The sequence below is a fragment of the Streptomyces humicola genome (genome assembly GCF_024436035.1).
Classification (GTDB): domain Bacteria; phylum Actinomycetota; class Actinomycetes; order Streptomycetales; family Streptomycetaceae; genus Streptantibioticus_B; species Streptantibioticus_B humicola.
Genome location: NZ_JANFNG010000019.1, coordinates 1 through 57,310 on the forward strand (window position 1 = coordinate 1; position 57,310 = coordinate 57,310).

Genomic DNA, 57,310 nt, shown 5'->3' on the forward strand with positions numbered 1-57,310 from the left:
CCGCGCCGGTGCGAGTCTGCGCCCCCGGCCAGACAGCACCGTGCACCCGCTTCCTCCACGGCGTGAAGGCCATTGCTGCGAACGGCCTCTCCGGCGCCCACAGCCTGGCATTGCGCAGGAACAGCACAGTCCTGGCCTGGGGCGACAACTCCGTCGGCGAGGTCGGGGACGGCACCACCACTACCCCCCGGACCACGCCGGTGCGAGTCTGCGCCCCCGGCCAGGCGGCTCCATGCAGCCACTTCCTCCACGACGGAAGCGCCATCGCCGCGGGCGCATTCCACAGCCTCGTGTTGCGCAAGGCCGGAACAGTTCTCGCCTGGGGGGCCAACGGCCAAGGCGAGGTCGGGGACGGCACTACCACTACTCCCCGGACCACGCCGGTGCGAGTCTGCGCCCCCGGCCAGACGCACCCTTGCACCCGCTTCCTCCACCATGTACGCGCGATCGCCGCGGGCGGCGACCACAACCTCGTTGTCGTTCAACCTCACCGACCTCATCATTGAGGACCCGCCCGCGGTCGGGAAGACGACGGTCGCCAGGCTGCTCGCGCGACGTCACGGGCTGCGCTGGTACTTGCTGAGGTTGAGAGGCTGTTCGCCGACGCGCTGGCCGAAGGCTCCAGGGGTGTCAGGCGGCTGGGACTTCGAGCACGGCCTGGCCTCTGGAGATGCCCATCTCGATGGTCCAATGAGCGTCGCCGACCGCCTCCCACGGCCTGGTGTCCACGAATGCCTCCGGAACGCGGAAACCCGCCGCGACGTCCCGCCACAAACGGGCGATGTGGGCGCGGTTGCCGGTGCGGACGCCGATCAGCGACTGGCTGCGCAGGTAGAACGGCAGCAGCCGGACCGGCAGCGGATCGCGGGCGATTACACCGGAGTCCACGACGCGGCCCATGTCGGCGAGCGTGTCGCGGTACTGCTGCCAAATGGCGGGGATGCCCAGGTTGTCGATGACGCAGTCGACACCCCACTCGCCCGTCACCTCACGCACCGCACGGGCCAGATCGCCATCGGCGTCACCGTCGACCGCTGCGGCGAGCGGCAGACCGTCCAGACAGCCTGGTTTGAGGGCGAGCCGGTCGACACCGATGACCTGGGCCCCGCGATAGGCCGCGAGGGTCGCGGCCGCCGCACCAAGCGCTCCGGCCCGGCGGCAGCCTTCCGGCCCACGCCTGGCTGCCCTGCCACGCCGTGCCCCCGGCCTGGCCTGACGACCTGGGCAGGGGCTTTCGGGTGCAGCTTCCTCCTGCTGTGGGGCGTGTTTGTCGCCTACTGGTTGGGTCCGATGTTTTCATCGTGTTGTACGGCCTCGCCTCTTTTCATCTCTGCCGCACTGAGAGTGACTTGGCCTGGGCTTCGATGGCTCAGCAGTCGATGGTCAACTTGTCGTCTGCGACCTGTCAGTGAGAAGCGAGCGCCCGTGGATCCGGTCCATACCCAACGGCGTGAGCGTCATGCCGTTGCCCCGGCCACCCAGGTCCCAACGGGGCCCTCTACTCGCCGCTCCAGCGGCACGTCGCGGACAAGTGGAGTGTGTACGGGTTCGTGAGTCACTTCGGGAGGGTCCGTCGCCTCTCGCCGTTGATCACAGGAGGACCACGACGGCGATCAGCGCGAGAAGCGTGATCAGGGTGGCGGCCGTGATCAGGCCGAACCGCGCCGGGGCGTAGAGGCCGGCGTCCAGTTGCTGGCCGACGGACCGGTATCTGACCGTGCCGTAGGCGCCGACGAGCAGTCCGGCGAAGATCAGGATGCCCCCGGAGATCACGGCGTGGATTCCCCGGTGCGGGGCGAATTTGGCCGCGGCCACGCCGAGTGCCGCCATGCTGATGCCGGTGCGGAGCCAGGCGAGGTAGGTGCGTTCATTGGCCAGGTGATCCCGGGCGCGGCTGCCAGTGTTCGGCGTAGCGCGCTTGGGAATCTCCGGGCTCACGTGTCCCTCCGACTGATCGTTACTTTTAGGGCATATCGTACGGGTGTCGACGGCAGGCACGGGGAGGAGACACGGATGGGCGCTCTGACTCCCGAAGCGGCCGGAGCCATGGAAAAGACGCTGCAGACACCTCGCGCGGCGGGAGCGGCCGGGATCGTTTTCGCCGTCCTGCTGGCGGCCACGATCATCCTGGTGCACAGCGCGATCCCGATCCGGCCGGTGAATGCTGCCACCTGGCTGGCAAGCTCCTCCAGCCGCGACGCGGCACGCGCGACGCTGGCCCTTTTGCCGTTCGCCGGAATCATCTTCTTGTGGTTCATGGGCGCGGTGCGCAGCTACGTCGGCGAGGGCGAGGACAAGTTCTTCGCCACGATCTTCCTCGGCAGCGGCCTGCTGTTCGTGGCGGCGCTCTTCACGCTTGCCGCCGAAACGGGCAGCATGCTCGCCACGGCGGCCGTTCCCCGCGGGACTGCGCAACTGCACCTGTGGCAGTACGGGCGCAATGCCGCCTTCACCCTGCTGTCCAGCTACTGCATGCGCATGGCCGCCGTCTTCACCATCGCCACCTCGACGATCGGGCGGCGGCTCGGCGTCTTCCCCTGCTGGCTCACCTGGCTTGGCTACCTCGTCGCGATCATTCTGCTCTTCGTCGTCACCAGCATCGCCTGGTTCCAGCTGGCCTTTCCGCTGTGGGCGCTGGTCGTCAGCGGCTATATGCTGACGACCAGCCACTCTGCCGCAGGCGCGTAACCGCGCGATGCCCGAATGATGCACGAAGTGCTGTACGCGGTGGTGCTGGGAGTCACCGTCTTCTGTGCCACGAACATCGACGCCTGGGCACTGTTCGTGGCGTTGTTCCTGCCCGAAAGACGGCCTCGCAAGCGGCTCTTGGTGTCAGCACTCCTCCTCGGCCTCCTGACGCTCTTGGGGCTCGGGGCCCTGGGCGGTGCAGTCGCCCGGTTGCTCGTGCCTTCATATGTCCGGCTGCTCGGAATCATCCCGGCTGCCCTGGGAGTGCGCGGCCTGGTACGAGGCGGTGATGTGGTGGCACCGCTGCGTCGGGCGGCGGAGTACCGACGCCTGGGGCAGTACGTGGCACTGGTCCTGGCGACTGGTCTGGACAACGTCAGCGTGTTCACTGTGGTGTTCTCGCGAGTGACCGTCGGTGCGGGTGTGCTGTTCGGGTGCGTGCAAATCGCGTTGGCTCCCTCGCTGGTCTGGGCAGCCGACGTGGCCTGTGAAGGGTGGTGCAGGAGTCGGCTGGTACGGGTGCACCAGCAGCGGCTGTCGTCGGTTGTTTTCATCCTTGTCGGCGCAGCGGTGCTGGTGACGGGGTGAGGCAGTGCTGGTGTAGGCGAGACGCTTTCCACTCAAATGGCAGACACGCCGACGGCGGCCTAGCATCGAAGGGAGTTCACACAGCTGCATTCGAGCGGGGCCCGCCCGCGACGGACCGGATGATCGGGGCGTTGCGCAGCGCCGCGGGCGACTTCCCTTCCTTAAGTCCCAAAGGGTCGATGTGCCGGTCGGCATCGCCGTGCGGGAGGCATGGGTGGAGGACGGGCAGATGTCGCCGAAGGAGTTCAAGGAGTACAGGCCGGGGACGGCGTTTCCGGGTGTGATCGGCCGTACGGCCGAGGAATCGAGTCCTGGGTGGCCGCAGCCGATGCGGGCCATGCCGGGAGCTCCGAATGTGTTGTTCATCGTGCTCGATGACACCGGGTACGGTCAGTTCGGTTGCTACGGCAGCCCGATGGCCACGCCGAACATGGATGCGCTGGCCGCTGATGGGCTGCTGTACAACAACATGCATACGACGGCGCTGTGTTCGCCGTCGCGTTCGTGCATCATCACCGGTCGCAACCACCACGCCAACGGAATGGCGGCGATCACCGAACTGTCCACCGGCTACCCGGGATACAACGGCCAGATCCCGTTCGAGAACGGGTTTCTCTCGGAAATGCTGCTGCAGCACGGGTACAACACCTACATGGTCGGCAAGTGGCACCTGGTCCCCTCGGAGCAGGAATCGGCGGCCGGCCCGTACGACCGCTGGCCGCTCGGCCGGGGCTTCGAGCGGTTCTACGGCTTCCTCGGTGGCGATACCAGCCAGTGGTATCCGGACCTGGTCTACGACAACCACCAAATCGAGCCCCCTGCTTCGCCAAAGGAGGGTTACCACCTGACCACGGATTTGGTGGACAAGGCGATCTCGTTCATCGCGGACGCCAAGCAGGTGGCTCCGGACAAGCCGTTCTTCCTGGACTTCTGTACCGGGGCGACACATGCGCCGCACCACGTGCCGAAGGAGTGGGCGGACGCCTACGAGGGGCAGTTCGACGACGGCTGGGACGCCTACCGCGAGTCCACGCTCGACCGGCAGAAGCAGTTGGGCGTTGCCCCGCCGGATGCGCGGCTGTCCCGCCACGACCCCGATGTGCCCGAATGGGACTCCCTCCCGCCAGATGCGCGCAGACTCGCGGCCAGGATGATGGAGGTCTACGCCGGGTTCCTCTCCCACACCGACCACCACATCGGGCGGCTGCTGGACTTCCTGAGGGAGACTGGCGAGTTCGACAACACGCTGATCATGGTCGTCTCCGACAACGGCGCCAGCGCCGAGGGCGGCCCCACCGGGACCACCAATGAGCTGCAGTTCTTCAACAATGCCCCCGAACCGCTCGAAGAGAGTGTGCGGTCGATCGACGAGCTCGGCGGTCCGACGACGTTCAACCACTACCCGTGGGGCTGGACCTGGGCGGGCAACACACCGTTCCGGCGCTGGAAGCGCGAGACCTACCGGGGCGGCGTCAGCGACCCGTTCCTCGTTCACTGGCCCAAGGGCTTCAAGGCGCGAGGCGAGGTGCGCACCCAGTTCGCGCACATCATCGACATGGTCCCCACCGTGCTCGATGTCCTCGGCATCGAGCCCCCGGCCACCGTCAAGGGCGTATCGCAGTCCCCGCTGCACGGTGTCAGTTTCGCCCACACCTTCGACAACCCGACCGCGCAGACCCTGCACCACTCCCAGTACTACGAAATGCTCGGCCACCGCGCCATCGACCATGACGGCTGGCGTGCGATCTGCCCCTGGCCCGGCCCGTCGTTCACGGAAGGCGGCAAGCCCTTCGGCACCCCCATTACCGCCCAGGACCTCACCGAGCTGGACGCCCACCACTGGGAGCTGTACCACATCGACGAGGACTTCGCCGAGACCAGCGACCTCGCCACCGAGAACCGCGACAAGCTCATCGAGATGATCGCCCTGTGGTACGTGGAGGCCGGCAAATACGGCGTCCTGCCGATCGACAGCAGCGGCGTGCAGCGGATGATGATCGAGCGCCCGCAGATCACCGCGGCCCGCACCAGCTACACCTTCCGTCCCGGTACCGAGACGCTTCCCGCGGCCGTGGCACCCCGGGTGATCAACCGCCCGTTCAGCATCACTGCGGATGTAGAGATCCCGTCCGGCGGTGCCGAAGGGGTCCTGCTCTGCCAGGGTGCCAACGTCGGCGGCTGGACCCTCTATGTGAAGGACAGCAAGCTCCACTACGCCCACAACTACGTCCGGCGTGCCCTGCACCAGGTCTCCTCGACGGAAACGGTGCCCGAGGGCCGGTGCGAGCTGCGCTTCGAGTTCGAACCCACCGGCGAGCCGGACATCGCCCACGGCAAGGGCACACCGGGTCGCGCCCGGCTCTACATCGACCGCCGCCCGGTCGGCGAGGCCGACATCCCGGTCACGACACCCGTGGCCTTCAACCCGGGCGGCATGACCTGCGGCGCCAACCCCGGCTCCGCGGTGACGCCCGCTTACCAGTCGCCGTTCAGGTTCACCGGCACGCTGCACACCGTGACCGTGGACCTGTCGGGAGAGCTGATCACCGACGTCCAGACAGAGATCCGCATGCACATGGCACGTCAGTAGCGTTCGGCGTCGAGCAGCAAACGCAGCTCGATCTCCAGCCACTGGCTCTCGCGACGCCACGCGTCCAGGGCGGACACCAGCCGACGGCTCAAGGCCCCGACCGTCAGCGACCGCCATCGGCAGCCGTCCAGGAAGCCCACGAGCACCCCGATCCGCTCATCCTGGCGGGCCACCGGCTGCCCGTCCAGCGCGGCGAGCGCCAGGCGGCTGACCTTCACGGGCGTGAGCGACCGCCACGCGTACGGGCCGAGCACGTCACACACGGCACCCACGCGTACGTCATCAGAAGCCACGAGCTGCACATACACAGGGTACGGCCGCGACGTAAAGGTCTACACCAGATGTGACTTCGGAACGCTGTCCGTTCTCGCCGAGCTGCAGCGAAAACTGATCCCGGATGCACCGATGAGTTATGTGGTCGGGACCTGGGCATGAGGGAGCGGATGCCCTCCGACCTGCGACGATGGGACTTGCTACAGGACCAGGTCGCCAGATCGGGAGAACATCCGCCAGATGCAAGTCTGTCATGCCGCCGAACATGTCTCCGCTGTCTTCGACGAGCCGAATCTGATCGCCGATGCTGGGCTGTTGCCGCTGGTTCGGCTGGCCGAGCGGGTCGGGCTGCGGGAGCTGGCTGCCTCATCGGTACGGATCGAGGGCGCGGACAATAGCGGTGGCGCCCACCCGGCGGCGAAGGTGACCTCGTTGCTGGCGGCGATGTGCGCTGGTGCGGACAGCATCGAGGATGCCGACCGGCTGCGGCACGGCGCGATGGACCGGGCCTTCGCCGGGGTGCGAGCCCCGTCCACCCTGGGTACCTTCCTGCGCTCGTTCACTCACGGCCATAACCTGCAACTGCACCGTGTGCACCGCCAGTTCCTGACCAATCTGGCGTCGTATACGCCGCTGCTGCCCGGCGCCGATCAGGTGATGTTCATCGACATCGACCCCACCCACCGCCGCGTGTACGGCCACGCCAAGCAGGGCGCCGAGGTCGGACGGCTCAAGGGGCAGCGCACGCTGCACCCGATCCTGGCCACCTTCTCCACTCCGATCGCCCGGCCGGTGATCGGCGCGGTCCGGCTGCGCCGGGGCAAGGCCGCCGACGTGCGCGGCGCCGGGCGCTTCGTCGCCGAAGCCCTGGCGATCGCCAAGGATGCCGGCGGCACGGGGATCCGGCTGGTCCGGGCGGACAGCAAGTTCTACACCGCCGACGTGGTCGCCGCCTGCCGCCGCGCCGGCGCCCACTTCTCCCTGACCACGGGCATGAACCCCTCCATCGCCGCCGCGATAGCGCGCATCGATGAGACCACGTGGGTTCCGATCCGCTACCCGGACGCCTTCGTCGATCCCGACACCGGCGAGATGGTCTCCGACGCCGAAGTCGCCGAGATCGAGTACACCGCGTTCACCGGCAGGAAGAAGGCCGAGCAGGTCACCGCCCGGCTCGTCGTGCGCCGGGTCCGCAGGCTGAACGCCGAAGTGGCCCAGGGTCAGGGTGAGTTGTTCACCGCTTGGCGCTACCACCCGATCTTCACCGACAGCCCGTTTGAGATGCTGGCCGCTGAGCTTGATCACCGTCGACACGCAGTCGTGGAGCAGGCCATCGCTGATGGAAAAGCCGGCCCGCTGGCCCACCTGCCGTCCGGGAACTTCCAGGCCAACGCCGCATGGCTGACCTTGTGGGCGATGTCCCACAACCTCCTGCGAGCCGCCGGAGCCCTCGCCTCGATCTTCCACGCCAAGGCCACCACCGCCACCCTGCGCGCCCACCTCGTCCACGTCCCCGCCCGGCTGGCCCGCACCGCCCGCGTCAAGCTGACGGTCCACCTGCCCGAGCAGTGGCCCTGGCGCGACGCCTTCCTCAGCCTGTTCGACGCCGTCCACTGCCCACCATCAACAGCCTGAACGCCCCATGTGACTGCGCACCTGACGGCCGCACGACCACCGGCGACACCGCCACCACCCTCAGCCCCGACCACGGAGAACCCCTCGGACAGGCCGCGACCCGGGAGCGCGGCGGACCCCACACGCCCTCAAACCCCTGCCCCACACGGCCAACAGACCTCGGAGAGGAGCTGAGCTCCCAGAACATCAGCCGGTGCATTCGGGCTGATTGTCGCAAATACCAACGACGGCCTGGCCGCCGCCCGCGACCGCGGACGCGTCGGCGGACGCCGGCCGAGATTTCCCCCCGGGAGTCTACCCGGGGAACAGCCTCTAAAGAGCTCGATAGAGAGCTTCAGAGCGCTCGGGATCGCTCGCCACCGCGTGGCAGCGGCAGAGTTCGAACCTGCGTAAGAGCAAGCCGACAGATTTACAGCGGGCCGTCTGCGCACCCTCTGACTTGGCACTTTTCTAGCAGGCGACGACTCGGGGGACACACGGGGGAATCGAGTCACTCGAAAGCCGTGCGCGGACGGAGATCCGCGGGTTGGAGACGTGCTCTCAGCGGCCCGACGACAGGGCGCATTTCGGTCAATCTCTCCATGCAGGGGCGGCTCCATCCTACGGACACTGCAAGATGCACATGCGGGCCGGCGTCATCCCGTACCTTCTCCATAGATCTTGTCCCCCAAGCGGCACGGTGACCTGGGGACTCCTGCGCGTCACCACCGCCCACCGGGCTGTTCGTAGGCTACGGGCAAACGGCGATAAAATTACCCAAATCGGTGGCCTGGCTTCCGGACCTAGGCTGCTGCCTCTGTGACCTGGGCCGCAACGACGGACAGTCCATCCGCATCCACCCCACCGGCTGGGACATCCTCACCCCCCACCTGCAGGAGGTGTGCTGGCCTCCGATGGACGCCTGTTCACCGCTGTGCGGGGCGGACGGGTCAGGTCAACCGAATACACGGAGGTGTGGCAGGCCGCACGTGACAAGGCTCTGTCGGAGGAAGACGCGGCGTCTCCTCTGGCGGACGTGCCTTACTCGCTCCGGCATGCCGGGGTATCCCTGTGGATCAAGGCTGGCGTGGATCCGGTGGAAGTCGCCCGCCGGGCGGGGCACAGCATCGCGGTGTTGTGGAAGTTCTACGCGAAGATCCTGCGAGGTCAGCAGCACCGCGCGAACCAGCTCATCGACGCAGCTCTGGACCCGTCCGAGTAGGCCATCGGTCGGCCGGAGCTTGGCCGCAGGTTGGCCGCACAGGCAGGTCAACGGAGGGATTCACGCGGTCAGGGTGAGACAAGATACAGGTGGGCGGGGGTCCCGGAATGACCCGGGACGCCCGCCCACCTGCGTGTTTCCTACCTGTGCGGAGGGTGTGGGATTTGAACCCACGGTGACGTTGCCGCCACGACAGTTTTCAAGATGTCTTTCCGGATCTTGGCGCGGACGGCTCCGCCGCTGGTCAGACGGGTACCAGCGCCCCCGCCGAGCCGTCATCGTCGTCATCGTGCCCTTTACGTGCCCCTCGGGGGTTGTCGTGCCCCTCCATCCAGGACTCGGACGCCTCGGCGACCTGAGCGTCACGGCCGACCGCAGGTCGAGCGTAGTGCCGAGTCGTCACACTCGCGTTGGAGTGGCCGAGCCGATGAGCGGCGGTCATGACGCCATACTGGTCGGCGACCCAGGTGGCGTGAGAGGCCCGCAGGTCGTGCGGTGTCACATCCGTCAGTCCGGCCGCCGTCACGGCGGGGTCGAAGTGCGCCTTGCGCCATTGGTTGTAGCGAAGCGGACGGCCAGCCCGGTTGGTGAACAGCAACGCATCATTGCCGCCAGGCAACTGGCTCAGGTAGGCCGACAGCCGCTGTACCAGCGAGCGCGCCAGCGTCAGGGTGCGCTTCTGGTGTGATTTCGGCGTATCGAAGACCAAGGCCCCGTTCGCCTCGGCGAGGTTCTCGTCCACGTGCACCAGGCGTCGGGGCACGTCGATGTCTCCACGCCGCATTGCGAACGCCTCACCGATCCGCAGGCCGCCGAAGGCAAGCAGCGCGATCAACAGGTCATGCGGTGCGTCGGCAGCCCGCACGATGCGGGAGGCTTCCTGTGGGGTCAGGATGTGCGGTTCGGTCTGCGGCATCCTCGGCAGCCGCACCCCACGGCATGGCGTCACCGCGATCAAACCGTTGTCCACAGCAGAGGCCATGATCTGAGCGAACACGCGATAGCACTGGCGGATCCAAGAGGCACCGGCACCATCCGTCTTCATCTTGGCCACCCACTCCGCAACGGTGATCGGCCGCACGCTGGACAGCTCACGGCCGCCGAGCACTGGATTGATCCGTGAGGCGATGATCGACCGGTAGGTAGCCCGAGTTTTGTGCTTCAGCTGGGGTCCAACCGATGCCAGCCAGCGAGCGGCCCAGTCCTCAACGGTCGTCTTGGCGTCCGCCGGGTCGAGCCACCGACCTTCCTCGATCTCGATCCGCTTCTTGGCAAGCCACAGGTCAGCGTCGGTCGTCGTGGCGAACGTCCGATCGGCCGGTCTGAGAACACCATCCGGCCCGGGGTAACGGACCTGGTACCGGCCAGACGGCAGCTTACGGACACGGCCGAACTGGCGGCGGCTCTTGCGCTTTCCCGCCATCACGCCACCGCCTTTAGCCGATGCATGGACACGGGTTGCACTGTGTTGGCGCAGATGAATTCCTCAACCGCACTTTCGGGGACGCGCACATGGCGGCCGATTTTCACGAACGCAATCCGTCGTTCCTCGATCAAGCGGCGAGGGAAACGCTCCCCGGACGTTTCAAACGTCCCGAGCCGCTCCGCAACCTGTGCCACGGTCAGCAGTCGGTCAGGCATGGGTAGCTTCTCCCTCCGTGCCCGGTGCGGGCTGGACTGTCGCAGCGAGGAATTCCTCGCCGGGGGTGAGGCCGGTTCCGGCGAAGGACCAGTGAGCGAGGACGAGCGTGGTTTCGTCACTGTCCGCGGTGGCCGGCTGGGGTGCTTCCTCACCGCGTGCGATGGCGGCCTGGAGTCGGCGCCATTCGGCGCGGGCAGTGCGCAGCGCGCCGAGGGTGGTCGAGTAGCGGCGGGTCTTGGTGGAGAAGTGGCCGCGGAAGCCGAGCATGTGAGCCCAGGCACGGAGGCGGAGGTCTTCCAGTTCGGGCTGTGCCCCGAGTGCCCAGGCGGTACGGATCATCCGCCGGGCATGCTCGCTGAGACGCGCACGGGCCAGCTCTGCGAGGAACTTGATCGGACGATCCAGCGTGCCCGTCGCCGTTTCGGCGCCCTTGGTGGCGTATTTGGCGATGTACGCGGCGACGGCGCGATCGGTCAGTTCGGTGCCTCCGTCTAGGTCGGCGCTGCGGATGGGACGGATGTCGAGTTGGGTGCCGAAGGCGAATGCGTGCGCTCGGCCGTCGACGATCGGGCCAGTGATATCCGCTTTCGCCGTGGCGGTCTGGATGGCGTCGGCGAGCAGTTCGACCGTTGCCCAGGCCGGGGGCGGGGTGTCACCGCCATCGGGTCCGTCGAGGCGGATCACAGCATGGAAGTGGACCGCGCCGCGCTTTTGGTACTCGGCGACCTTGGCGAAGGAGACGCGGGCGTGATGCCGGAAGTCCCGCTGCGTGAGCCCGGCGCGCTTGGCGATCTCCCGACGCAGGTAGATCGAGAAGCGCCGCCACAAGGCGCCCGCGTGAGCGTTCCACAGCACGGCCGCTTCGTAGTCGTACGTCTCCGGGTCGAGCGGCGTGCCCAACTCACCCGCGTCCTCTGGGTGCTGGGTGCCGCAGCGGCAACGGCCGGAGTCGGGCCGGTTGTGGACCGGCCCGAACGACGGAGCGGTGAACGTGGCGAACACACGCGGATGCGTCGCGACCTGGTCACTGGTGCCCTTGCCGCCGCGCAGTCCGGCGGTGATCAGGTGGTAGGTGTCACGGCGGTAGGTCTCGGCGCAGGCCGGGCACCGGGTAGTGCGGCGGTTGTTGCAGCGGACCAGGAGGTGACCGGCGGGCAGGTCTGCGGCGTGCAGCTCGGACAGGATCTGCCCGGTGGCGGTGTCGATCTCGGTGCGGTGGCCGTCGAGGCGGATGGGCCGGGCACACCCGCCCAGGCCCCTCAGTTGCCGGAGCAGGGCGGGCACGGTGCCCAGCGAGGCCAGGTCGGCCAATTCCTTGACCGGCGGCGGTGTGCGGACGGGCATCGGGCGAACTCCTCCTTTCAGCGGCGGCGGTTGTGGTTGGCGAGCAGGGAGCGCAGGACGACGGCGCAGACCGCGACGGAGACGGCGCCCACGGCGACGGCGGTCAGCAGCGCGGTCAGGACGACGCCGACCGCGATGACGGCGGCCACTCCCCCGGCGCCAGCGGCGACAAGCGGCGCGACCGGACGGCGAGGAGCCGGGGCCGGGGCGGGGGAGTGCTGACAAGAGCAGGCAGGCGCATGGGCTTCAGAGCCCAGAACCACGGTCGAAGGCCGGACAGCCGGAAGTTCCGGAGCCTGCGGGTAGACGGGACGGAGCAGCATGGTGGCGGGTCCCTTCAGCGATGGATGCCGTTGACGACGCCGACCCCGGTGCGGGTGCCGGAGTCGATGGCAGGGGCAAGGAAGGTGTGGGCGAGGTAGAACCCGAACAGGGCGATGACGGCGGCGACCCACAGGCGAATGCCGAGGAACTTGATCGCGGCCCAGGCGACGACACCGAGGACGAAGACCAGGGGCAGGCTGACGGTCACGGCGGAAGGTGTCCTTTCAGCGGACGGGGCAGCGGTGGGTACGGGCGGCCAACTCGGCGGCGGCGCGGGAGTCGTAGTCGGCGGAGAAGCCGCAGCGCAGGGCGGTGCAGGCGGCGGTGTGCTTCTCCCGGCCTCGCTCGTCGTAGGCGGTGCCGACCTGGACGGGGCCTATCCGGATCACGCGGCGGAAGCGGCGGTTGGCGGGCATCAGGCGTCCTCCGGGGCGCGGACGAAGTCGTCGGCGTGGTCGGTCAGCCAACGGCGGATCTCGGCGCTTTCGTCTGCGTCGGACGTGTTGATGGCCAGCTCGGCGACCCGGACGCCTTCAACGAAGCGGTTGCGGCGAGTCAGTTCGGCCGCGCGCCGCAGAGCGCGCAGGGTGGACGGACGCATTGGTGATCTCCTCTCAGAGTTGGGCGGCGATGGCGTCGGCAAGCGGGGCAGGCACGCCGAGCCGGGCGCGCAGGGTGGGTGTGTCGATGGGCGAGCCGGTTCGGGCGTGGTGGTCGGCGGCGACCTTCCGGGCGTGCTCGACGAGCGCGGCCGGGACGGACACGGCAGGCGCGTCCTGCTCGACGGGTTCCGGGCCGGGCAAGGGCTTCGGCTCCGGTTCCGTCTCGACGTCGACAGCCGTTGGCGTCGAATGTGCGAGGAGGGTTCCGCCGAGGAACGCGATGGCAGGCCATCCGGCGACGAGGATGCGCAGCCAGGCGGGCACGGCGTGAACGTCGAGGAGTCCGGCACTGGCCACATTCGCCCCGAGCGAGGCAGCGAGAGCGATCAGGAACCAGCACCATCCGGCCGGCCGGGACGAGCCGGAGCGCAGCCGACGCCAGGCGGCGACGAGCAGCAGATCCACCGAGATCGGATAGGCCCATGCCTTCCAGCCGGTCTGTCCGGCCGTCGCCGCGATGTCATGCAGATGGGCAAAGGACAACGCGGCGGCGATGGCCGCTTGGATCAGCACCGCATCGACGCGAGCCAGATAAGCGCGCAACGGTGTCACCTCCTTTCCTGGTTCGGGCATGGCGGGGGTAGGGACTTGGCGCGAAGACGGTCACGCCGACCGATGAAGGGGTTGGGCTACTCGGTCACGGGCCGGGGCTTGACCAGTCCGGCGGGGCGGTCCACCGGCTGAGCCGGGACGGCAGGCCGGAACCGGTCCAGCGAGGGCAGCTCCGGAACCAGGTGGGCCAACTCAGCGCAGACGGCGGCAGCGTCGGCCATCGACAGGTACGGGGTGCGGATGCGGGACCAGCCGCCGGAGGTGTCGCCGACGACGGCCATACCGGGCCGCTCCGGCGCAATGGCGCAGGCCGCCGAGACGGCCTCGGGGGCGATGTCGCCCAGCGCCATGGTCGCCGAGGGTTCGTCGTTGACGCGGTGGCAGACCCGCCCGGTGAGCTGAGCCCGGAGCATCGTTGCTCCCTTGCCTAGCTCGGCGCCGAACCGCTGCCCGCACACCTCCAGGTAGATGCCTGCCGCACGGCCGAGTTGGGCAAGGCGGATGAGCTGCGTGACCATCTCGTCCCGCCGTTGTTCGTCTTTCTTCGTGGCGACCAGGAAGAGCTCTGCCACCTCGTCGACGAACAGCACCACCGGCACCGGCCTCTCCGCCTCTGGCAGGCCCCAGATGTCGGAGGTGATCTCCTCGTCCGGCCTGCCCGGTGCGATGCCCTGCCGGGCCTTGATCAGGTCGTACCGGTCCTCCATCAGCCGCACCAGCATCGGCAGCAGCTCGGCTGCCTCTTCCGGATCGGTCGCCAGCGCGGAGAGACGAGGAGCGAACGGTGCCAGCTCCACTCCGCGCTTGCAGTCGATCCCGGCCAGCGCGACCGGCTGAGGAGCCAGCCCCGCGACCAGGTGGCGCAGGAACATCGACTTGCCCGACAGGGTTGCGCCGAGGGTGAGTTGGTGAGGTATCGCCCGGTAGTCGCGAATGAATGCCGTTGCATCCTCCCGCAATGCCACCGGCACCCGAAGGAACCCACCAGCCGTCTTGCGCGGCATGCGCACGGCGCGGAACACATCGAAGCCGACCAAGCGCAGCTCCACCACACCCGGCTTCACCTCCGAGACATACACGGCGTGAACTCCCCAGGCGTGCCGGAGTCGTTCCGCCGACGCGGCGACATCCTGCGGTTCCTGGCCGGGGGTGAGTCGTAACCGTAGCCGCATCCCGGTCGAGGTCGGACGGATGATTCCGCGCCGAGGCGGAACCGGCCGCACTTCCCGCCGAGTTGTGGCACGAACCGCAAACGCCCGCAGCCTGGACGGCTGCACCGTCAGCCCGCACGAGTCCATCACCGACCCGTACGAGACCAGCAGCTTGGCAGTCGAGACGGGCAGGCCGACCGAGCACCAGAACGCCGCCGGATGCTTCGCCCGGAGGTAAGCAGCCCCGCCACCGGCCACGGCGACCGGGCCACCCACCTCCATCAGGTTCAACAGCTCGGACATGGTGTTCAGGCCACCTCGCCCGCCGCCGCGGTCGGCATCATGCCGGGCACTACCGCCTCAGCGCGGAAGGCGATGCCGTGCCGTTGCTGACCGTTGAAGGTGCTCTCCCACGGCCGGGCCACCAGACCCGGCAGCGAGACCGGGGCGCCGACTGCCAGGCCCTCACTGATGCCGCGCTCCGGCACAGTGACCTTGATCAGCGAGGACTCCCCGTCCTCGATGTAGACCACGCCGAGCGTCCACAGCGTCTCGCCGCTGACGGCATCGGTGGCCACCTCGCCAGACCGACGGTCCTTGACCTTCTTCTCCGGAGCCTCGGTCAGCAGGATCGTCGCCGCCGAGGTCTCCACACGGATGGAACGCAATGCACAACTCCCTTTGTGCTGGCCCTTCTTCACGAAGGGACTCAATTGCCGACAAACAGCTACACAATGGGAGGTTGACCGCATACGGGCTGGGCGCGATACGCTCTAGGAGCGTTGATGCCAACGACGCACCCGGCCTGAGTGGGCTGCCTCCCGCTCAGGCCACATCCATTTCTGTGGCCTTCTCACACGCGCACCGGGCCGGGTCTGCCTTCCCGTATCGGTGCGCTTTCGCATGCCTGCTTCACCAACTCCGCCGGATGCGAAGGAGCGTTGCTGACACCACCACAGTAACCCGTACTCAAAGTATTGTCTAGTACTTCAGGTACTAGTCCGCACTTCTTGTACGCCCAGCTCGTTCGCCAGCGCCCTGAGCTGGTCAGACGGCGGCTGGCTCATCGTCAGCAGATCGGTCACGAGCTGCTTGACCAGCGGCATGGCCCGCACCATCTCGGGCGACAGGCCGCGCGCCTTGAGTAGAGCGGAGACAGCGGCGCCGACCTGGCGGCGCTGTGCGTGCGCTCTCGCGATGTCGATCTGAAACCGCGTCTGCCGCTCGGAAGAGAGCCCGGAAGCGTCGACAGCATCCGCCACCCGCAGGGCGACGCCCGCGTCACCGAGATCGACGGCAACGGCGACCTCATGCAGGCCGACGTTCGTCGGTCCGAACTCGGTGTTGTAGTCGTTGCGTCCGTCGCCGACCTGTTCGCCCATCTCGCGCGCCTGGCGCAGGTACGCATACGCGGCGTCCGCCTTGTTCATCCGGGCCGCTGCGACCGCTCGTTGGAGGGTCAGCGCTCCGCGCAAGGCAACAGCCTCAATCTCACCGGACTCCGCCATGGGGGCGAGCGCATCAGCCGCGCTACCCGATGCCTGCGCGGCCTGGTCGAAGTGGCGCGCGCCGAGGAAGACGATCGACAGCCGGAACTCACCGGCCGCCATCAGCAACGGGTCGTTGGCCCGCTCGGCAGCAACCACCGCGCGGTCAACGGCGATCCAGGCCGCCTCCGGTTCGCCCATGTTCGCCAGCCCAGCGCTACACGTGTGATACATGATCGCCAGCAGCCGGAACAGCTCGGAACGTTCCTCCTCCGGCGCCGAGCGTGCCGCCGCCTCCAGACCGGGAACGAGCTGTTCCAGGATCTCGGCGAGGTCCGCATAGTTGCCCTCATGCGTCAGTGACCACGCGCGATCGACCTGAGCCCGAAGCGCCGGCACGTCCGGCGGCTCGTGCTGGCCGAGGATGGCCTTGAGGGAGTGGGCGGCGCTCAGCACCAGGCGGAGCCGACTGGCCCCGGGCGGCTCACCCTCCACCACCGACGCGACGATGGGTGCCTCGGCCGCCAGCTCCGCGACCGGGATGTCAAGGACATCGGCAACCTTCTCCAGCACCGTCATCCGGTCGATGCGGCGCACGCCCCGTTCCACCTGGGACACCCAGGCTTCCGAGCGGTCCAGCAGCCGAGCGAACTCCTTCTGTGAGAGCCCGCGGCGCTTGCGGTTGAAGGCGATCTTGCGACCGAGCGCCTTTTCATACTCAGTACTCAACGTCCACACCCTTGCCGGACAGGAAGTCCAGGCGATCGACCTCGACGCCGGACAGGTATTGCTCCCGCTCGGAGAGGAAGGCGCGGACGTGGTTCTGGGACTCGTGAGCCTCGAAGGCGTCCTTGTCCCGGTACAGCTCGTAGAAGATCCGCTCCAGGGGGCGGCCGTCAACCCGGTGCACGGCGTAGATCAGCGTGCACGGCTCATTCGCCCGGATCAGCTCCCCAGTACGCGCGACCAGGGCGTCGAACGCGGCGGCTGCGGACTCGTCCTTGCACGTGAAGCGCACCATCAGCCCGAACATGCGGTTTCCCTCTCTGTCGGTATCTCGGCTCAGCACCACATCACGGCGTGAACGGTATGCGGTCGACCACCCCGCACGAAAAGTACGATCCCACACTCGGAGTACCCGTACGCGAGATACGGTGCTAGTACTAATTGTACGGCTCGCCACTGTCCGCGTCAGCAAAACGCAACAGCTGACCCGGCAAACCGCAGGTCACCGCCATGGAGGCAGCCATGCCCAGCTCCCCGAGAGCCCTTGTCCCTACCAGGAGCGATCCACCACCGACACCACATACCTGGCCGCTCGCTGATCACACGGTGGAACCCGCCGGGCAAGGCCGACACCGCAGGACAACGCCGACGCGCAGCCTTCACTGTGAGGCAGTCGCCTACACACCGCAGGACGGCCGATCCTTCCCGCTCAGCTCACACCGAGCCGCCTCTCCACGCCTGGCACTGCGTTGGATGCGGCGCCGAGCCCGGGACATCGCTGATCAGCTCGATCCGCCGACCGCACGACCGGTCCGGCACTGGATCAGCGACCACGCCGAGCACGAGCGCGCCCTGGCGCTACTCGCACGAGGCGAGACCTACACATTCACGATCTTCGACGACGCCACGCGCTACGCGCTGTCGGCCCACCCCACAGGGAACGCGCGATGAACCACCTGACGCCTCTCATCCACCACGGCTACTGGTGCGAGTGCTGGACCCAGAGCCCGACAACCGGCGATGCCGCGGTCTTGCTCGCATCCTTCGACACCACCAGCGCCGCCCACGCCGTCCGCTGGATCCGCGTAGCGCTCCGCACGCTCGCCTCGGTCGACCCGGACGCGTTCGCCGGAGCATGGGGATGGCTCACCGGCGGCTACGTAGCCGACATCGAAGCACTCGCCGGAACCGAGCCGTGCACCATCTCCATCCGCCACAAGGACACCCACGTCCAATGGACCGCCCGCCCGGTGCTCTTTCTCGGCCTGGCCCACCGTCAGGCGGACAACCTCCCGGCATGCGCAGGGAAGTTCACCCCGCTCACTGCCGCCCCCGTGCCTCACTGAGTAACAACCTTCTCCACGGGTTCAAGGCGGCTCGCTCCACTCGCCGCGCGCGCCCCGGCTCACCGCCGGGCCCGACGCTCCTGTCTCCGCCCCGCTCCGGCCCCGGCTCCGCCGGGCGCGCGGCTAGAGCGATCACGCCATGAGGGTGAGGCCCAGCGGTGGCTGGGGCGGCCGGCTCCACGGCTTTAGGCAGCCACCATGGGGCGAGCCTCGAAGATCGGGGCCCACATCGGGCCTTAACGGGCAGGTCCACAGACCGCCCGAGTCGCCAACAGCTTACGGGCCCCGATCTCTCGCCCCATGGCAGCTCCCGCCCAAAGCCGCTACGCCGACCTCGCGTCGGACTGTGCGGGCGCGTTGCACGTGAAACCAGTCCGCGCAGGGAAGCTGGCTCAACCGCGCCAGTAATAGGCAGGTTGCCGAACGGTCTATTACAAAACGTGAGGCGGCCATAGCGCCCGAAGCCAACCGACATCTGCCTTGTCGCGACGGATCGAAAATTTTAGGTTCGCAGGTCAGGGGCAGTCTTTGGCAAAGTCCACACAGCCTTTGGTGGCTCCATGCACAGAGAGTCCACACTTATCCACAGATCATCTTGTCTGCTGTGGATGACCATTGTGCATTCCGACTGAGACGGCGTCATGCTTCTCTCACACGCGCTCGCCAACAGTCGGTGTCGGTGGAGCGCGTTAGCGTCGCCCTAGACATGCGGAGGGCGCCCGCCTCTGGCCAAGAAGATCGGGCGCCCTACTCACGAACCGAAGGAGAACGCCGATGGCGTCCTACGTAGCTCGCGGCACAGTTGCCAAGGCTGGCGGCTGCACGCTTCCGACTCTCGCACAGCGCTCTGACACCCGCAATACCGTGTTGATCTTGTTCGTCTTGCTGGGGTGCGTCATCAACGGCGAGTCGCTCTCCAGCATCTTCGGAAAGGCGACCGGGCTCATTGTCGCCGTGACGGTGCTGATCATCGTTCGTGTCGTCGGCGCGCTCGTCATAGCGATGACGGGCCCGACTGACATCAGCGTCTGACACCCTCACGCACGGATGGTCCGCAGCGCCGTGCCCCATCCGTGCCCGATCCACCGGGGAATCACGGGGACTCACGGTCGAACACGGGCACCGGGAACGGCAACGACCCCTGACCAAAGTAGCTGGTCAGGGGCCGTTTTCACCGCTCCACCTGCGGAGGGTGTGGGATTTGAACCCACGGTGACGTTGCCGCCACGACAGTTTTCAAGACTGTTCCCTTAGGCCGCTCGGGCAACCCTCCCCGCGGCGCCGGCCAGCGGCGACGCGGGGGACAGCCTAACGGGTCCGGGGGCGAGGTGCTCAAGATCGGGGGTGATCAGCTGCCGTCGCCCTTGCGTTCGCCCAGGGTGACCGTGGTCGTCTGCGTCTGGCCGTTGCGCTGGTAGGTGACCTGGACCTGGTCGCCGGGGCGGTGCTGCCAGATTGTGCCGATCAGGGTCGGGCCGCTGTCGATGATCGTGCCGTCCAGCTTGGTGATCACGTCTCCCGGCTTGAGGCCGGCCTTCTCGGCCGGGCCGCCCGAGACCACCGACGAGCCGCCGTTGGCTCCGCTGGGCGCTATCTGGGCGCCCTGGCCCTGGTAGTTCATGTTCACGGACATGCCCATGATCGCGTAAACGGGCTGGCCGGTCTGGATCAAGGTGTCGGCGACCCACTTGGCCTCGTTGATCGGGATGGCGAAGCCGAGGCCGACGCTGCCGCCCTGGGAGGAGCCGCCGAAGGGGTCGATGCTGCCGCCGTTGGACGACTGGATCGCGGAGTTGATGCCGATCACGTTGCCGCTGCCGTCGAGCAGCGGGCCGCCGGAGTTGCCGGGGTTGATCGACGCATCGGTCTGCAGGGCGCTCAAGTACGACGCGGACGTGCCCTGGCCGTCGCTGGAGGCGACCGGCCGGTTCTTCGCGCTGATGATGCCGCTGGTGACCGTGCCGGAGAGGCCGAACGGCGCGCCGATCGCGACGGTCGGGTCGCCGACCGCGACGGCGTCGGAGTTGCCGAGGGGAAGCGGGGTGAGCTTTTCGCCGCCCGCGTTCTGCAGCTTGATCACGGCGACGTCGTAGCCCTGGGCGTGGCCGACGACCTGGGCGTTGAACTGCTTGCCGTCGTAGAAGGTGGCCGTCAGCTTGCAGCCATCGGCGGCCGAGGCGATCACGTGGTTGTTGGTGATGATGTGACCCTGCGTGTCGAAGACGAAGCCACTGCCCGTCCCGCCGTTCTGGCAGCCGGTCGACTGGATCGTCACCACGCTCGGCAGCGCCTTCTTCGCTATTCCGGCGACGGATGTGGGTGACCGGTCGAGGTCCTTGGGGTTCACGGCGGCCGACACGGTCGTCGAGCCGCTGTTGGAGCCGTCGGCCGCCCAATAGCCGATGCCGCCGCCGATCCCTCCCGCGACCAGCGCGGCCGCGATCACGGCCGCGACGAGCCCGCCGCCGCGCCTGGGGCCGCTCTGCTGCGGGTGCTCCGGATAGGGGGCCGGGCCGGTGGTGTACGGGCCGTACGGGCTCTGCGGGCCGCCCGCGGCGGGGCCCGCACCGGGCGGCGGCGGGGACGAGAAGGCCGACGGCTGAACGGGAGGCGTCGGCGGTGCCGGCGGCGTGGGGGGCGCCGGCGGTACGGAGGGCATCCGAGCGGTGGTGTCGGCGCCGGTGTCGCCAGACTGCTCCGAGACGCCCGGCTCGCCCTCCGCAGGGCGGCCGCCGCCGTCCTGCCCGGAGGCGGGGAGGCCGCCCTCGTTCTCGGTGCTCACAGCTTTGTCTCCTCGAAGATGCGGTCGACGATGTGGTCAGGCGTGTCGAGTCAAGCTTTTACCATCGTCCGTCGGACCACCGTAAGCAGTCCCTGTGCCGGTGCGCACGTTTCCTTATCACCGACATCTCTGACAAATCAGGCCCCTGCCCCGGACGGTGGGACGATGTCCCGGTGACGTACGCGTACGCGGACGGGCATGCCGACGGCATCCCTGCCCGGACCACCATCGAAGTCGTCGCCCACCGCGGCGCCTCGGAGGATGCCCCTGAGCACACCCTCGCCGCCTACCGTAAGGCCATCGAGGACGGCGCGGACGCACTGGAGTGCGATGTCCGGCTCACCGCCGACGGCCACCTGGTGTGCGTGCACGACAGGCGCATCAACCGCACATCCAACGGGCGCGGCGCCGTATCGGCCCTGGAACTGCGGGAGTTGGCGGCGCTCGACTTCGGCTCCTGGAAAGGCACGGACGGCTGGGACGAAGCCGATCCGTACGAATCCCCCGACTGGGAGGCCGATCCGAGCGAGCGCAGCGCCGTGCTCACCCTGGAGCGGCTGCTGGAGCTCGTCAACGGCGCGGGGCGCCGCATCGACCTGGCGATCGAGACCAAGCACCCGACGCGCTGGGCGGGCCAGGTGGAGGAACGGCTGCTGGAGCTGCTCGGGCGCTTCGGTCTGCGTGACCCACGGAACGCCCCGAAGACGCGTTCACGCGTTCGTGTGATGAGCTTCTCGGCACGCTCACTGCGCCGCATCCAGACCGGCGCACCCGAGCTGCCGACCGTCTACCTGATGAGCTACCTCCTGCCGCGCTACCGCGACGGGCGGCTTCCGGCGAGCGCCCGCATCGCAGGGCCCGGCATCCGCGTGCTGCGAGCGAATCCCGGTTACGTGGCACGGGTGCACCGCGCCGGTCACCGCGTGCACGTGTGGACGGTGGACGAGCCGGAGGACGTGGAGCTGTGCGCACGGCTCGGCGTCGACGCGATCATCACCAACCGGCCCAAGCAGGTGCTGGCGCAGCTGGGCCGGCAGGTCCGGGAGCTTCCGTAGCTTGGGCGCATTTGCCGCACACGAGGAGTACACCGGCGCGTTCGTACCGTGTTCGATCCCCATGAATGCCCCTGGAGACGCCCAAGAGATCGCCGTTCGGCTGTTTCCGGTCCAGGCCTATGGGGCATCCACTCCGTGGCGTGGGGTGAAGGAGGTCTCGGGGGTGGCGTTGGTGGTGGCCCAGGAGGTGCCGACGTCCTCGACCATGGCCCTACCCCATGGTCCGGCGGGCGTAGGAGAGGCGCGGCGGCGGCTGCGCAAGGAGCTGTACGACGCCGGGGCACCGGATGCGGTGGTCGACGACGCAGTGCTGATTCTTTCGGAGCTTCTCAGCAATGCCTGTCGGCACGCCCGGCCGATAGAGAACGGCGGCCCGAGTTCGGGTCTGCGCGCTGCGTGGCGCCTCGACGAGAACGGTCTGCTGACACTGGAGGTGACCGACGGCGGCGGCCCCACTCGGCCCATGCCGTCCAGTCCGTCCCTGACCGCCCGTGGCGGCAGGGGACTGGGAATCGTCGGTTCACTCTCGTTGGAGTGGGGCGTGCGCGATACGCCCGGCGAGGTCACCGTGTGGGCGATGCTCGCCGTACGCGGGCGGCACGCGCGGCGCAACGGCGTCAGCAAGCGGATGGCCATGCCCGCGGTGGGCGCCGTCGCGGACTTCGGTGATCTCTTCGACGAACTGGCGTAGCCACGTCAGCGATTACCGGCCCGATTCCGATGCGCGCTTCCGACGTGCATTCGTCCCCCGTCTGTCCCTCGTGCGTCAGCCTCATTGCCGCTTGCTGGGTTGTGTCGCGCCGTGGGCGCGGCCGGAAGGACTACGCTCGCGCCGGAAAACATACGCAGCACGCGGGAGATGCCCACCCATGGCCAAGAAGCGCCCCCTCACGTCGGACCGGAAGCCTGCCGCACGGCGCGGCGACGGGGAGATCCCGGTCGTCGGCGCGCGTGAGCCGTGCCCCTGTGGTTCCGGCCGCCGCTACAAGGCCTGTCACGGCCGGGCGGCAGCGCAAGCGCTCACCGAGTTGGTGCTCCGGCCGTTCGAGGGGCTGTCCGGCGAGTGCGACTGGGTCGCGATGCGCGAGCTCGTACCGGCGGCGACGGCCGAGCTGACGCTCAGGGAAGGACTGCCCGAGGGTGTGCCGTCGGTGACGCTCGTGACCGTACTGCCGATGGCGTGGCCCGCGTTGCGTCGGGACACGGGCGCGGTGCTGCTCGGTCTGCAGAACGACACGACATCCGGGGACATCAGCAGGGACCTCGCCGACACGTTGCGCCGGGCGCTGGAGACCGAGCCGGGCAATCCGGTGGAGGCGCGGCGCGCCGAGGCGTCCGGGCCTCGGCTGCAGGACCTGCTCGATCTCGACGCGCCGTTCGAGCCGGTGGTGCACAGCGGTTTCGAGTTCTGGCTCGGCGGTCCCGAGGAGGCGGCGAAGGCCACGGGCGAGGTGGCCGCCTCGCTGGAGCGGGCGAACGCGGCCGCGATGCCGACCGCCCGGCTGTCCGGGGTGGAGGCGGCGTACTGGTGCGCGACGCCGGACAAGAACCATCTGCGGTGGGTCATGCCGCACCCGGAGGAGAAGCTGATCGACGCGCTCGCGCGCCTGCACGCCTCGGGTGGCTCGTCGCTGGGCGACGGGACACGGCTGGTCGGATCGTTCCGCGCGCACGGGCTCGTCGTACCGGTGTGGGACCTGCCGACGTCGGTGCAGGCGGACGATATCGAGAAGCCGGCCGCGGAGTTCGACGAGCGGCTCGGGGAGGCGCTCGCCTCCGGCGCGCCGCTGACCGCGGAGGAGCGGCGGGCGCGCAGTGGACTCACCAACCGGCAGATCACGCTCAGCTGAGCGCCTGAGGACGGCGACGACGTGCGATGATGCGTGATTCCTGTCACAACTGGCCATTTCGGCCGGTGAATCTGCTGCAACGAATTTGCTCAAAGCCGAAGTCTTGTTACCGTTAAATAGAGCTCGATCGCTGGTGCATCCCCCGTCGCCAGCGATCGGGCCTTTTCCTGTTCCAGGGGGGCCGTGTTCCAGGGGTCCCTGTCCCAGAGGTCATGCCCGCGGCGTGTGCGGTACTGACTGACGCATCGCAGCGCGTCAGTACGCGAGCCGGCTCCCGTCGGGCGAGCCGACCCCCGCCTCGACGAGCGTGTCGACGATCACGGAGATCCGTGGCAGCCGGGGCGCCCCGCCGTCGGGGCCCGGCCGCGGCGGCCGCGCCCAGCTGACCTGGCCGGCCGCGATCCGCGACGGCGGCAGCACCACGTATCCGCCGCGGCCGTGGTAGCGGAGTGAGGACGGCACCCAGTCGTGCCGGTCGAGGAGTTCACCCAACTCCTCGAAGGAGTAAGGCGCCACGAGGAGTACGCACCGCGTCGGCGTCGCGACGACGGGTCCGAGCCGCACCCCCGTCTCCTCCAGCGTCGCGAGGGCGCGCGCGCCGGCAACGGCCGGGAGACTGACGGCGGAGACCGCACCGCCGGTGGCGAGGATCACGGGAGCGTCGGGGCGGTTGGTCCACCACCAGCCGATCATCGTGGGGTCGGTCGTCGCCGCGAGCAGACCCGGGTCGTACGGATGGCCGCCGGGCACGGCGCAGTCGGGGCGCGGGCAGGCGCAGGCCCGGTCGCCGCCCCTGTGCTGCTCGTCGCGATCGGTGGCTGCGCGGTCACTGCCCGCGCCCGGCAGTACCGGCCACTTCCACTGCGCGGCGTATGACAGTGCCGCGGCCCGTAGCGCCGAACGCTCGCGCTTGGCCTTGGACCACTGGCTGGACCACTTGAGCCTGCGTCGCCTTCCGAGGATCTCGCGCATCAGCGCTCGTTCCTTTCCGTGAACGCCCGAGGACCTGCCCATTACCACCAATGCCGCTCCCCCGTGAAGCCAGCACACCGCGTACGAGGCAGCGCATCACGCCGCCGGCCGAGCGTGGAACGTGGCGAGGGGTGGCGCACCTATGGCGCTTGGCGCTGCGCTCGCCTTCCCTCGTGACTGCCTACTGTTCCGCGTTCTGTCCCGCTCGTTGTCAGTCGTCCCGCCGGGTTTTGCGTTCCCCGCCACGTTCGCACACGTTCGCATACGGGGTAGGTCGGCCGTCGTCGTGTAGGACGCGCGGGTCGGGTGCCGGGTTCCGGCCATGCCGCCGCTCGTACCGATCGGCCGCCCTGCGCCTGTCCCACCTCGTACGTACCCGCCGACACGCATCCCACGCGATCAACACAGATATGACGCGCTGTCGAAGAAGCTGAATGACTTCAGTCGACCGCGAATTGGCATGCACTGCAGCTATTTTCAGTCAATCTCTCACCCCTTCTGTCGTCCGCCCTCCACTCCGAAACACTGTCGCACCTAACAGGGGCAATCCTGGACATGTCCTCACCCTTGCGTGTACAAGTGAGGTATTGATAGCGGCGCAGCATGACATGGGGGTTTGCGATGCTATTGACACAAAAGTGCAGTTCAGACGCCACCCTGAGCACCCCTGCCAAATCCCCGCAGAACAGAACAAATCCATGCAGATCCCTCGGCCGACCTGACCAGAGATTTCCCACAGGAAGCCCAAGGCCATGAGCGCGTCGCGCGTTCCGAAAGTGGCCGGAATCGACCCCACCCTTACGGGCGTCGCGCAAAATCACGCACGCGCGACGGACGCCCCCAACGCTGCGGACCCCGGCGCGAACCTGCCCGACCAGCCCGAACAGCCGGGCCGGGCCTCCGCGTCGGCGGCGTCGGACGGTTTCGCCGACACCGTACGTCCCGTCGATCAACTCGCCGCCGTCCAGGACCGTCTGGCCACCTGGATCTCCGATCTCACCACACTCCACGAACTGACCGAACGGCTGGCCGCTACGGTCACGCTCGACGCCGCGTTCGAAGAGCTGCTGCGCGCAGGGGCGTCACTCGTGGGAGCCCGCCGCGGCCTCGCCGTACTGGAACCGTCCGACGGCCTCGGGCCGCAGACCTGCGTCGGCTACGGCCTGCTCCGCGCCGACCTCGGCACCATCGAGACCGTCCCCGGCGGCGCCGCCTCGTACGGCCGCCTGCTCGGCGGCCAGGCCCGCGACTGCGGCAGCGGGCCTGTCGAGGTGCTGCACAGCGACCTCGCCGCAGAACCTGGCATCGACTCGCGCCACCGTGAGGTCGCCACCCAGCTCGGCTTCGGCGCCAGCTACGGCCTGCGGCTCGCCACCGAGGACCAGGGCAGGCTCGGCGCCGTCGTGTGGTTCTACGACGAGCCCGCGGTGCCGGCCGGCCGCCAGCGCCACCTCGCCGGTCTCTACGTGCGGTACGCGGCGCGGCACATCGCCCGCCAGCTGGAGCTGACCCGGGCGCGCGGCACGATCGCGATGCTGCGCGAGGAGCTGCTGCCCAGCAGGCTGCCGCGGGTGCCCGGCGTGCGGATGGCCGTACGTCACCGCACCGGGCCGCGTGGTGGCGGCGACTGGTACGACGCACTGCCGCTGCCCGAGGCCGCGCTCGGCCTCGCCGTCGGCGGCGTCACGGGATCCGGGCCCAGCGCGGTCGCCGCGATGGGGCGGCTGCGGGCCAGTCTGCGTGCGTATGCGGTGATGGAGGGCGAGGATCCGGTCGCCGTGCTCTCCGATCTCGAACTGCTGCTACGGCTCACCGAACCCGCCCGCTCGGCGACCGCCCTGTTCGCCTACGTGGAACCGGCGGCGCGCAAGCTGCTGCTCGCCGGCGCCGGGCACTGCCCGCCCCTCATCGTCGGCGAACGGCGGGCGGAGTACGTAGAGACCTCGCTCTCCGCGCCGCTGGGGATGCTGAGCTGCTGGGAGGCGCCGAGCGTGGAGCTCGAGGCGGAGCCAGGAGAAACCTTGCTGCTGTACACCGACGGGCTGCTCCACCGCACCGGCGAGCCGGTCGACCGCTCCTTCGCGATGCTGCACGCCGCGGCGGCGTGCGCGCCGCGGCGCGTGCGTGAGGATCCCGAGCTGCTGGTCGACCACGTGCTGCGCACGTGCCTGCCGGACGGGCGCGCGGAGGCCGACGACGCCGAGGACATCGTGCTGCTCGCGACGCACTTCGACTGATCGAGCCGAGAGGGCGGGGCGCCCGGGAGCTGGTTGACAGAGGCCAGTCAGGAGTTGTCCACAGGGGCCGGGGCAGTCCGCGGTGCGCGCATACGATGGCGGGAGCGGTCGAACAACAGGCCCCAAGTGCGAGGAGGCATGACGTGGCCGAGGAGCGCGCCCCGGAAGTGCAGAACACCGAAGGTGACGAGCCCATGAAGCAGCGGAAGAACGGCCTCTACCCGGCCGTCTCCGACGAGCTTGCCGAGTCGATGAAGTCAGGCTGGGCCGACACCGAGCTGCACGACCTGCAGCCGATACCCCAGGCCCGCCATGCGGCCGCCCGCCGCGCCGCACTGTCGGCGCGCTTCCCCGGCGAGCGCCTCGTGATACCGGCCGGAAATTTGAAGACCCGGTCGAACGACACCGACTACCCCTTCCGCGCCTCGGTGGAGTACGTCCACCTCACCGGCGACCAGACGCAGGACGCCGTCCTTGTGCTCGAACCGACGGCCGACGGACACGAGGCCATGGCGTATCTGCTGCCTCGCTCGAACCGGGAGAACGGCGAGTTCTGGCTCGACGGCCAGGGCGAGCTGTGGGTCGGCCGCCGGCACAGCCTCGCCGAAGGCGAGCGGCTGCTGGGCATACCCACACGGGACGTGCGCAAGGCTGCCGACGACCTCAAGGCCGCACGGGGCCCGGTCCGCGTCGTCCGCGGCCACGACGCCGGGATCGAGGCGGCGCTCACCGACAAGGTGACCGCCGAGCGCGATGAGGAACTGAAGGTCTTCCTCAGCGAACTGCGCCTGGTCAAGGACGACTGGGAGATCGGCGAGCTGCAGAACGCGGTCGACTCCACCGTCCGCGGCTTCGAGGACGTCGTGAAGGTCCTCGACAAGGCCGAGGCCACCTCCGAGCGGTACATCGAGGGCACGTTCTTCCTGCGCGCCCGCGTCGAGGGCAACGACATCGGCTACGGCAGCATCTGTGCCGCAGGACCGCACGCCACCACCCTGCACTGGGTGCGCAACGACGGCCCGGTCCGCTCCGGAGACCTGCTGCTGCTCGACGCCGGAGTGGAGACCACCTCGCTCTACACTGCGGACGTCACCCGCACCCTGCCGATCAGCGGCACCTACACCGAGCTGCAGCGGAAGATCTACGACGCGGTGTACGAGGCGCAGGAAGCCGGCATCGCCGCGGTCAAGCCCGGTGCGAAGTACCGCGATTTCCACGACGCGGCGCAGCGCGTGCTCGCCGAGAAGCTCGTCGAGTGGGGTCTGCTCGAAGGCCCGGTCGAGCGCGTGCTCGAACTCGGCCTGCAGCGGCGCTACACCCTGCACGGCACGGGCCACATGCTGGGCCTCGACGTCCACGACTGCGCCCAGGCACGCACCGAGACCTATGTCGACGGCACGCTCGAGCCCGGCATGGTCCTCACCGTCGAACCCGGCCTGTACTTCCAGCCCGACGACCTGACGGTCCCGGAGGGGTACCGGGGCATCGGCGTACGAATAGAGGACGACATCCTCGTGACGGAGGACGGCAATCGGAATCTGTCCGCGGCGCTGCCTCGGCGCGCCGAGGACGTCGAGGCGTGGATGGCGTCGCTGCGCGCCTGAGCGCACCTGAACCCGGTCGGGCGGTCCGGGGTGCGCGGCTTGCTCGTGCGCCCCGGCTTGCGCCGACTGCTCCTCAGGACGCCTTGAGCAGGGAGTCGTCCCGCCACTTGAGGACCTTGTCGAAGCTGACGACGACGCCCCGGCCCGGCCTGTTGCGGAAGTCGACGTGGTCGACGAGGGACTCGATCAGGAACAGGCCGCGGCCTCCCTCCTGATGGTGCGCCGCCCTCCTGACGAGGGGACGCAGTGCACGGCGGGCGCGGGACCGCGAGAAGCCTGGCCCGGAGTCGGTGACCTCGATGCGGCAGCGGTCGCCCTCGATATGGGCGGTGACGTGGTATTCACCGGCGCCGGCCCCCCACTCGGCGGCACCGCCGTGCTCAACGGCGTTGGCGCACGCCTCGGAGAGGGCAATCGACAGGTCATAGGAAATATCCGGATCGACCCCTGCTGTCTCCATCGTCCCCAACAGGAGCCTTCTCGCGAGCGGAACGCTCGCAGCCTCGCGCCGGAGATGGAGTGACCACCAGATGCTCATGCTCCAGCCTCCTGGCTGCGGCTCGACATACGGTTACGTATTGCCGCGAAGGACACCCGGTAAGCGTGGCGTTGACGTGAATCCGCTCATTCGGCGGATGTACGCGGCCGGTGCGGCGGGGTAAAAGGGCACCCGGTCACGTACTACCGCAGGCCGCGCGCCCTGCCATCGGAGGCTGTCGGGCGCAATGGGATGATGGCGACCGTCATGACTGTCCCCGTGCGCGCCGGTGCCGGCCTGAGGCTGCTGAGAGCTGTGATGTTCTCGGCGGTCTGCGTGACGCTGTCCGCGGCGGGGCACTCGTTGGCGTCCGGTGGGGCGATACCGCTGTGGGCGCTGATCGCCGGGTGGGGTGGGGTGATGTGCTTCGCCGCGCCGCTCGCCGGGCGGGAACGTTCACTGCCAGGGATCGCGGCCGCACTGCTCACGGGTGAGCTGGGCCTGCACCTGCTGTTCAGTGCAGGGCAATGGTGCGGCTCCCCGTCCCCTTCGTCCGGATCCGTGAACTCCGGCGCCGTCGTGGCGCTTGCGCAGCGGCTGCTGTGCAACGACCACCTGCTGGGGCTGACTCCGCAGACTGCGGCGCGCATCGTCCGGCAGGCGGGCATCGCCCCGACCTCCGCAGCAGCGTACGTAACGCCGGCCGCGTCCCCTATGCCGGGAATGGCCTCTGACGGCGGGGCGCCGGGTGCACACACCATGGCGATGTCGCTCGCCGCGATGTGCTCTCCGTCCATGCTCGCAGGGCACTTGGCGGCTGCCGTCGTTCTCGGCTGGGTACTGTGGCGCGGCGAGTCCGCGCTGTGGCACATGGTCAGGCTCTCCGCCCGGACCGCGGCGCAGACCGCGGACCGGTTCGTCGCGCTGCTCCCACTGACCGCCGTACTCGCCGCGATACGCGCGCTCGCCCTGCTCACCGGGGTGCTCGAAGAGCGTCTCGCCGCGGTGCGCACGCGCCGGGCGGACGACGGAACCGGCCGACCGGAATCCGTGAAGCTGCAGCACTCCGTGGTCCGGCGGGGCCCTCCCGCGGTGACACTCGCGGCTTGACGCGTTCTCTCGACGCCGCGGGGCGTATCGGGGGGCGTACGGCCGCACGCGTGCCACCGATAACCGAGATAACCCTCTTCACCACGAACCGTGGAGTCACCGCATCATGCGCATCTCACCCAGCCGCACCCTGCGCCGGATCCCGGCGATCACCGCGGCCGCAGCCGCCACCGTCCTCCTCGTCGCCGGGCCCGCCTTCGCCCACGTCGTCGTCGAGCCGTCCACCGCGCCCAAGGGCGGCGAGGCCACCATCGACTTCAAGGTGCCCAACGAGCAGGACAACGCCAACACCGTCAAGGTCGAGGTCTACTTCCCGACCGACCACCCCATCGCCCAGGTCTCCACCGAGCCCGTGCCCGGCTGGACCGCATCGGTGACCACCTACAAGCTGGCCAAGCCGATCACCACCGACGACGGCCAGGTCACCAACGCGGTATCGAAGATCACCTGGACCGGCGGCAAGATCGCACCCGGCGAGTTCCAGCAGTTCCCGGTCTCCGTCGGCCCGCTGCCGACCGACACCGACAAGGTCGTCTTCAAGGCGCTGCAGACCTACGACAACAACCAGATCGTCCGCTGGATCGACACCCCGGCAGCACCCGGCGCACCCGACCCCGAGCACCCCGCCCCGACACTGACGCTCACCCCCGCGGACGCGACAAGCAGCACGGCGAGCGGTACGGCGCAGACCACGGCGGCCAAGGCCTCCGACGGCGACACCACCGCCCGCGTCCTCGCCGTCGTCGGCATCGTCCTGGGCGCCGCAGGCGTGGCCTACGGCGTGTTCGCCGGACGCCGCCGCTCGGGCAACGCCTGATCCGACCTGCCAGGACATCGGGAATCATCCATGCGTACACACACTCGTACACCCTCCGCACCCCGTCGGGCACGACGCCTCGTCGCCGGCGCCGCGCTCGTCGCCGCGGCCGCCCTCACGCTCACCGCGTGCGGCTCGTCCTCCGGTGACAGCGGCAGCAGCGACCAGCCCGTCGCGTCGGTCTCGGGTGGCTCGTCCTCCGGCGCCGTGCCGCTCGACCCGCCGTTCGCCAAGCCGGCGGCGCAGCTCACCGACAACCACGGCAAGCCGTTCGACCTCGCCAAGGAGACCGCGGGCAGGCCGACGCTCATCTACTTCGGCTACACCCACTGCCCCGACGTCTGCCCGACCACGATGGCCGACATCGGCAATGCGGCCCGCACCCTGCCCGCCACCGAACAGCGGCAACTGCAGGTCATCTTCATCACCACCGACCCGCAGCGCGACACCCCGCAGCGCCTGACCCAGTGGCTCGGCGCCATGGACCCGTCCTTCATCGGCCTGACCGGCGACTTCGCCACCATCCAGGCGGCGGCCCGCAGCGTCGGTGTGGACGTCGAGAAGCCGGTGAAGGAGAAGGACGGCAGCATCAGCGTCACCCACGGCTCGGAGGTGCTCGCCTTCTCCCCCAAGGACAACAAGGCGCACTTCCTCTACACCGCGGGCGTGTCGGTGAGCCAGTACACGACGGGGATCCGCAAGCTCGTCAAGGGGGAGACGCCGTGACCGCCGCGCGACGCCTCATACCGACCGGCCCCGTACTGCTCGTGGGCGGACTGCTGGTGGGCGCGGCTGCGCTCACCGGCTGCTCGCACGCCTCGCAAGCTCCGGCAGGCAAGCCCGAGCTGCGGGTGAGCGGCGCCTACGTGCCGCAGCCGCCGATGTCCGACATGGCGGCCGGCTATTTCACCGTCACCAACACCGGTGGGGCATCCGACGAACTGACCGGCGTCACCAGCGACCTCGCCTCGGACGTGTCCATGAACACGACCACACCGGCGGGCCAGATGCAGGACGCCGCGTCGCTGCCCATACCGGCCGACGGCAAGCTCGTCCTGAGCACCGGCGGCAACCATCTGATGCTGATGGGGCTGCGCAAGAAGCCAACGGTGGGAGAGAAGGTCTCATTCGTGCTGCACTTCGCGAAGTCGTCCCCGATCGCCGTCCAGGTGCCGGTCGAACCCGCGACGTACCAACCGCCCAAGGACTGATTCGCCATGACGAGCGCCAAGCGGATCGCAGTCCTGCTGGGCGCGCTGGCCGCCGTGCTGCTCGGCACGGCGGCCCCAGCGTCCGCGCACGCCGCGCTGCTCACCACCGATCCCGGACAGGGTTCGGTGGTCAAGGTCGCGCCCACTCAGGTGCTGCTCACCTTCTCCGAGGGGGTGCTGCTCTCCGACGACTCGCTGCGGGTCCTCGCCCCCTCCGGCAAGGACGTCGAACGGGGCACGGCGCACCACGCGGGCGACAACCAGAACACGGCGACGGTGGCGCTGCGTCCGGGCCTGGGCAACGGCACCTACACCGTGGCGTGGAAGGCCGTCTCGGCGGACACCCACCCGGTCGCGGGCGCATGGACGTTCTCTGTCGGCGCACCGTCGGCGACCTCGGTGAACGCCGGGTCCCTGCCCGGACAGCAGCCGGGCGGCGGCATCGTCGGCACCCTGTACTCCATCGGCCGCGCCTTCTCCTACGGCGGCTTCGCGCTGCTCGTCGGCGGCTGCGCGTTCCTCGGCGTCTGCTGGCCGCGCGGGGCGCGCCTGCGCGTCATGCAGAAGGTCGCCGTCAGCGGCTGGGTGACGCTGGCAGCCTCGACGATCGCGTTGCTGCTGCTGCGCGGCCCGTACGTCAACGGGACCGGGCTCGGCGGGATCGCCGACCTGGGCCAGTTGCAGGCCGCGGTGGAGACCAAGGAGGGTGCGGCGCTGATCTCCCGGCTGCTGCTGCTCGCCGCGGCCGCGCTCTTCCTCTCCGTGCTCTTCGGTGCGTACACCCGGCGCGAGGATCCGGAGGAGCGGCGTGATCTCGCCCTCGGCCTCTCCATAGGGGGCGCGGTGATCGCGACCGGGATCGCAGCGACATGGGCGATGTCCGAGCACGCCTCGGTCGGCATCCAACCGGCCGTCGCCATGCCCGTCGACGTGCTGCATCTGCTGGCGATGGCGGTGTGGCTGGGCGGGCTCGTGGCGCTGGTCACCGCGCTCTACCGGACGACGGCCATCGAACGCGCGGCGGTACGGCGCTTTTCGCGCATCGCCTTCGGATGCGTCTGTGCGCTGGTCGGTTCCGGGATCTACCAGGCGTGGCGTCAAGTCGGCTCCTGGCACGCGCTGTTCACGACGGAGTACGGGCAGCTGCTGATCGTCAAGATCGGCCTGGTGGTACTGATGCTCGGCACGGCGGCGATCTCGCGCCGCTGGACCGCGCGGCTCGCGGACGCACAGCACGGCGCCCCGGCCGAGCCCGAGACCGAACCCCAGCCGGTGCATGCCGAGGCCACGACGGCCGAGGACCCCGAGCGCGCCGCGCAACTCGCCCGCCAACGCGCGGCATTGGCCGCGGGGCGTGCGAAGAAGCTACGCGACGCCGACCCGGCGCGCGGCGGATTGCGCCGCTCGGTGCTCACCGAGGCCGCAATCGCCGTGCTCGTCCTCGCCGTCGCGACCGTGCTCAGCGGCAGCGAACCGGGCCGTGCCGTCGAGGAGTCGATCGCCGCGTCCGGCGGCGCGGCCGGCGGCGCGGCCGGCGGCCCAGTGCTGCTCTCCATTCCGTACGACACCGGCGGGCCGGACGGCAAGGGAACGGCCGGCGTCCACCTCGACCCCGCGCGCACCGGGAACAACGTGCTGCACCTGAGCGTCACCGACGCTTCGGGCAAGCCCGTCGACGTCCCCGAGGTGGATGTCGCGCTCACTCTCCCGGCGAAGAACCTCGGGCCGATCCCGGTCACGCTCCGGCACGTCGCCACCGGCGAGTGGGCCGCGACGAGCCTGCAGCTTCCGATGCCGGGCCAGTGGCAGCTGAGCGTCACGGTGCGTACGGACGACATTGACGAGACCACCGTCGCCAGGAACGTGGCCGTCGGCGGATGAGGAAAGATCACATACCGGAGAACATCTCGGAGAAGCCGAAGAACATATCCCGCCGACGGCTGTTGGGCACGGCGGGCCCGCCGGGGCGGCCGGGCCGGCGTCGGGCGGGGCAGCCGGCGCGTCCGCCTACGCCGCCGCGCACAACGGCGGGCCCGCGCTGACCACGGTCGGCAGCACCGCCGTCCCCTTCCACGGCACCCACCAGGCGGGGATCACCACCCCGGCGCAGGCCCGCGGTCACCTCGTCGCCTTCGACCTCGCGCCCGGGCGCGGGCCGCAAGGGCGCTGCCGCGCTGCTGCGCCGCTGGTCTGCGGCGGCCGGGGCGATGACGGCAGGCCGCATGCCGGACGGCGACGACCAGATCGCGCTGGACGCGAGCCCCTCCTCGCTCACGGTGGCCTTCGGGCTCGACGGCGGTGACGGGCTGACGCGCTTCACCCGGCACGAGTCGAGCGCGCTGTTCGCGGTACCGGGCGGGGCCCAGCCGGGCGAGTACGTGAGCCAGCGGCTGCTGGAGTCATGATCCCCGTGAGCGACGCACGCGAGCAGGGGAAGGGGGGCGGAGAACCGGAGAAAGGGACGCAGCCGACGATCGGCACGTGGCCGCATTAGGGTGAAGGTCATGATGTCCTCGTCAGCAGCCCGCTTCACGTACCTCGGCCCCGAAGGGACCTTCACCGAGGCAGCGCTGCGCACGCTGCCGGAAGCGGCGACGCGTGAGCTGGTGCCGATGGTGTCGGTGCCGGCCGCGCTGGACGCGGTACGGAGCGAGGAGGCCGCGGCGGCGCTGGTGCCGATCGAGAACTCGGTGGAGGGCGGGGTCACCGCGACCCTCGACGAACTCGCCACCGGCGAGCCACTGATGATCTTCCGCGAGGTGCTGCTGCCGATCGCTTTCGCGCTGCTCGTCCGGCCGGGCACTGAGCTTGCGGGCATCAAGACGGTCACCGGGCACCCGGTGGCGCAGCCGCAGGTACGCAACTGGCTTGCGGCGAATCTCCCCGATGCGGTGTGGGAGTCGGCGGCCTCGAACGCCGACGGGGCACGGTTGGTGCAGGAGGGGCGGTTCGACGCGGCGTTCGCCGGTGAGTTCGCGGCGGCGCGGTACGGCTTGGAGCCGCTGGTCACCGGGATCCATGACGCCGAGAGCGCACACACGCGGTTCGTGCTCGTGGGCCGCCCGGGGCGGCCGCCGGCGCGGACGGGGGCGGACAAGACCTCGGCGGTCTTCTGGCTGCGTGACGACCATCCGGGCGCGCTGCTCGAACTGCTGCAGGAGTTCGCGGTGCGCGGGGTGAACCTGGTGCGGATCGAGTCGCGGCCGACGGGCGAGGGCATCGGGCGGTACTGCTTCTCGGTGGACTGCGAGGGGCACATCGGCGACCGCCGGGTGGGCGAGGCGCTGATGGGGCTGAAGCGGATCTGCCCGCAGGTGCGTTTCCTGGGGTCGTATCCGCGGGCGGACGAGGTCGAGCCGCGGTTGCGGCCGGGCACGACGGACGAGGAGTTCACCGAGGCCGCGGACTGGCTCTCCCGCGCGCTCGACGGGCGGTGCTGACCGCGGGGGCGAAGCGCCTGCGCCGAGGGCGGCGGGGTCCCCATGTCAGAGACCCGGCGGGGTTCCCCATGTCGGAGACGAGGGGCGGGCGACGGGCGGGACTGAGCCGTCTGTGGTTATCCACGGAAGTTATCCACAGGCGCCTTTCGCGCCCTGGGGATAAGTCGACACGTCGCTGAAGAGTCGGCGCACGCGAACGCGACGTAGTCGACAAATCGCCCTACAGTGCCCAGCATCGCCCACACCGCAGCAGATCGCCGTTCGTCAGCACAATTCCTTTGATCAACTCCATAGAGGGACCAATTCTCACTCGAAAGGGAGTGTTGACGAGGTTTGGGGTGGGAATCATGCCCCAGCACCGCGCCCTAACGGAACGATCTCTTCCGTCTTCCACAGATCGCACACACACCCTGTGGACAAGGGAAAAGGATCTCCACCATCCTGTGGATAACTTCGCCCGTCAACTTCCGCCCGGCAGGCGGAAGATACCCCGAGGGAGGGATATGGGTGAATTATGTTGACGGATATCGAGCCACCCTTATCCACTTCCCGCACTCATTTTCCAGAATCGGACAAATCGCCACAAGAACGACTTAACTTGTCGCTGCACGGCGCCCGGTCCCGGTAACCTGTCCTCGTGATTGACCTTCGCCTGCTCCGTGAGGACCCCGACCGTGTGCGCGCGTCCCAGCGCGCCCGTGGAGAGGACGTCGCGCTCGTCGACGCGCTCCTCTCCGCCGACGAGCGGCGCAGGTCGTCCGGCTCCCGCTTCGACCAACTGCGCGCCGAGCAAAAGACGCTCGGCAAGCGCATCCCCAAGGCCACCGGCGACGAGAAGGCCGAACTGCTGCGCCAGGCATCGGAGCTGGCCGCCGCCGTCAAAGCCGCCGACGCCGACCAGAACGAGGCCGCCGAGGAGGCCCAGCGCCTGCTGCTCCAGCTCGGCAACATCGTCCACCCCGACGTCCCCGTCGGCGGCGAGGAGGACTTCACCGTCCTCGAGACGATCGGCACCCCGCGTGACTTCGCGGCCGAGGGGTTCGAGCCCAAGGACCACCTGGAGCTCGGCCAGCTCCTCGGCGCCATCGACGTGGAGCGCGCCGCCAAGGTCTCCGGCTCGCGCTTCTACTACCTCACCGGCGTCGGCGCGCTGCTGGAGCTCGCCCTCGTCAACGCGGCCATCGCCCAGGCCACCGAGGCCGGCTTCACGCCCATGCTCACCCCGGCGCTGGTCAAGCCGCGCGCCATGGAGGGCACCGGCTTCCTCGGCCAGGCCGCCGAGAACGTCTACCACTTGGAGAAGGACGACTTCTACCTGGTCGGCACCTCCGAGGTCCCGCTCGCCGCGTACCACATGGACGAGATCGTCGACGTCGACCGGCTGCCACTGCGCTACGCCGGTTTCTCGCCCTGCTACCGCCGCGAGGCCGGTACGTACGGCAAGGACACGCGCGGTATCTTCCGGGTCCACCAGTTCGACAAGGTGGAGATGTTCTCCTTCGTCGCGCCGGAGGAGTCGGAGGCGGAGCATGCGCGGCTGCTGGAGTGGGAGAAGCAGTGGCTGAGCGCGCTCGGCCTGCCGTTCCAGGTGATCGACGTCGCCAGCGGCGACCTCGGCGCCTCGGCGTCGCGCAAGTACGACTGCGAGGCGTGGATCCCCACCCAGGGCAGGTACCGCGAGCTGACCTCCGCGTCCAACTGCAACGAGTTCCAGGCCCGCCGCCTCGCGGTGCGGCTGCGCGACGAGCGCGGCACCCGCCCGCTCGCCACGCTCAACGGCACACTGTGCGCGGTGCCGCGCACGATCGTCGCGCTGCTGGAGAACCACCAGATGGCCGACGGTTCGGTGTGGGTGCCGGAGGTGCTGCGGCCGTACCTGGGCGGGCGTACCAAGCTTGAACCGATCAAGAGTGGCCTGGAGTCCGTCAGCAAGCCTGCCACCAAGTGAGCCCCGCCTCCGGCCGGTTCCCGTACGGGCTGATCGCGACAGACCTCGACGGCACACTGCTGCGCGGCGACGGCTCCGTCTCGCGCCGCACCTGTGACGCGCTCGCCGCCGCGACGGCGGCGGGCGCGGCGCACGTCATCGTCACCGGCCGCCCCGTCTCACGGACGCTCCACATCTTCGAAGCGCTCGGGTACGAGGGCCTGGCGGTCTGCGGGCAGGGCGCACAGCTCTACCACGCGGGCGAGCGACGGCTGCTCACCTCGGTCACCCTCGACCGGCAACTGGCCGCGCTGGCCCTGGAGAAGATCCAGGCCGAGGTCGGCCCGCTCGCCGTCGCTGCGCCGCGCGACGGCGTGGACGGTGCATTCCTCGTCGGCCCGGGATACCGCACTTCCGCGACGCTGCCGGCCACCCGCATCGCCGGTCGGGCGGAGCTGCTCGCAGAGCCGATCGGCAAGGTCTTCATCCAGCACCCGACGCTCGGCGACGACGCCCTCGCCGAGGCCGCCCGCGCGGCCGCGGGCGGCCTCGTGGGCGTCGTGATGGCCGGCGAGGACACCGTCGAGCTGCTCCCGCCCGGCCTGACCAAGGCCACGGGCCTCTCGCTCGCCGCCCGCCGCCTCGGCCTGACGGCGGCGGACACCATCGCCTTCGGCGACATGCCCAACGACGTGCCGATGTTCTCCTGGGCCGCGTACGGCGTGGCCATGGCGGCCGCCCACGACGAGCTGAAGGCGGTCGCGGACGAGGTGACGGCCGCGAACGACGAGGACGGGATCGCGCTGGTGCTCGAACGTCTCTCGCCCGTCTCTTGAGCCGCTCACGCGCGGCCAGGACAGCACATATCCGGACGGGCCGGCGCCCCAGGTCGGATACGATATTGACAGCCAGTAGATCAAATACTCACGCTCAGTAGCGACTTGGGAGCTCCAAGCAATGGCCCGACACCTGGTAACCAGCGCATTGCCGTATATCAATGGCATCAAGCACCTGGGCAACATGGTCGGGTCCATGCTCCCCGCCGACGTCTACTCGCGCTATCTGCGTCAGCGTGGCCATGACGTCCTCTACATCTGTGCCACCGACGAGCACGGCACTCCGGCCGAGCTGGCGGCCAAGGAGGCCGGGCTGCCGGTCGCCGAGTTCTGTGCACAGCAGCACGAGGCGCAGAAGGCGATCTACGACGGCTTCGGCCTCGCCTTCGACTACTTCGGCCGCAGCTCGTCGGCTCAGAACATCGAGATCACGCAGGAGATCGCGCGTGAGCTCAACCGCTACGGGTTCATCGAGGAGCGGTCGATCCGCCAGGTGTACTCGCTGGACGACGAGCGCTTTCTCCCCGACCGCTACATCGTTGGCACCTGCCCGCACTGCGGCTACGACAAGGCCCGCGGTGACCAGTGCGAGAACTGCACCCGCGTGCTGGACCCGACGGACCTGATCGACGCACGCTCGGCGATCAGCGGCAGCAGCGCGCTGGAGGTCCGCGAGACCAAGCATCTGTTCCTGCTCCAGTCCAAGCTCGCCGACGAGGTCGACGCCTGGGTCGAGCAGCACGGCAAGGAGTGGCCGACGCTCGCCTCCTCGATCGCCCGCAAGTGGCTGACCGAGGGCCTTCAGGACCGCGCGATCACCCGCGACCTGGAGTGGGGCGTCCCTGTGCCCGGCGACACCTGGCCGGAGCTGGCGGCCGAGGGCAAGGTCTTCTACGTGTGGTTCGACGCCCCGATCGAGTACATCGGCGCGACGAAGGAGTGGTCCGACCGGGCGCCCGCCGAGCGGGACTGGAAGTCCTGGTGGTGGCAGGCCGACGACTCCGTCCGCTACACGGAGTTCATGGCCAAGGACAACGTGCCGTTCCACACGGTGATGTTCCCGGCCACGCTGCTGGGCACCCGTGCCCCGTGGAAGAAGGTCGACTACGTCAAGGCCTTCAACTGGCTGAACTACTACGGCGGCAAGTTCTCCACGAGCCAGCGCCGCGGGGTATTCACCGACGCGGCGCTTGAGTTGCTGCCCGCCGACTACTGGCGCTACTTCCTGATGGCGCACGCACCGGAGTCGGACGACACCAGCTTCACCTGGGAGCTGTTCGCCGCCACCGTCAACAAGGACCTGGCCGACACCCTCGGAAACTTCGTCAACCGCGTGCTCTCCTTCTCCCGCAAGCGGTTCGGCGACGAGGTCCCGGCCGGCAAGGAGGCGGGCGAGCCGGAGCGGAAGCTCGGCGAGGAGATCGCTGGGTTGCTCGCCGAGTACGAGGAGCACATGGAGACCTTGCAGTTCCGCAAGGCCGCGCAGGCGCTGCGCGCACTGTGGAGTGCGGGCAACTCCTACCTGGAGGAGAAGGCGCCCTGGCTGGAGATCAAGACCGACCAGGAGGCGGCCGCGCTCACCCTGCGCACGGCGATGAACCTGATCCACCTGTACGCGGTGGTCTCCGAGCCGTTCATCCCGGCCTCGGCGCGGACGATGCGGTCGGCATTCGCCCTCGACGGCGACGACGCGCAGTGGGTGACCCCCGAGGAGGCCCGCGCTTTGAACGCCGTCCCGGCGGGCACGTCCTTCACCGTCCCACCCGTACTCTTCGCCAAGATCACAGAGGAGGACCTCGACGCCTACCGCGCCCGCTTCGGCGGTGCGGAGGAAGCGGCATAGCGTACGCGCGCGCTGCGGCGCACGCGCAAACATGCTCAAGGCCCCGGAACAGCACGGAGGTTCCGGGGCCTTGTGCGTCGGCCCTCGCCATGGCGTCTTCACGGACCCCGACTGGACGCGATACTAAGGTATGCCTTACCTTATCGACCGTGACATGGGCTGAAGCTGTACCGAATCTTCTCATCGGCTTGCGCGAGGGGCTCGAAGCCGGGCTGGTCGTCAGCATCCTGCTGGCCGCGCTGCGCAAGACCACGGTGGGTGAACAGCGGGTGTCGACGGCGCCGGTCTGGCTGGGCGTGCTCGGCGCGGTGATGGTCGCAGGCAGCTTCGCCGCGGTGCTGACGTTCTCGACCAGCGTGCTGTCCAGCGCTGCTCAGGAGGCGGTCGGGGGGCTGCTGAGCGTGCTCGCGGTCGGCCTGGTCACCGCGATGGTGTTCTGGATGCGGCGTACTGCGTCCGGGCTGGCGGCGCAGCTGCGCGGCGAGGTCGAGCGGGCCGTATCGGTCGGAACGGGCGCGCTGGCCGTCACCGCGTTCCTCGCCGTCGGCCGGGAGGGCCTGGAGACGACACTGTTCCTGTGGACGGCCGCGAAGGCCTCGGGCTCGACGCTCGCGCCGCTGGTCGGTGCGGGGCTGGGGCTGGCCGCGGCGACCGTGCTGTGCTGGCTGCTGTACCGGCAGGCCCTGCGGCTGAATCTCGGGGTGTTCTTCAGCCGGACTGCGCTGGCGCTGGTGGTGATCGCCGCGGGGGTGCTCGCGTATGGGCTCGGCGATCTGCAGGACGCGGAATGGCTGCCCGGCTACCACTGGGTCGCGTTCGATCTGACCGCGCACATCGACCCCAACTCCTGGTGGGTCTCCATCATGACCGGTGTCACAGAGCTGGCACCCAGGTTGACGATGCTTCAGATCGTGGCGTGGGCCGTGTACTTGGCGGTCGTGGTCCCCGCGTTCGTCCGGGCCGGGCGCCCCGCCACCGCCCAGGCTCCTGACGCCCAGGCTCCCGCCACCTCCGAGTCACCGGCAGCGGACGAGGAGCGCGGGCCGGGCCGGTGGGAGCGGCTGCTCGGCCGGCGCCCGTGGGCGGTGGCCGCCGTCCTGGTCGTGGTTCCCGCACTGGCGGCGGCGACCACGATATCGATGCTGCCGTCCGGGGCCGCATCGTCGACGCAGACGGTGACGGTGACGCAGACCACCTGCGCCAAGGACTGGACCTCGGCACACGCGGGCACGCAGACCTTCGAGGTGGAGAACAAGTCCGGCAAGGCCGGCGAGATCAATCTGGTCAATTCCGCCGGTGCCGTGGTGGGCGAGATCGAGACGATCGGCCCGGCGACCACCGCCGAGATGACCGCCACCTTGGGCAACGGCTCCTACACCATCAAGTGCCTGATGTCCGGGCAGCCGGAGCTCTCCTCGGCCACCGTGCAGGTCAGCGGTGCAGGCTCGCAGCAGGCAGCCCCGGCCGCCGTGGCACCGGTGACCGTGCAGCAGCTCACCGGCCCGAACAACGCCTACCAGGCCTATGCGGCCGGCGGCCTGACGCAGTTGTCCGGTGCGGTGGCCGCGATCGGCGCGGACCTGCGGCGGTCAGATCTCGCTGCGGCGAAGAACGACTGGCTCACCGCACAGCTGGACTGGGAACGGGTCGGAGCCTCCTACGACAGCTTCGGCGACGCGGGCACCGCGGTCGACGGCCTGCCGGACGGTCTGCCCGGCGGCGTGCAGGACAAGGACTTCACCGGCCTGCACCGCCTCGAATACGGGCTGTGGCACGGGCAGAGCGCGGCCCAGCTGATGCCCGTGGTGGACAAGCTCAGCACGGACATCGCCACCGTCCGGAAGAACCTGGGCAGCGACGACCTCGCGGGCGACCCCACCAACCTGCCGATCCGCGCGCACGAGATTCTCGAGGACGCGATGCGCGACCACCTCTCGGGAATCGACGACCAGGGGGCGGGCGCGGCCTACCCGGAGACCTACGCCGACCTGCAGGTCACCCGCACCGTGCTCGGCGAGCTGTCCGGTCTGCTCACCACCCGGGCCCCGGCACTGATCCCCACGGCCAACCAGCAGATGGACACCCTGCAGTCCGCGCTGCTCGCCACCCGGACCGGCGGGCAGTGGCGCTCCCCGGAGCAGACCCCGCTGGCGGCGCGCCAGTCCGTCAACGCGGCGGTCGGCGCCCTGCTGGAGACCCTCGACCAGGTGCCCGACCTGCTCGAAGTACCGCCCACGCACTGACCACGAGCATGCAGAAGCATTCGGAAGAGATAGGCACCCCACGATGAATGTCAGCCGTCGCCGATTCCTCCACGGCACCGCCGCAGGCGCAGCCGGTACTGCTCTGACCGGCGGCATGCTCATCGGCGGGGCCCACGCGGACGCGCGCGCCGCCGCCGGCAGCGGCCCGGCGACCGCCGACTCCTACCCGTTCCATGGCGCGCACCAGGCCGGGATCCTGACCCCCGGACCGGCGGACAAGCAGAGCGCCGCCTGCTACGCCGCATTCGACGTCACCGCCAAGAACAAGGCGGAGCTGGCCGATCTGATGAAGACGCTGACCACGCGGGCCCGCTTCCTCACCGCGGGCGGCACGCCCGAGAACCTGGGGATCGGTCAGCCGCCGCCGGACAGCGACGTCCTCGGCCCGGTCATCCCCGCCGACGGGCTCACCATGACCCTGTCCGTGGGCTCCAGCCTCTTCGACGACCGCTTCGGCCTCGCCACGCTGAAGCCGGCCAAGCTGACGCCGATGCGCATATTCCCCAACGACTCGCCGGACCCAGCCTGGATGCACGGCGACCTGCTGCTGCAGCTGTGCGCCAATCACCCCGACACCATCCACCACACCATCCGCGACATCGCCAAGCACACCCGCGGTGCGATGCAGCTGCGCTGGAAGATCGACGGCTACAACTCCCCGCCCCGGCCATCGGGCACCGGCCGGAACCTGCTCGGTTTCAAGGACGGCACGGCGAATCCCACCGGCACCACCGCCTCCGACCTGATCTGGGTCGACGACCCCGCCGAGCCCGCCTGGGCCCGCGGCGGCTCGTACCAGGTGGTCCGGCTGATCCGGATGCTCGTCGAGTTCTGGGACCGCGTCTCCATCAACGAGCAGGAGAACATGTTCGGCCGCCGCCGCGACTCCGGAGCGCCGTTGGACGGCACCAACGAGTTCGACACCCCGAACTACGCCGCCGACCCCAAGGGCTCGGTCATCCCCCTCGACTCCCACATCCGCCTCGCCAACCCGAGGACGCCCACGACCGCGAACCAGAGGCTGCTGCGCCGCTCGTACAACTACGACCTCGGCGTCGACCAGAACGGCGACCTGCAGGCCGGGCACATCTTCACCTGCTTCCAGCAGGACGTGCAGCGCCAGTTCGAGACCGTCCAGACCCGCCTGATCAACGAACCGCTGGTCGACTACGTCCAGCCCTTCGGCGGCGGCTACTTCTATGTCCTGCCGGGCGTCGCCGACACCCGCGACTGGTACGGCCGCGCCCTGCTCACCTGAGTAGAAGCGGAAAGGCCCCGGAACCTCGACGGTTCCGGGGCCCTCGTATGCCGTGCCCTGCCTGCTACTTGTTGCTCGGGGGCGGCTTGCGGATGCTCAGGTGCAGCTCCTTCAGCCGCGCCTCGTCGACCTCGCTCGGCGCACCCATCAGCAGGTCCTGCGCGGTCTGGTTGAGCGGGAAGGCGATGGTCTCGCGGATGTTGGGCTCGTCGGCGAGGAGCATCACGATGCGGTCTACGCCCGGCGCGATGCCGCCGTGCGGCGGGGCGCCGAAGTGGAAGGCGCGCAGCATGCCGCCGAACTCCTTCTCCACCTGCTCGCGCGCATAGCCGGCGATCTCGAACGCCTTGTACATCACGTCCGGCTCGTGGTTACGGATCGCGCCCGACGACAGCTCGACGCCGTTGCAGACGATGTCGTACTGCCACGCCAGGATGTCCAGTGGGTCCTTGGTCTGCAGCGCTTCGAGCCCGCCCTGCGGCATGGAGAACGGGTTGTGGCTGAACTCGATCTGCCCGGTGTCCTCGTTCCGCTCGAACATCGGGAAGTCGACGATCCAGCAGAAGCGGAAGACGTCCTCCTCGAAGTGGCCGGCCCGCCTGGCGGCCTCCACGCGCACCGCGCCCATGATCTTCGAGACCTCGTCGAACTCGCCCGCCCCGAAGAAGACCGCGGTGCCGGGCTTGCCGTCCACGGCCTCGACCAGCGCCTTGACGTCCTCCTCGGTGAGGAACTTGGCGATCGGGCCGGTCAGCGCGTTGTCCTCGCCGATGCGGATCCATGCGAGGCCCTTCGCGCCGAGCTCGACGGCGAACTCGCCCATCTGGTCGAAGAAACGGCGCGGCTGGTCCGCGGTGTCCGGTACGGCCAGCGCCCGCACGTGCTTGCCCGCGAAGGCCTTGAAGCCGGAGTTCGCGAAGATCTGCGACACGTCGACGAGTTCGAGCTTGGCGCGCAGATCCGGCTTGTCGGAGCCGTACTTGAGCATCGCCTCGCGGAACGGGACGCGCGGGAACGGCGAGGTGACGTGACGGCCGCCGCCGAACTCCTCGAACAGCTCGGTCATCACCTTCTCGATGACCTCGAAGACATCCTCCTGCTCGACGAAGCTCATTTCGACGTCGAGCTGATAGAACTCGCCGGGCGACCGGTCGGCGCGGCTGTCCTCGTCACGGAAGCACGGCGCGATCTGGAAGTAGCGGTCGAAGCCGGCGATCATCAGCAGCTGCTTGAACTGCTGCGGTGCCTGCGGCAGCGCGTAGAACTTGCCGGGGTGCAGCCGCGAGGGCACCAGGAAGTCGCGTGCGCCCTCGGGCGAGGTGGCCGACAGGATCGGGGTGGCCATCTCGTTGAAGCCGAGCGCCGTCATCTTCTCGCGGATGGCGGCGATCACGGCCGAGCGCAGCATGATGTTGCGGTGCATGCGCTGGCGTCGCAGGTCGAGGAAGCGGTGGGTGAGCCTCTTGTCCTCGGAGACACCGTCCTCGGGGAAGACGGGGAAGGGCAGCGGGTCGGCGGCGCCGAGCACCTCGGCCTCGGTGACCTCGACCTCGATCTCGCCGGTCGGCAGCTCCGGGTTGACGTTCTCCGTGCCGCGGGCGCGCACGCGGCCGTCGACGCGGATCACGGACTCCTTGGTCTGCCGGTCCAGCGCCTCGTACGCCGGGGTCCCCGGGTGGGCGATCAGCTGGACGACGCCGTAGTGGTCCCGCAGATCGACGAAGAGGATGCCGCCCAGATCACGCCGGTTGTGCAGCCAACCGGACAGGCGCACCCTGGCGTCGACGTCGGCGGCGCGGAGTTCGCCGCAGGTGTGGGACCGGTACCGATGCATCGTCCATCCAACTCTGGGGTCCGGGGGCCGGCCCCCGGCCCACCGTAAAAACACAGAACACAGCAGGCTCCCCAAAGAGTACCGTGACACCCCACCTCGATCTTTGGCATATACATGGCGACGCCCTGCACCAACCCAAGTAACACAGGGGTAGATATCTGAGGAAATCTCATTAAAGTGGGCTCGATGTATTCGGATGGCGCCCCACAGCCGGTCCGGGCCGAAGACGTCCTGACGGCCGTCGGCACCGGCCTTTGGCATTGGGACAGCGTCTCCGGAGTCGTCGAGATGGACCGCGTCACCGCCCGGCTGCTGGGCCTGCCGCCCCAGCCCGCGAAGGTACGGGACACCGTGATACGGGCCCGGTACCACGTCGAGGACTACGTCGAATTCAGCAGGCTCGTCTCCCTCGCGCTGACCGAGGGCACCGTCGCCGAGTCCGTCCTGCGGGTTGTCGGGGACGACGGCACGATCCTGCGCCGGGTGCGCAACCGCGTCCACCCGATCGGGTCAGGCGAGGTGCTCTTCCTCGGCGGAACGCTGCAGGAGGTCCCCGAGGGCTGCCCGCAGATGCCCACCACGGGCATGACCCCGGGCACCCTGGACTGGCAGCGCTCGCGCGAGGCCTTCCTGCTCGACGCCGGGCGCGCGCTCGCCGAGGCGAACAGCACCGCCGAAGTGTTGCGGGTGGCCTCCACCCTGTCCATGCCCGGCTTCTCGCCCGAGGGCATGGCGATCTTCAAGGTCGAGGGCGACCGGCTGAACATCATCGGCCACCACGGCCACAGGGAGGGCGACGAGCGCCCGTTCCTGGAGATGCCGGTGGAGACCAACTATCCGGCGGCCGAGGTGGCCCGCACCGGCCGCGCCATCTATCTGCCCACCCCCGGCGCCTACCGCGAGCGGTTCCCCGACACCTGGCCGATCGTCGAGCCGTTCGGCCGCTCCTCCTGGGCGTTCCTGCCGCTCGTCGTGGCCGGCGGGACGATCGGCGCCTGGCTCGCCGCCTTCCGCAACCACGTCGACTTCACCCCGGACGAGCGGTCCGTGCTCACCACGGTGGCACGGATGCTCGCCCAGGCACTCGACCGCGCCCACCTGCAGGAATCCGAGCGCGAGCTCTCCGACGGGCTGCAGCGCACGATGATGCCCACTCACAAGGCGGAGATCGGCGGAATGGCGCTCGCCGCGCGCTACGTGCCCACCGGCGGCGGGCTGCGGGTCGGCGGCGACTGGTACGACGTGATCGACCTGCCGTCCGGCCGCACCGCCCTGGTCATCGGCGACGTCCAGGGGCACGACGTCCACGCGGCCGGGCTGATGGGGCAGCTGCGGATAGCCCTGCGCGCCTACGCCTCCGAGGGGCATGCGCCGGACGCGGTGCTCTCGCGCGCCTCCCGCTTCCTCGCCGGGCTCAGCGCGCCGGGACCGGACGGTAACGGCCAGGGCCACGCCGAGGCCGCGGCCGAACGCTTCGCCACCTGCCTCTACCTCGAGGTCAACCCGGGGTGCGGAACCATCGAGATCGCCAGAGCCGGCCACCTCGACCCGGCGATACGCCTCGCCGACGGAACGACGATCATCCGGCACACGCCGGGCGGCCTACCGCTCGGCATCGACCCCGACGCCGACTACCCGACGACGCGCCTCGCCCTCGACCCGGGTGAGGTGCTTCTGGTGTGCACGGACGGACTGATCGAGACCGGCGGCCACGACATGGACTCCGGCTGGACCCGGCTGACGAAAGTGCTGAGCGAGGGCCCCGTCGACGACCTGGAATCGCTCGCCGACTCGCTCGTCACCGCCGTGCACGGCCCGCCGTCCCACCACACCACGGGACCGCTCGCGGACCGCCGCGAGGACGACCTGGCGCTGCTGCTGTTGCGCTGCGGCGAAGCCGGGGACGATATGGCGTTCCCGGCGCGCCGTGCGGTGCTCACCGTCGCCCAGGACGAACCGAAGCGGATCAAGGGCGCACGGGACGAGGTGCGCGCGCTGCTCCACGACTGGAACGGCCCCGAACAGGTCGACGCGGCCGTGCTCATGGTCTCGGAGATGTGCACCAACGTGCTCGTGCACACCGACGGCGACGCGGCGCTGAGCGTCACCATCCTCGGCCGCCCGGGCTCGCGCAGCTTGCGCATCGAGGTGGCCGACCGCAGCGACGACATGCCGCACCGGCGCTCGCCGGGCGAGATGGCTTCGTCCGGGCGCGGACTGATGCTGCTCGACGAGCTGGCGGCCGCGTGGGGCGTGGAGCCGCGGGGGAACGGGAAGTCGATCTGGTTCGAGCTGTACGAGGCGCAGGCCCAAGCCCACGCCGGCGCGTATCGGGCGTGATCAGGGGTGCGCCACCGTCAGGCGTGCGCCACCGGGACGGTGCCGAGCCGTCCCGCCTTGAAGTCCTCGAAGGCCTGCGCCAGCTCGGCGTGCGTGTTCATCACGAACGGCCCGTAGTGGAACATCGGCTCGCGGATCGGCGCACCGCCGAGCAGCACGACCTCGAAATTGGCGCTGCGGGAGTCCTGCGTCTCGTCGGCGCGGATGGTGAGCGAGTCCCCGCTGCCGAAAACGACCGCCTGCCCCATGCGGAACGGCCGCCCCTGCGTGCCGGCCGCGCCGCGCCCTGCGAGTCCGTAGGCGAGTGCGTTGAACTCCGGGCGCCAGGGCAGCGTCAGCTCGGCGCCCGGGTTGACGGACGCGTGGATCATCGTGATCGGGGTGTGCGTCGAGCCGGGCCCGGCGTGGTCCGCGAGATCGCCCGCGATCAGCCGGAGCAGCGCACCGCCGTCCTCGGAGGCGAGCAGTTTGACGCTCCCGCCACGGATGTCCTGGTACTTCGGCGGGATCATCTTGTCGTGGCTCGGCAGATTGACCCACAGCTGAAGGCCGTGGAAGAGCCCTCCGGAGACCACGAGCTCCTCGGGCGGAGTCTCGATGTGCAGCAGGCCGGAGCCCGCGGTCATCCACTGCGTGTCGCCGTCGGTGATGACGCCGCCACCGCCGTGCGAGTCCTGGTGCACAAACGTTCCGTCGATGATGTACGTGACGGTTTCGAAGCCGCGGTGAGGGTGCCAGGGCGTTCCCTTGGCCTCTCCGACCGCGTACTCCACCTCACCCATCTGGTCCATCATGATGAACGGATCGAGGTGGCGGTAGTCGATTCCGGCGAAGGCGCGGCGGACCGGGAAGCCCTCGCCCTCGAATCCGCTCGGCGCGGTGGAGACGGCGAGCACCGGCCGGGGAACGGCGCCCGAAGGCGCAGCCACACGCGGCAGGGCCAACGGGTTCTGTGCGGTCACGGCAGGCATGACACCCTCCTCGGATGTTCAACGTTCAACTTAGTTGAAGGGTGAACAAGCCGCAAGAGGTACTCATTCCCGTCGTCACAAAATCAGCCATCTGCGCAGCAGTGGCATGTAGCCGTCTGTGCAGCAACGGCGTCTAGCCATACATACGGCGCATCGCGAAGTCGACCATCTGCTCGACCGCCTTCGCGTCGAAGACCATCCGGTGCTCGCCCTCCATGTCGAGCACGAATCCGTATCCCGTCGGCAGCAGGTCCAGCACCTCCGCACCCGTGATCATGAAGTACTTAGACTCCTTGCCCGCATACCGGCGCAGCTGCTTGAGCGAAGTGAACATCGGGATCACGGGCTGCTGGGTGTTGTGCAGCGCCAGGAAGCCGGGATTCTCGCCGCGCGGGCAGTAGACCTTGGAGGTGGCGAAGATGTTCTGGAAGTCCTCAGCGGACATCGACCCCGTGGTGAAGGCCCGCACGGCGTCGGCGAGCGACGGCGGCGACGGCTCGGGGTACAGCGGCGGCTGCCCCGCGTACCCGCCGGGTCCCGGCGCTCCGACGGGGGGCGGTGCGGTGGCGCCTGCTGCAGAGGTCTGGTCGTAGCCGTACACGCGCTACAGAGTAACGAGGGTCATAGACCCGAACGGTGGTTGCTTCTTATTACCCGCGGGTAGCATAGTGGCGACTACTAACCAGTAGAGCTTCTCCCGACCAGACGGAGCCTTACGTCATGGGCCACTACAAGTCGAACCTGCGCGACATCGAGTTCAACCTGTTCGAGGTTCTCGGCCGCGACAAGATCTACGGCACCGGACCGTTCGCCGAGATGGACGTGGACACCGCCAAGAGCGTCCTCAGCGAGATCGCCCGTCTGTCGGAGAACGAGCTCGCCGAGTCGTACGCCGACGCCGATCGCAATCCGCCGGTCTTCGACCCCGAGACCAACACCGCGCCGGTCCCGGACAGCTTCAAGAAGAGCTTCGCCGCGTACATGGACGCCGAGTGGTGGCGGCTGGGCATTCCGGAGGAGATCGGCGGCACCACCGCGCCGCGCTCCCTGCTGTGGGGCTTCGCCGAGACCATCCTCGGCTCCAACCCGGCCGTGTGGATGTACGCGTCGGGCCCGGCCTTCGCGGGCGTCCTCTACGACGAGGGCACCGAGGAGCAGCACAAGATCGCCCAGCGGATGACCGACCGGCTGTGGGGCTCCACGATGGTGCTCACCGAGCCGGACGCCGGCTCTGACGTCGGCGCCGGTCGCACCAAGGCGATCCAGCAGCCCGACGGCACCTGGCACATCGAGGGTGTCAAGCGCTTCATCACCTCGGGCGAGCACGACATGGCCGAGAACATCATCCACTTCGTGCTGGCCCGCCCCGAGGGCGCCGGGCCCGGCACCAAGGGCCTGTCGCTGTTCATCGTGCCGAAGTACGACTTCGACTGGGAGACCGGCGAGCTCGGCGAGCGCAACGGCGTCTACGCCACCAACGTCGAGCACAAGATGGGCCTGAAGGCCTCCAACACCTGCGAGATGACCTTCGGCGCCAGGCACCCGGCCAAGGGCTGGCTGCTCGGCGAGAAGCACGACGGCATCCGCCAGATGTTCAAGATCATCGAGTTCGCGCGGATGATGGTCGGCACCAAGGCCATCGCGACGCTGTCCACGGGCTACCTCAACGCGCTGGAGTACGCCAAGGAGCGCGTCCAGGGCGCCGACCTCGCCCAGTTCATGGACAAGACCGCGCCGCGCGTCACCATCACCCACCACCCGGACGTGCGCCGCTCGCTGATGACGCAGAAGGCGTACGCCGAGGGCATGCGCGCCCTCGTCCTCTACACCGCCGCCGTCCAGGACGAGATCCTGATCAAGGAGGCTGCGGGCGAGGACGCCTCCGCCGCGAACCGTCTCAACGACCTGCTGCTGCCGATCGTCAAGGGCTACGGCTCGGAGAAGTCGTACGAGCAGCTCGCGCAGTCCCTGCAGACCCTCGGCGGCTCCGGCTACCTGCAGGAATACCCGATCGAGCAGTACATCCGGGACGCGAAGATCGACACCCTCTACGAGGGCACCACCGCCATCCAGGGCCAGGACTTCTTCTTCCGGAAGATCGTCCGCGACCAGGGCCAGGCGCTCACCGCCCTCTCCGAGGAGATCAAGAAGTTCCTGGCCGACGCCGTCGGCGGCGAGGAGCTGGCCCCGGCGCGCGAGAAGCTCGCCAAGGCCGCCGTCGACCTGGAGGCAATCGTCGGCGCGATGCTCGCCGACCTCGCCGCCACCGAGCAGGACGTGAAGTCCATCTACAAGGTGGGGCTCAACACCACCCGCCTGCTGCTCGCCTCCGGCGACGTGGTCGTCGGCTACCTGCTGCTCAAGGGCGCCGCGGTGGCCGCCGAGAAGCTGGCCGGTGCGAACGAGAAGGACAAGGCCTTCTACCTCGGCAAGATCGCGGCCGCGAAGTTCTTCGCCGACACCGTGCTGCCGGGCATTGCCATCCAGCGCGAGCAGGCCGAGTCCGTGACCAACGAGCTCATGGAGCTGCCGGAAGAGGCGTTCTGACGGCAGCAGTCACCGCGCGCTTCTATGCTGTCCGCATGAGCTTCGACCGCGCCCACACCGACGACCTGATCGCCTTCCTCGGCTCGAGCCCGACGCCGTACCACGCGGTGGCAAGCGCCGCCGAGCGGCTGGAGAAGGCCGGTTTCCGGCAGGTCGAGGAGACCGACGCGTGGGATGCGCAGCCCGGCGGCAAGTACGTGCTGCGCGGCGGCGCGATCATCGCCTGGTACGTCCCCGAGAACGCCGGCCCCGAGACGCCGTACCGCATCGTCGGAGCGCACACCGACTCGCCGAACCTGCGCGTCAAGCCGCGCCCCGACGCCGGTGCGCACGGCTGGCGGCAGGTCGCCGTGGAGATCTACGGCGGCGTGCTGCTCAACTCGTGGCTCGACCGTGACCTCGGCATCGCGGGCCGGCTCTCGCTGCGCGACGGCAGCCACCGGCTCGTCGCCGTCGACCGCCCTCTGCTGCGCGTACCGCAGCTCGCCATTCACCTCGACCGCCAGGTGAACGAGGGCATGACGCTCGACCGCCAGAAGCACCTGCAGCCGATCTGGGGGCTCGGGGACGTCGACGAGGGCGCGCTCATCCGCTTCCTCGCGCAGGAGGCGTCGCTCGACGCGGACGAGGTCGTCGGCTGGGATCTGATGACGCACGACGTGCAGCCCCCCGCCTACCTCGGCCGGGACCGCGAGCTGCTCGCGGCGCCGCGGCTGGACAACCTGCTCTCGGTGCACGCGGGTACGACCGCGCTCGCATCGGTGGCCTCAGGCCCGCTCCCGTACATCCCCGTACTGGCCGCCTTCGACCACGAGGAGAATGGGAGCCAGGCCGACACAGGCGCGATGGGACCGCTGCTCGGCGGCGTGCTGGAGCGGTCCGTCTTCGCGCGCGGCGGTACGTACGAAGACAGGGCGCGAGCCTTCGCCGGGACGATCTGCCTCTCCTCCGACACCGGCCACGCCGTGCACCCCAACTACCCGGAACGGCACGACCCCGGCCACCACCCGCTGCCCAACGGCGGCCCGATCCTGAAGGTCAACGTCAACCAGCGGTACGCCACGGACGGCGCGGGGCGCGGCATCTTCGCCGCCGCGTGCGAACGCGCCGACGTGCCGTGGCAGTCGTTCGTCTCCAACAACGCCGTGCCGTGCGGCACGACGATCGGCCCGATCACGGCGGCACGGCACGGCATCACCACCGTCGACATCGGCGTGGCGATCCTGTCGATGCACTCGACGCGCGAACTGTGCGGCGCGGACGACCCGTTCCTGCTGGCGCGAGCGCTGAAGGCGTTCCTCAAGGGGTGACCGGGCCGGCGGCCGCGTTCAGCGGTCATCGTCCATACCCGCCAGGACGAGCGGCAGCCGTGATGTCGCGCCCTCCGTCAACCGGACCGGGACGCCCCAGTCCTGCTGGTGGACGTGGCACGCCGGGTACTCGTTCTCAGGGTCGTCGTCGCATGAGGCGGCCATCGCGGAGACGTGGAGGACCCCTTCGCCGACGGACGCGTCCAGCGTCAGTTCGCGGGTGAGGTCCGTGCCCGGTCCTTCACCGGAGGCGAGCAGCTCCGGCGGCGTGGCGGAGACCAACAACCGGGTGGACGGCCCGTAGCGCTCGTCCAGCTTCTGGCCGGCCGGAGCCGTGAAGATCACGTCCAACTGCAGCCGCCCCGGGGCGACTTCGGTCGCAGGCCGTTGGGTGCGGTGCGCGGCCGCCTCGACGCGCACCGCCTCCTCGGGGAGCCGGAGCCGGGTCAGCCGGTGCCGGGCCGATTCGACGACGACGACGTCGCTGCCGACGACCACCGCGGCGGACGGCTCGCGCAGATCGGTCGCGAGCGTGGTCACCTCGCCCGTCGCCGGGTCGAAGCGCCGCAATGCGTGGTTGTAGGTGTCGCAGACGGCGACCGAGCCGTCGGGCAGTGCGGTGACGCCCAATGGGTGCTGGAAGAGCGCCTTTTCGGCCGGTCCGTCGCGGTGTCCGAAGTCGAAAAGGCCGGTGCCCACGGCGGTGTGCACGGCGTATGCGTCGCCGTCGCGCTCGACCCAGCGCAGCGCCGAGGTCTCGGAGTCCGCCACCCACAGCCGGTCGCCGGCGGCCGCCAGCCCCGACGGCTGTGCGAACCACGCCTGACCCGCCGCGCCGTCGACCAGGCCCTCGCTGGTCGTGCCGGCCGCCACCTCCACCGTCCCGCGCTCCGGGTCGTAGCTCCACAGCTGGTGGACGCCGGCCATCGCGATCCACACTCGCCCGTCGAACCACGCCACGTCCCACGGCGAGGAGAGATCCACCTCGCGGGCCGGTCCCGAGGTCGGCGACCCCTGCCACCACTGCTTCCCGGTCCCGGCGACGAGCTCGATGTCACCGGTGGCCGGATCGTACGTCCGCAGCGCGTGGTTGACCGTGTCGGCGACGATCACCTTGCCGTCCGGGAGCAGCGCCAGCCCTTGCGGCTCGTTGAAGGTGCCGGGGCCGCCGATCCGCCGTACGACGGTCTCCCCGTCCTCCGCGAGTTCGACGAGGGTGTGCCGGGTGGTGTCGGAGACCAGGAAGGTGCCGGACGGAAGCCGCACCGCCTTGCCGGGGAAGCGCAGATCCGTCGGCTCGGGCTCCGGCGGCACGTAGGGGCCGTCGCCGCGCCGCAGCGTCCCCTTCGCCGCGTGCTCGGCCTCGAGCTCCTCGACGAGAGTGGCGATGGCGTGCGCATGCCCTTCGCCCGCGTGCTGAGCCACAACGTAGCCCTCGGGGTCGATGACGACGAGGGTGGGCCAGGCCCGTACCGCGTACTGCTTCCAGGTCGCGAGCTCCGGGTCGTCGAGGACGGGATGGTGCACCCCGTACCGTTCGACGGCGTCGACGACGGCCGCGTGGTCGGCCTCGTGCACGAACTTCGGCGAGTGCACCCCGATGATCACGACGGTGTCGCGGTGCCGTTCCTCCAGCTCACGCAGCTCGTCCAGGACGTGCAGGCAGTTGATGCAGCAGAACGTCCAGAAGTCGAGCACGACGCACTTACCTCGTAGATCGGCAAGGGACAGCTCTTTGCCGCCGGTGTTGAGCCAGCCGCCCTTCCCGACCAGCTCAGGGGCACGGACACGGGCACGGGCGCGCGGGGCGGGTGAGGCATCGGTCATGGGATCAAGGGTGCCATCCGACGGGAGGTATCCGGCCCGGGGTGGCTGTGAGCAGGGCCACGCGGATGCCCCGCCCATGCGTGGCGACGGGACCCACGGACGGGTGCAGCCGACCCGCTGAGCTGTGTTGCTCGCCGTCGCGCAGCGGGCCGGGGTCTACTGCTCTCGCGTCACGCGGGCGTGGTCGGTGAACACGCGCCGGAAGAGATCGTGGCCGGTCCGGCCGGTGTGCTGTAGACACCAGTCCTGCGCCGTTTCCTGCTCTTCCTGCGGGCCGGATTCGGCGCCACAGCCATACGCGACGCAAAACGCTTCGTACGTGATCCCGCTCTCTGGTGCGTGCCGGATCGTGTGAGGCACGTACCGCATGACTGAGCGCGTCATGGACACTCCCCGTGAGCGTGTCTGCGAATCTCCACGTTCAGGTCACTGACCCGGAATGGTCCCCGCGCATCCTGGCTTCCGTTCGCTGCGAATCCAGCGCGAAGCACACGTCACAACCGGCCGTAGGTTTCGGGTCCGGCTCCAACCGCAACGGCAACTCAACCGGTGCTGTGGGGTATCGCTGCGGCTTGGTCATGCGCCGATCCTCGTACCGGTCCTCGGGACGGAGGAACCTCGTACGTTTCCCACTTCGGGACGTCCCACAGGGGGTAGAACGTCCCTAGCAACGTCCGGAAGTGCGGGGTGACACTGATCATGCGGAATGAGCGCCTGCGGGCCGTCATGGTGTCCGGTGGATGGACGCACGAGGACCTCGCCAACGCAACCGGGGTGGATCCCAAGAGCGTTTGAACGGTGGGTCAACCTCGGGCGCACCCCTAGGCGAGCAACCGCATTCAAGGCAGCCGAGGCACTAGGGGAAGACGTGCACGCACTTTGGCCAGCACTCAGGCAGGCACGAGCAGCACGGGCAGTGAGTCCCGAATTGATCGCGCTGTACGACCAACGGGCAAACCTCCCCGTGTCCACGTTCGTTGATCTGTTCACGCAGGCAAGGGAACGCATCGACGTCCGGGACTGCCGTTCGCGAAGTGCGGGAAGAGACCGGCCTAGAGGTCGAGATCACCGGGCTCGTGGGCACGTACACCGACCCGAAGCACGTCATCGCCTACAGCGACGGCGAGGTACGCCGGCAGTTCGCTGTCGTCTTCACGGCACGCGTGGTCGGCGGGACGCTTGCCATGTCGGACGAGTCGACAGAGCTGCGCTACGTCTCCTCCGGCGACCTGGACGCGCTGCCCATGCACCACACACAGCGGCTGCGGCTGACGCACTACCTAGAACACCGGGATCGGCCCTATCTCGGCTGAGCCACTGAGATTCGACGAGCAGCCACGCCGCACTGACTTTCATTGCTACGTTCAACCATGAGCGTCTCCGAGATGACCCGAAAGATCCTCTGGGTTCAGGCTGGTGGCCGGTGCGCCGTCTGCAAAGAGCAAGTGATCACGTCTGGGACTGATTCGGATGACCCCTCTGCCTGCTGAAGGACTTTCTGGATATAGCCGGGGAACTTGTAAGCATCCGAGAGAACCGTGACGCGGAGAAGACACTTCAGCGGTGCATCAGCCGGCTCGCCGAGCGTGGGTTCCTTGTGGGTGCCTACGTTCGCCACATGCTCTTGACGGGCGGGACTGCTGACTCGCTCTTCGCCGAGGCAGTAGTGGATGCCGGTGGTCGCCTCGTGGTGGTGCTGCCCTCGGAGGATTACCGACAGGCAAAGGTGAAGCCGGACCACGCCCCGTTGTTCGATCGCCTCATCGAGGTGGCGGGTGGTGATCGAGGCGCGCGAGGCTGGGATCCCGGTAGATGTGGTCTGGCCGGAGGGCGCTGCTCGCGTCGGCTAGATAGGTGATCGATTCCTAGGCGGCGAGTCGTCCCGCAAAGAGGGACGGTCGAACGCGAACGCAAACACGAGCACCACCACTGAGGGCGTGGCGGTGCTCGTGTCCGGGGGCGGTCAGCGGCGGACGGCGGCGAGAACCGCGTTCGCCATCGCCCGTTCACCGCGCGCGTTCGGGTGGAACGGCAGGGCGGGGTTGGTCGGGAAGAGCGCCTCCGACCAGCGGACGTTGCGCGCCTCGCAGAAGTCGTGGCGCAGGCTGGCCGGGTGGTTGTTGACGAAGACCGCGTGGCCCCTGCGCGCCGCCTGCGCCAGCATCCTGTTCACCGCGTTCTCGAAGGTCCCGAGGTAGGCCAGGTCGCCGTTGCCGAACATCTCACGCGGACGGCAGCCCCGATGGTCCACGGGGACGAGCCGGAGATAGCCGACGAGGAAGACACGGGCGCGGGGGGCGCGCCGGTGGATCGCCCGCAGCAGTTTCACGACCTTCGGCTCCGCGGCCGCCAGCCGCCCCTGCAACTCGTCGGAACCGCCGGAACCGCTACTGCCGTAACTGACCTGACAGGGCGAGCCGTTCGAGTCGAACGTTCCGAGGGCGGTGCACTTGGCGACGATGCGTGAGAACCCGACGTCGTTGCCGCCGATGCTGAGGGTCACCAAGTTGGTGCCGCGAGTGACCGCACGCAGCTGCTCGGCGAAGACGGTTTCGGTGCGCGCGCCGTCGCACGTGACGTCCTTGAAC

General features: G+C 69.2%; 50 protein-coding genes, 1 tRNA gene and 6 pseudogenes (1 of these 57 cut by a window edge). 32 read left to right on the plus strand and 25 right to left on the minus strand.

Annotated features, from left to right (window positions below; genetic code table 11):
- Positions 1–506, plus strand: a pseudogene (locus tag NGB36_RS21775) (hypothetical protein); the annotation flags it as partial.
- 124 nt (positions 507–630) lie between these two features.
- On the opposite strand, the pseudogene NGB36_RS21780 reads toward NGB36_RS21775, so the two are convergent.
- Both NGB36_RS21780 and NGB36_RS21785 read right to left on the minus strand, forming a co-directional pair.
- Positions 631–1,134, minus strand: a pseudogene (locus tag NGB36_RS21780) (zinc-binding dehydrogenase); the annotation flags it as partial.
- Positions 1,135–1,590: 456 nt separating this feature from the next.
- Positions 1,591–1,938 (minus strand): YidH family protein, encoded by a 348-nt coding sequence (locus tag NGB36_RS21785; RefSeq protein WP_255922070.1) that lies wholly within the window; start codon positions 1,936–1,938, stop codon positions 1,591–1,593.
- A gap of 75 nt (positions 1,939–2,013) precedes the next feature.
- Between NGB36_RS21785 and NGB36_RS21790 the strand changes: the two genes are divergently transcribed.
- The 3 genes from NGB36_RS21790 (at position 2,014) to NGB36_RS21800 (ending at position 5,866) form a co-directional block, all read left to right on the plus strand.
- On the plus strand, positions 2,014–2,688 hold the full coding sequence (locus NGB36_RS21790; RefSeq protein ID WP_255922071.1) for a hypothetical protein: 675 nt from the start codon (positions 2,014–2,016) through the stop codon (positions 2,686–2,688).
- Positions 2,689–2,703: 15 nt separating this feature from the next.
- Positions 2,704–3,276 carry a hypothetical protein gene (locus NGB36_RS21795; RefSeq protein WP_255922072.1) on the plus strand — a complete coding sequence of 191 codons (573 nt, stop codon included), beginning with the start codon at positions 2,704–2,706 and terminating at the stop codon, positions 3,274–3,276.
- Between the two features lie 181 nt (positions 3,277–3,457).
- Positions 3,458–5,866, plus strand: a complete 2,409-nt coding sequence (locus tag NGB36_RS21800) for an arylsulfatase (protein ID WP_255922073.1) — start codon at positions 3,458–3,460, stop codon at positions 5,864–5,866.
- Here NGB36_RS21800 and NGB36_RS21805 read toward each other — a convergent pair.
- Positions 5,860–6,138 (minus strand): hypothetical protein, encoded by a 279-nt coding sequence (locus NGB36_RS21805; RefSeq protein ID WP_255922074.1) that lies wholly within the window; start codon positions 6,136–6,138, stop codon positions 5,860–5,862. The genes NGB36_RS21800 and NGB36_RS21805 overlap by 7 nt on opposite strands.
- Before the next feature lie 241 nt (positions 6,139–6,379).
- Between NGB36_RS21805 and NGB36_RS21810 the strand changes: the two genes are divergently transcribed.
- Both NGB36_RS21810 and NGB36_RS21815 read left to right on the plus strand, forming a co-directional pair.
- Positions 6,380–7,774 carry an IS1380 family transposase gene (locus NGB36_RS21810; RefSeq protein WP_255922075.1) on the plus strand — a complete coding sequence of 465 codons (1,395 nt, stop codon included), beginning with the start codon at positions 6,380–6,382 and terminating at the stop codon, positions 7,772–7,774.
- Positions 7,775–8,654: 880 nt separating this feature from the next.
- On the plus strand, positions 8,655–8,975 hold the full coding sequence (locus NGB36_RS21815; RefSeq protein WP_372509495.1) for a site-specific integrase: 321 nt from the start codon (positions 8,655–8,657) through the stop codon (positions 8,973–8,975).
- Positions 8,976–9,219: 244 nt separating this feature from the next.
- Here NGB36_RS21815 and NGB36_RS21820 read toward each other — a convergent pair whose 3' ends face one another.
- From NGB36_RS21820 to NGB36_RS21875, 12 genes are all read right to left on the minus strand, one after another.
- Positions 9,220–10,398: a tyrosine-type recombinase/integrase gene (locus tag NGB36_RS21820; RefSeq protein ID WP_255922076.1), complete on the minus strand. Its 1,179-nt coding sequence runs from the start codon at positions 10,396–10,398 to the stop codon at positions 9,220–9,222.
- Positions 10,398–10,616 (minus strand): excisionase family DNA-binding protein, encoded by a 219-nt coding sequence (locus NGB36_RS21825; protein WP_255922077.1) that lies wholly within the window; start codon positions 10,614–10,616, stop codon positions 10,398–10,400. The genes NGB36_RS21820 and NGB36_RS21825 overlap by 1 nt, the downstream gene beginning before the upstream one ends.
- Positions 10,609–11,961 carry a replication initiator gene (locus tag NGB36_RS21830; RefSeq protein WP_255922078.1) on the minus strand — a complete coding sequence of 451 codons (1,353 nt, stop codon included), beginning with the start codon at positions 11,959–11,961 and terminating at the stop codon, positions 10,609–10,611. Before NGB36_RS21830 ends, NGB36_RS21825 begins: the two co-directional genes overlap by 8 nt.
- 17 nt (positions 11,962–11,978) lie before the next feature.
- On the minus strand, positions 11,979–12,110 hold the full coding sequence (locus NGB36_RS33855; RefSeq protein ID WP_372509496.1) for a hypothetical protein: 132 nt from the start codon (positions 12,108–12,110) through the stop codon (positions 11,979–11,981).
- A gap of 188 nt (positions 12,111–12,298) precedes the next feature.
- Positions 12,299–12,493: a hypothetical protein gene (locus tag NGB36_RS21840; RefSeq protein ID WP_255922080.1), complete on the minus strand. Its 195-nt coding sequence runs from the start codon at positions 12,491–12,493 to the stop codon at positions 12,299–12,301.
- 16 nt (positions 12,494–12,509) lie between these two features.
- Positions 12,510–12,701, minus strand: coding sequence for a mobile element transfer protein (locus NGB36_RS21845; RefSeq protein WP_255922081.1), 192 nt, complete (start codon positions 12,699–12,701; stop codon positions 12,510–12,512).
- On the minus strand, positions 12,701–12,886 hold the full coding sequence (locus NGB36_RS21850) for a hypothetical protein (RefSeq protein ID WP_255922082.1): 186 nt from the start codon (positions 12,884–12,886) through the stop codon (positions 12,701–12,703). The genes NGB36_RS21845 and NGB36_RS21850 overlap by 1 nt, the downstream gene beginning before the upstream one ends.
- A gap of 13 nt (positions 12,887–12,899) precedes the next feature.
- Entirely contained in the window at positions 12,900–13,490 is a 591-nt protein-coding gene (locus NGB36_RS21855; RefSeq protein ID WP_255922083.1) for a DUF2637 domain-containing protein, read from the minus strand.
- An 86-nt stretch (positions 13,491–13,576) separates the two neighbouring features.
- A complete protein-coding gene (locus tag NGB36_RS21860; RefSeq protein ID WP_255922084.1) occupies positions 13,577–14,953 on the minus strand; it encodes an FtsK/SpoIIIE domain-containing protein in 1,377 nt (458 codons plus the stop codon).
- A 5-nt stretch (positions 14,954–14,958) separates the two neighbouring features.
- A complete protein-coding gene (locus NGB36_RS21865; RefSeq protein WP_255922085.1) occupies positions 14,959–15,318 on the minus strand; it encodes an SCO3933 family regulatory protein in 360 nt (119 codons plus the stop codon).
- A 321-nt stretch (positions 15,319–15,639) separates the two neighbouring features.
- Positions 15,640–16,875 (minus strand): helix-turn-helix domain-containing protein, encoded by a 1,236-nt coding sequence (locus tag NGB36_RS21870; protein WP_255922086.1) that lies wholly within the window; start codon positions 16,873–16,875, stop codon positions 15,640–15,642.
- A complete protein-coding gene (locus tag NGB36_RS21875; RefSeq protein WP_255922087.1) occupies positions 16,856–17,170 on the minus strand; it encodes a putative quinol monooxygenase in 315 nt (104 codons plus the stop codon). The genes NGB36_RS21870 and NGB36_RS21875 overlap by 20 nt, the downstream gene beginning before the upstream one ends.
- Before the next feature lie 446 nt (positions 17,171–17,616).
- Here NGB36_RS21875 and NGB36_RS21880 point away from each other — a divergent pair, with 446 nt between their 5' ends.
- The 3 genes from NGB36_RS21880 to NGB36_RS21890 all read left to right on the plus strand — a co-directional run bounded on the left by NGB36_RS21880 (position 17,617) and on the right by NGB36_RS21890 (position 19,241).
- Positions 17,617–17,814, plus strand: coding sequence for a hypothetical protein (locus tag NGB36_RS21880; RefSeq protein ID WP_255922088.1), 198 nt, complete (start codon positions 17,617–17,619; stop codon positions 17,812–17,814).
- Positions 17,811–18,209 (plus strand): hypothetical protein, encoded by a 399-nt coding sequence (locus NGB36_RS21885; RefSeq protein ID WP_255922090.1) that lies wholly within the window; start codon positions 17,811–17,813, stop codon positions 18,207–18,209. Before NGB36_RS21880 ends, NGB36_RS21885 begins: the two co-directional genes overlap by 4 nt.
- Before the next feature lie 774 nt (positions 18,210–18,983).
- Entirely contained in the window at positions 18,984–19,241 is a 258-nt protein-coding gene (locus NGB36_RS21890; protein WP_255922091.1) for a hypothetical protein, read from the plus strand.
- A 154-nt stretch (positions 19,242–19,395) separates the two neighbouring features.
- On the opposite strand, the gene NGB36_RS21895 is transcribed toward NGB36_RS21890, so the two are convergent.
- Positions 19,396–19,482, minus strand: a tRNA-Ser gene (locus NGB36_RS21895).
- A gap of 75 nt (positions 19,483–19,557) precedes the next feature.
- Positions 19,558–20,991: a S1C family serine protease gene (locus NGB36_RS21900; RefSeq protein WP_255922092.1), complete on the minus strand. Its 1,434-nt coding sequence runs from the start codon at positions 20,989–20,991 to the stop codon at positions 19,558–19,560.
- Between the two features lie 173 nt (positions 20,992–21,164).
- Between NGB36_RS21900 and NGB36_RS21905 the strand changes: the two genes are divergently transcribed.
- From NGB36_RS21905 to NGB36_RS21915, 3 genes are all read left to right on the plus strand, one after another.
- Complete coding sequence (locus tag NGB36_RS21905) at positions 21,165–22,046, plus strand: glycerophosphodiester phosphodiesterase (protein ID WP_255922093.1); 882 nt, start codon at positions 21,165–21,167, stop codon at positions 22,044–22,046.
- Between the two features lie 163 nt (positions 22,047–22,209).
- Positions 22,210–22,737, plus strand: coding sequence for an ATP-binding protein (locus NGB36_RS21910; RefSeq protein WP_255922095.1), 528 nt, complete (start codon positions 22,210–22,212; stop codon positions 22,735–22,737).
- A gap of 178 nt (positions 22,738–22,915) precedes the next feature.
- Positions 22,916–23,896: a DUF5926 family protein gene (locus NGB36_RS21915; RefSeq protein WP_255922096.1), complete on the plus strand. Its 981-nt coding sequence runs from the start codon at positions 22,916–22,918 to the stop codon at positions 23,894–23,896.
- Between the two features lie 255 nt (positions 23,897–24,151).
- Here the strand turns inward: NGB36_RS21915 and NGB36_RS21920 are convergent, their stop codons facing one another.
- Positions 24,152–24,868, minus strand: coding sequence for a bifunctional DNA primase/polymerase (locus NGB36_RS21920; protein WP_255922097.1), 717 nt, complete (start codon positions 24,866–24,868; stop codon positions 24,152–24,154).
- 752 nt (positions 24,869–25,620) lie between these two features.
- On the opposite strand from NGB36_RS21920, the gene NGB36_RS21925 reads away from it, so the two are divergent.
- Positions 25,621–27,105, plus strand: a complete 1,485-nt coding sequence (locus NGB36_RS21925) for a PP2C family protein-serine/threonine phosphatase (protein ID WP_255922098.1) — start codon at positions 25,621–25,623, stop codon at positions 27,103–27,105.
- Positions 27,106–27,299: 194 nt separating this feature from the next.
- Positions 27,300–28,709, plus strand: a complete 1,410-nt coding sequence (locus tag NGB36_RS21930) for an aminopeptidase P family protein (protein WP_255922170.1) — start codon at positions 27,300–27,302, stop codon at positions 28,707–28,709.
- A 73-nt stretch (positions 28,710–28,782) separates the two neighbouring features.
- On the opposite strand, the gene NGB36_RS21935 is transcribed toward NGB36_RS21930, so the two are convergent.
- Positions 28,783–29,247: an ATP-binding protein gene (locus NGB36_RS21935; protein ID WP_255922099.1), complete on the minus strand. Its 465-nt coding sequence runs from the start codon at positions 29,245–29,247 to the stop codon at positions 28,783–28,785.
- 207 nt (positions 29,248–29,454) lie between these two features.
- On the opposite strand from NGB36_RS21935, the gene NGB36_RS21940 reads away from it, so the two are divergent.
- From NGB36_RS21940 to efeB, 12 genes and pseudogenes are all read left to right on the plus strand, one after another.
- Positions 29,455–30,297, plus strand: coding sequence for a hypothetical protein (locus NGB36_RS21940; protein WP_255922100.1), 843 nt, complete (start codon positions 29,455–29,457; stop codon positions 30,295–30,297).
- Positions 30,298–30,403: 106 nt separating this feature from the next.
- Positions 30,404–31,114 (plus strand): YcnI family copper-binding membrane protein, encoded by a 711-nt coding sequence (locus NGB36_RS21945; protein ID WP_255922101.1) that lies wholly within the window; start codon positions 30,404–30,406, stop codon positions 31,112–31,114.
- Between the two features lie 30 nt (positions 31,115–31,144).
- Positions 31,145–31,840 carry an SCO family protein gene (locus NGB36_RS21950; protein ID WP_255922102.1) on the plus strand — a complete coding sequence of 232 codons (696 nt, stop codon included), beginning with the start codon at positions 31,145–31,147 and terminating at the stop codon, positions 31,838–31,840.
- Positions 31,837–32,325 carry a copper chaperone PCu(A)C gene (locus NGB36_RS21955; RefSeq protein WP_255922103.1) on the plus strand — a complete coding sequence of 163 codons (489 nt, stop codon included), beginning with the start codon at positions 31,837–31,839 and terminating at the stop codon, positions 32,323–32,325. The genes NGB36_RS21950 and NGB36_RS21955 overlap by 4 nt, the downstream gene beginning before the upstream one ends.
- 6 nt (positions 32,326–32,331) lie before the next feature.
- Positions 32,332–34,206: a copper resistance CopC/CopD family protein gene (locus tag NGB36_RS21960; protein WP_255922104.1), complete on the plus strand. Its 1,875-nt coding sequence runs from the start codon at positions 32,332–32,334 to the stop codon at positions 34,204–34,206.
- Positions 34,203–34,649, plus strand: a pseudogene (locus NGB36_RS21965) (Dyp-type peroxidase domain-containing protein); the annotation flags it as partial. The gene NGB36_RS21960 and the pseudogene NGB36_RS21965, both read left to right, overlap by 4 nt.
- A gap of 183 nt (positions 34,650–34,832) precedes the next feature.
- Positions 34,833–35,765: a prephenate dehydratase gene (pheA, locus tag NGB36_RS21970; RefSeq protein WP_255922171.1), complete on the plus strand. Its 933-nt coding sequence runs from the start codon at positions 34,833–34,835 to the stop codon at positions 35,763–35,765.
- Positions 35,766–36,402: 637 nt separating this feature from the next.
- A complete protein-coding gene (serS, locus tag NGB36_RS21975) occupies positions 36,403–37,713 on the plus strand; it encodes a serine--tRNA ligase (protein WP_255922105.1) in 1,311 nt (436 codons plus the stop codon).
- Positions 37,710–38,528 (plus strand): HAD family hydrolase, encoded by an 819-nt coding sequence (locus NGB36_RS21980; protein WP_255922106.1) that lies wholly within the window; start codon positions 37,710–37,712, stop codon positions 38,526–38,528. The genes serS and NGB36_RS21980 overlap by 4 nt, the downstream gene beginning before the upstream one ends.
- Before the next feature lie 121 nt (positions 38,529–38,649).
- Complete coding sequence (metG, locus tag NGB36_RS21985) at positions 38,650–40,371, plus strand: methionine--tRNA ligase (protein ID WP_255922107.1); 1,722 nt, start codon at positions 38,650–38,652, stop codon at positions 40,369–40,371.
- A gap of 149 nt (positions 40,372–40,520) precedes the next feature.
- Positions 40,521–42,614, plus strand: a complete 2,094-nt coding sequence (efeU, locus tag NGB36_RS21990) for an iron uptake transporter permease EfeU (RefSeq protein WP_255922108.1) — start codon at positions 40,521–40,523, stop codon at positions 42,612–42,614.
- 43 nt (positions 42,615–42,657) lie between these two features.
- Positions 42,658–43,893: an iron uptake transporter deferrochelatase/peroxidase subunit gene (efeB, locus tag NGB36_RS21995; protein ID WP_255922109.1), complete on the plus strand. Its 1,236-nt coding sequence runs from the start codon at positions 42,658–42,660 to the stop codon at positions 43,891–43,893.
- A 64-nt stretch (positions 43,894–43,957) separates the two neighbouring features.
- On the opposite strand, the gene aspS is transcribed toward efeB, so the two are convergent.
- Positions 43,958–45,727 carry an aspartate--tRNA ligase gene (gene aspS, locus NGB36_RS22000; protein WP_255922110.1) on the minus strand — a complete coding sequence of 590 codons (1,770 nt, stop codon included), beginning with the start codon at positions 45,725–45,727 and terminating at the stop codon, positions 43,958–43,960.
- Positions 45,728–45,913: 186 nt separating this feature from the next.
- On the opposite strand from aspS, the gene NGB36_RS22005 reads away from it, so the two are divergent.
- Positions 45,914–48,067: an ATP-binding SpoIIE family protein phosphatase gene (locus NGB36_RS22005; protein WP_255922111.1), complete on the plus strand. Its 2,154-nt coding sequence runs from the start codon at positions 45,914–45,916 to the stop codon at positions 48,065–48,067.
- A 17-nt stretch (positions 48,068–48,084) separates the two neighbouring features.
- Here NGB36_RS22005 and NGB36_RS22010 read toward each other — a convergent pair whose 3' ends face one another.
- Positions 48,085–49,038, minus strand: coding sequence for a pirin family protein (locus NGB36_RS22010; protein ID WP_255922112.1), 954 nt, complete (start codon positions 49,036–49,038; stop codon positions 48,085–48,087).
- 133 nt (positions 49,039–49,171) lie between these two features.
- Positions 49,172–49,639, minus strand: coding sequence for an SseB family protein (locus tag NGB36_RS22015; protein ID WP_255922113.1), 468 nt, complete (start codon positions 49,637–49,639; stop codon positions 49,172–49,174).
- Between the two features lie 119 nt (positions 49,640–49,758).
- Here NGB36_RS22015 and NGB36_RS22020 point away from each other — a divergent pair, with 119 nt between their 5' ends.
- Positions 49,759–51,585, plus strand: coding sequence for an acyl-CoA dehydrogenase (locus NGB36_RS22020; RefSeq protein ID WP_255922114.1), 1,827 nt, complete (start codon positions 49,759–49,761; stop codon positions 51,583–51,585).
- A 35-nt stretch (positions 51,586–51,620) separates the two neighbouring features.
- Positions 51,621–52,895 (plus strand): M18 family aminopeptidase, encoded by a 1,275-nt coding sequence (locus NGB36_RS22025; RefSeq protein ID WP_255922116.1) that lies wholly within the window; start codon positions 51,621–51,623, stop codon positions 52,893–52,895.
- Positions 52,896–52,913: 18 nt separating this feature from the next.
- On the opposite strand, the gene NGB36_RS22030 is transcribed toward NGB36_RS22025, so the two are convergent.
- On the minus strand, positions 52,914–54,722 hold the full coding sequence (locus tag NGB36_RS22030; protein WP_255922117.1) for an NHL domain-containing thioredoxin family protein: 1,809 nt from the start codon (positions 54,720–54,722) through the stop codon (positions 52,914–52,916).
- Between the two features lie 156 nt (positions 54,723–54,878).
- Positions 54,879–55,106 (minus strand): DUF7848 domain-containing protein, encoded by a 228-nt coding sequence (locus tag NGB36_RS22035; protein ID WP_255922118.1) that lies wholly within the window; start codon positions 55,104–55,106, stop codon positions 54,879–54,881.
- A gap of 315 nt (positions 55,107–55,421) precedes the next feature.
- Here NGB36_RS22035 and NGB36_RS22045 point away from each other — a divergent pair.
- The 3 pseudogenes from NGB36_RS22045 to NGB36_RS33860 all read left to right on the plus strand — a co-directional run.
- Positions 55,422–55,737: pseudogene (locus NGB36_RS22045) on the plus strand (helix-turn-helix domain-containing protein); the annotation flags it as partial.
- A pseudogene (locus NGB36_RS22050) lies at positions 55,730–56,035 on the plus strand (NUDIX domain-containing protein); the annotation flags it as partial. The pseudogenes NGB36_RS22045 and NGB36_RS22050, both read left to right, overlap by 8 nt.
- 185 nt (positions 56,036–56,220) lie before the next feature.
- Positions 56,221–56,572, plus strand: a pseudogene (locus NGB36_RS33860) (hypothetical protein).
- 113 nt (positions 56,573–56,685) lie between these two features.
- Here NGB36_RS33860 and NGB36_RS22060 read toward each other — a convergent pair.
- Positions 56,686–57,310, minus strand: partial view of an SGNH/GDSL hydrolase family protein gene (locus NGB36_RS22060; protein WP_255922119.1) — the 3' portion only. Its footprint extends 248 nt past the window's final position; the window shows 625 of its 873 coding nt (coding positions 249–873); its start codon lies beyond the right edge, outside the window — the gene reads right to left on this strand; it ends in the stop codon at positions 56,686–56,688.

Excerpts from the sequence above, each read along its gene's own strand:
- NGB36_RS21810 (WP_255922075.1), top strand. The coding sequence starts at position 6,380 with ATGCAAGTCTGTCATGCCGCCGAACATGTCTCCGCTGTCTTCGACGAG.
- NGB36_RS21825 (WP_255922077.1), bottom strand. The coding sequence starts at position 10,616 with ATGCCTGACCGACTGCTGACCGTGGCACAGGTTGCGGAGCGGCTCGGG.
- NGB36_RS21795 (WP_255922072.1), top strand. The coding sequence starts at position 2,704 with ATGATGCACGAAGTGCTGTACGCGGTGGTGCTGGGAGTCACCGTCTTC.
- metG (WP_255922107.1), top strand. The coding sequence starts at position 38,650 with ATGGCCCGACACCTGGTAACCAGCGCATTGCCGTATATCAATGGCATC.
- NGB36_RS22030 (WP_255922117.1), bottom strand. The coding sequence starts at position 54,722 with ATGACCGATGCCTCACCCGCCCCGCGCGCCCGTGCCCGTGTCCGTGCC.
- NGB36_RS22005 (WP_255922111.1), top strand. The coding sequence starts at position 45,914 with ATGTATTCGGATGGCGCCCCACAGCCGGTCCGGGCCGAAGACGTCCTG.
- NGB36_RS21915 (WP_255922096.1), top strand. The coding sequence starts at position 22,916 with ATGGCCAAGAAGCGCCCCCTCACGTCGGACCGGAAGCCTGCCGCACGG.
- NGB36_RS21945 (WP_255922101.1), top strand. The coding sequence starts at position 30,404 with ATGCGCATCTCACCCAGCCGCACCCTGCGCCGGATCCCGGCGATCACC.
- NGB36_RS21935 (WP_255922099.1), bottom strand. The coding sequence starts at position 29,247 with ATGAGCATCTGGTGGTCACTCCATCTCCGGCGCGAGGCTGCGAGCGTT.
- NGB36_RS21875 (WP_255922087.1), bottom strand. The coding sequence starts at position 17,170 with ATGTTCGGGCTGATGGTGCGCTTCACGTGCAAGGACGAGTCCGCAGCC.
- NGB36_RS21925 (WP_255922098.1), top strand. The coding sequence starts at position 25,621 with ATGAGCGCGTCGCGCGTTCCGAAAGTGGCCGGAATCGACCCCACCCTT.
- NGB36_RS21890 (WP_255922091.1), top strand. The coding sequence starts at position 18,984 with ATGGCGTCCTACGTAGCTCGCGGCACAGTTGCCAAGGCTGGCGGCTGC.
- pheA (WP_255922171.1), top strand. The coding sequence starts at position 34,833 with ATGTCCTCGTCAGCAGCCCGCTTCACGTACCTCGGCCCCGAAGGGACC.
- NGB36_RS21940 (WP_255922100.1), top strand. The coding sequence starts at position 29,455 with ATGACTGTCCCCGTGCGCGCCGGTGCCGGCCTGAGGCTGCTGAGAGCT.
- NGB36_RS21830 (WP_255922078.1), bottom strand. The coding sequence starts at position 11,961 with ATGCCCGTCCGCACACCGCCGCCGGTCAAGGAATTGGCCGACCTGGCC.
- NGB36_RS21820 (WP_255922076.1), bottom strand. The coding sequence starts at position 10,398 with ATGGCGGGAAAGCGCAAGAGCCGCCGCCAGTTCGGCCGTGTCCGTAAG.
- efeB (WP_255922109.1), top strand. The coding sequence starts at position 42,658 with ATGAATGTCAGCCGTCGCCGATTCCTCCACGGCACCGCCGCAGGCGCA.
- NGB36_RS21920 (WP_255922097.1), bottom strand. The coding sequence starts at position 24,868 with ATGCGCGAGATCCTCGGAAGGCGACGCAGGCTCAAGTGGTCCAGCCAG.
- aspS (WP_255922110.1), bottom strand. The coding sequence starts at position 45,727 with ATGCATCGGTACCGGTCCCACACCTGCGGCGAACTCCGCGCCGCCGAC.
- NGB36_RS21930 (WP_255922170.1), top strand. The coding sequence starts at position 27,300 with ATGAAGCAGCGGAAGAACGGCCTCTACCCGGCCGTCTCCGACGAGCTT.
- NGB36_RS21790 (WP_255922071.1), top strand. The coding sequence starts at position 2,014 with ATGGGCGCTCTGACTCCCGAAGCGGCCGGAGCCATGGAAAAGACGCTG.
- NGB36_RS22020 (WP_255922114.1), top strand. The coding sequence starts at position 49,759 with ATGGGCCACTACAAGTCGAACCTGCGCGACATCGAGTTCAACCTGTTC.
- NGB36_RS21850 (WP_255922082.1), bottom strand. The coding sequence starts at position 12,886 with ATGCGTCCGTCCACCCTGCGCGCTCTGCGGCGCGCGGCCGAACTGACT.
- NGB36_RS21880 (WP_255922088.1), top strand. The coding sequence starts at position 17,617 with ATGCGGCGCCGAGCCCGGGACATCGCTGATCAGCTCGATCCGCCGACC.
- NGB36_RS21860 (WP_255922084.1), bottom strand. The coding sequence starts at position 14,953 with ATGTCCGAGCTGTTGAACCTGATGGAGGTGGGTGGCCCGGTCGCCGTG.
- NGB36_RS22035 (WP_255922118.1), bottom strand. The coding sequence starts at position 55,106 with ATGACGCGCTCAGTCATGCGGTACGTGCCTCACACGATCCGGCACGCA.
- NGB36_RS21960 (WP_255922104.1), top strand. The coding sequence starts at position 32,332 with ATGACGAGCGCCAAGCGGATCGCAGTCCTGCTGGGCGCGCTGGCCGCC.
- NGB36_RS21885 (WP_255922090.1), top strand. The coding sequence starts at position 17,811 with ATGAACCACCTGACGCCTCTCATCCACCACGGCTACTGGTGCGAGTGC.
- NGB36_RS21950 (WP_255922102.1), top strand. The coding sequence starts at position 31,145 with ATGCGTACACACACTCGTACACCCTCCGCACCCCGTCGGGCACGACGC.
- NGB36_RS21845 (WP_255922081.1), bottom strand. The coding sequence starts at position 12,701 with ATGCCCGCCAACCGCCGCTTCCGCCGCGTGATCCGGATAGGCCCCGTC.
- NGB36_RS22010 (WP_255922112.1), bottom strand. The coding sequence starts at position 49,038 with ATGCCTGCCGTGACCGCACAGAACCCGTTGGCCCTGCCGCGTGTGGCT.
- NGB36_RS22025 (WP_255922116.1), top strand. The coding sequence starts at position 51,621 with ATGAGCTTCGACCGCGCCCACACCGACGACCTGATCGCCTTCCTCGGC.